This is a genomic window from Bacillus sp. N6 (assembly GCF_052805735.1).
On sequence record NZ_CM127843.1, the window covers coordinates 2,516,861 to 2,574,531 of the forward strand.

Genomic DNA, 57,671 nt, shown 5'->3' on the forward strand with positions numbered 1-57,671 from the left:
TATACAACTTTAATTACGTGTACGCCTTATGGAGTAAACACCAATAGATTGCTAGTTCGAGGTGTGCGTGTGGAGTTAAACGAGAAAGAAAAACAAAAAGTGAGTACAGAGATATTTATATTTAATAAGTGGACTGTAATAGTTCCAATCCTATTGTTATGTGTGTTTCTAGTCGTAATTTATAAGAAAAGGTTAACTCGATAGAATGTATTTATTTATCCTGCATTAATGGGAAGTGGGAACGGAAATTCAGAGATAAGTAAAGAAAGTATATAAAGGATGAAGTAAATCCTCATTGGTGAATATGTCATTTTATTCGACTATAGAAAAAATACGGTAAAGGTGGGAACAAAGGAATTGAGGCTACGATTAAAGCTGGTAAGTATTCATTTTATTGTTTTGTTAATGTTAAGTGTAAGTTTTGTCGTATATGTACCAAAAGAAGCATATGGATCCACGACAAACCTAGAAAGTCTAGGTGATATATCGCGTTATAATGCTGTTGTCTTTGGTAACCATAAAGCAATAGGTGGTGACATTGAAGGAGCAATCGCAGTTCAAGGTGATATGGATGCATCGGGGTATACGATTGTAGGTGCTGCAGCGGGAACATCTAATATAGTAGGTGAAAAATGGGTTGATGAGGGATATCCGTCCTTGTTATTGTCTGGAAAATTTAAGAAATCAAGAGAAGAATCTTTTATCATTCAAAACGGAATAGTCGTAATGACAAAAGAGAGTGATCCAGATCGCATCATACAATCTTCTTATGATCATATCGTATATAAAGAAAAACTAGAAATTGACGCGAAATTTAATGAATTTCGCAATATAGTGAACCAAGTCAGTAAAAATGCTGGTCAATATAAAACGAATACCCCAATTCCAAATATGAGTTATGGAATCGGAAAAGATATAAACAATTCTAATATTTATGTTTCATCAGAATTGACAGGGAAAATCAATTTAGATATAAGAGATGTATTTTTACCGAGTGCTAAGGACAAAGATTTTATTGTTATGTATTCGGATGCAACAGAGGTTACATTTAAAAATGGGTCTATTCTATATGACACGAACAATATTGGAAGGGCTACAGATATAGTTCCTACATCACAACCATATTCTCCTAATTCCCCGTTTACTGAGCTATATGGGAAAGTGATTTGGGTTTTTCCAAATGCGAAAAAAATTATAACAGAGGGATATGGTGTCGTTGGTAGTGTGTTTGCCCCCAATGCTGTATTAGAAACAAAAGGCGGTTCGATTAATGGACAAGCATTTGTCGGTGCGGTACAACAAACTGGTGGATTTGAATTTCACAATTTCAAATTTAACTGGCAACATTGGAACAAGCCTAGTACAGGAAAAATAAAAATAAAAAAGGTTGATAGTAATAATGTTAATAAAAAATTGGTCGGAGCAAAGTTTCATATAGAAGATTCAAATAAAAAAATAGTTGGAGAACTAGTAACAAATGAAGAAGGAGAAGCGATATCAAAAGACTTACCAAAAGGAAACTATACCTTAGTGGAAGTAGAAGCACCTAAAGGTTACGAATTATTAAAAGAAAAAATAACTGTAAAAGTAGAAAAAGATGCAGTAATAGAAATTAAAATAGGAAATAAGAAATTACCAGATCCGACTGGACAATTTGAAATTGAGAAAGTTGATGATAAGGATATCAATTTAAAACTACAAGGCGCTATATTTCAAGTCTTAGATAAAGAGGGTAAAGAAGTGGCTAGATTAACAACGGATGAAAAAGGAAAGGTGATTTCCAGTCAATTAGTACTTGGAAAATATACGATAAAAGAAATAAAAGCGCCAAACGGATATATGTTACTTAGGGATCCAATAGAAATAGAAATTACAGAAGCAGTAAAGACACAAAAAATAACAGTGAAAAATGCGAAGAATAATTGGGTAATTCCTAATACTGGTGGGAGCGGAACAACAATTTTTTACGTAATTGGTATTATGCTAATGTTTGCTGTGCTATATTTCTGTAAGAAAAATCGTATATTATGAACTAATTTTATAGAGTTAGACAGATCGTTGTGTTAGAGAGTTTTTAGGACATGAGTTCGGTATTGTACTGGACTCATGGTACTAAATTTGTTAAAGGAGGAAGGATAATAGGAAACATAGAATATATTAATGAATTAAAATATTTAAGAGGTGAACATGGTGGCAATAAAACAAGACGAAATTAAAGTAGTTGTCGGAGCTGGAGTGTTTAATAATAATCCAGGTTGGATTCAAACGCAAGAAGATGAACTTAACTTACTAGATAAAGCTACGTGGGAAGAAAGATTTGAATACAACTCTATTTCAGCTATTTTAGCTGAGCATGTATGGGAACACCTTACTTTTGAAGAAGGTGTAAGAGCAGCTGAAATTTGTTATGAATTTTTAAAACCATCTGGTCATATTCGGTGCGGAGTCCCTGATGCATTCTTTCAGGATGAGGCATATCAAAATATAGTTCAAATAGGGGGACCCGGTCCGAAAGATCATCCAGCAGCAAGTCATAAAATCGTTCATAATTATATAACATTAACGAAAATGTTTGAAACTGCTGGATTCGAGGTAGTTTTACTTGAATATTGTGATGAAAATGGTCGGTTTTATTACAACGAATGGGATGCAAACGACGGTGTTATTTTCCGTTCGAAAAGGTATGATTCTAGAAATAAAGGCGATAAACTTGGTTTTCCATAGCTAATTGTCGATGCGATTAAGCGTTAATCATACAACAAAACAGGAGTTAATCCTATGATTTCATAAGTCGCAAATGCGGCTTTTTTATTTGTACGTAAATCTATATTTAATTTTCAATATTATATAACTCGATTTAGAAAATATTTAAGTTTTTCTCAGCACCATTCACTTTAAATTAACACTTCGTTGTCATAAATATTTATTTTATATTTATATTCGTGTAAAATGAAGTGAGAACATACATTCTATATAAGGAGGCAATCAAAATGATAGCTGAAATTGGGAAACTAACTGATGGATATATTGTAAAATTTGAACGCGAATTTCCATATACGGTAGAGGAAGTTTGGTCTGTATTAACAGAAAACAGTAAGCTGAAAAAATGGATGCCCAATTTACAGATTGAAAGCCTTAAAACTGCTGGAATAATAAAGTTCGACATGATGGACGGTTCATTCATAAATATTGATATTTTAGAGTGTCAACTAAACTCAGTACTTGAATTTACTTGGGATAAAGACCGTGTCAGATTTGAAATACATAATGAGGAAAATGGTACTCTTTTACTTCTTAAAGAGTACATTCATGAATTAACAGATCATACACCGAGAGATGTAGCTGGTTGGCATATTTGTTTAAATCTTTTTTCTTTCGTTTTAGAAGGAGAAGAGAAAGAATTTTCTAAAGATGAATGGCAACAGTGGTTTGAAATATACAAGGATAAGATTCATGAAGTGAGAGGATAATTGCATAATAGGTAATATTCATTATGTAATTATTATATTGTAAAAATGCTTTTGTGAATAAATAAGAATAGAGGTTAATATGAAAGTAAATCAATTAATTGCTAATAACATAAATAAATTAGATGCAACTATACCGTTTAATAAATCGTTTGGAATTGCTGGTTTATCTGGATCGGGTAAAACAACTTTTTGCCAAACAATTGGTGAAGAGTCAAAAAAACGATTAGTTTCTTTATTACCAAAGGCTGAATATCAATATTTATTTCCTAACATTATGGAAACAAATTTTAGTGCCATTAAGATGGAAGAAATGCCTTTAGTACTTTTTCTAGGAAAATCATCGATTTCGTCTAATCCGCGTTCAACGATTGGTACTCATACTGGTGTTTTTACAGAGGTTCGGGAAAAACTTGCTGAAGTATTTAATCTTTCTCCAGAGGTCTTTTCATTTAATAATCAATTAGGCTGGTGCACTGGTTGTAAAGGCCGTGGTACTACAAAAAATGTTGAGTGTAAAAAATGTAAGGGAAAACGTTATAGTGAAGAAATTGAACAATATGAAATTGATTTGTTGGCCAAGCCACATTCAATTTCAAATATTAATGATTTAAGTGTTGAATCTATTCTTTCACTAGCAAAAGAATTAAATATTAGTGAAGAAAAACAGCATATACTGCAAAATATTATTAATATGAACATTGGTTATTTAACATTAAATCGAATTATGGGTACGTTGTCAGGTGGAGAGTTAACACGACTTTATTTGGCTGAATTCATGGCAGTAAGTGAAAATGCTGTAATTATTATTGATGAGATTTCAGTTGGACTTGATCATGAAACATTATTACAAATTTTAGAAGAGATAAAACGATTAGGGTGTAAAAATCAAATTTGGCTTATTGATCATTCAGATACGGTACTAGATACAACTGATGAGCAATTGTTCTTTGGACCTGGTAGCGGAAAATATGGCGGGAAAATTGTGAAAGAATCACCAAGACCAAAGTCAATACTGTGGGATCGAAATAAAGAAATACCAACAGAATATTATACATTCTATGATTTATATTGCCGTAATATCCAAATGGAGGAGTTTCAAATTCCTAAAAACAGGCTTGTAACGGTTACAGGAGAATCAGGATGTGGGAAATCTACACTTGTCAATGAATGTCTAGCTACAGATTTCTTGAAAAGATATCCAAAAGATAAATTAGTTATGGTGGGACAAGACCGAAATCAATCAATTACAAGTCGATCAACTGTAGCAACTTTCCTAGATATTAAAAAGAAACTGACAAAGTATAGTGAAGACATTGATGATATTTTTGAGCGCTCGATTGAGGATATTATTGATGAACTTCCAAATGAAGATATCGCTTATAAACGTTTGAGCCTACTAATTAAATTAGGGCTTGGCTATTTAACATTAGAGAGAAAAACACAAACATTATCGACAGGTGAGTTTCAATGTGTTCATTTAGTTTCGGAATTATTTGCAAACACTAGAAATCCACATACATTATTTATTTTTGATGAGCCTTCAAAAGGTTTATCACAAAATATTTTAAATCAATTTATCGATAGTATTAGAGGTATTCTGCAAGATGAATCAGTTTCGATCATTATGATTGAGCATAATCGTTACATGTTAGAAAGCTCTGATTATATAGTTGATTTTGGAAAAAGGCAGAATGAATCTATAGAGCATTTGGATGTTGTCAATCATGAGGATTACTATCGTCAAAAAAGTAATGTGAATAGCACAGAGAAAATACACATCTCTTCAATGCTTAAGCAGAAAAAAGGGGTTCACTATTTAGAAGAAAATCATATTAACTATTTTAAAAATGCCGAAAATATTTATAAGGGCGGTATTTTAAAAAGTTTATCATCAATGGCTAAGTTAATTTATGGTGAATATGAATCTAATACAATCGCACCTGTTATTGCTATTGATCTTGAAAGACATTTATATAGTCAATATAGTTTCTTATATGAGATTGGTGGATTAATTAATCATATTGTAGCTGCTCATCCAATTAATAAAGATACGAGAAGTTTTGATTTCTATTCACAGGACAATCATTGTCCATCTTGTTCTGGACGTCTTCAAATTGAAGTTTTTGATAAAGATATTGCCATTCAAGATAAAAGTGTTCCATTTTGGGATGGGCTATTCGATCCAGAAATCATGAAGGTATTAAAATTTTATCAGCATGAAAAAATAGAATTTCTATTCGAAGAAATAAAAAATGAGCTTGGTCACGATTTGTCAAAGAGCTATAATGATATGTCAGAAGAAGAAAAGCATACGTTTTGGTACGGATATTTTGAAAAATCATTTTATGATAAAAAAGGAAAGACACGCAGAACATGGGTAGGGTTTAATACAATTATTGGTGGATATATTGTTATTTCAAAAGCACCTATTAAAGAAGAAATTAAGAGTTCAAAAAAAATGATGAAATGTCCAATTTGTGAGGGGACGGTTTTAAATCATCATAAACCACTTAAATTTGGTAACGTAGATATTCGTGAAATAATCAATCAGCCTATTAATAAAGTATTGAAAACAGTTGGTGATTTACCGGCACTTGTTAAATTGAAGTCTATTGTTGGTGGCGATATGGTATTGACAGAAGATGTTTCTTTATTGCCAAGAAAAGCACAAGTTGCATTGAAAATGTTTGAATTAGAACAAGCAAGCTTTTCAAACTATGAAATGGTGTTACAAAATGTCTTACCATTCTGGGGCGAAATAAAAGGAAATATCGAATCCATTAGTGTTAATAATCAGGTAACTGTTTGTGATTTCCCTAATGTTTATGAAACGAGAGAAACCATTATAGATAAGTATTTCACAAATGGTAAATATAAAAAACTTACGTATGTATACGAAGCATTTGGTTACAAAAAATTAGTTACCCAAATTAATAAAATTAAAAAAAGTAATCCATGTCCATTTTGTAAAGGTAAGAAAGTGATAACCGAAGATAATCTACATGATGGTGTCTTTAAACTAACAATTCCATGTGTAACTTGTAATGCAAGTGGTATTAATGACGAAGGGTTAAAAGAAGTTGTTGAGGGCGTGGATGTACAAACGTGGTTAACTGGAAAAGTTAGTGATGTTGTGGATGAAAGCTTATTAACAAAGGCTGTTGGAGAAATACCAATTTTTAATCGCATACGTGAGTTGGATAAACGAGATATGATGGCGGTTTATGAATGTCTTGAGAGTAATCAGTAAATTTTATTAGTTTATGTGTTATTAACATAAATTAATAAAACATATATTCTTTATAATGTATATATTAGCGCAGTATGACTAATACAAGGTAATGAAGGTAATGAAGGTAATGAAAGAAGATCCAATTTCTTAATATCAAAATTAAGAAATTGGATCTTTTAGTATTTTTATGTCTCCATACAATATTTTTCAATAAGAAAAGAAGTATATGGAAGGAGAGATGAAAAACTAATAGTGATAAACGATTAATATATTATGTAATTATTATATTATAAAACCTAAAATTAAGGTTGAAAACGGTTCGTAAGTGATATATTTTGTTTATTAATCTATTTTGCATTGTCTGATTTTTTGAATTTAACAGAAATATATACTTGAATGAAGTATATATTTCTGTTAAATTTATCCTATGGATAGAACAAGTTTAATTAAAGGTCATTTAGAAATGTGTGTATTATCTATTTTGTCGAAAAAGAAAAGTTATGGTTATGAGATTATGAAAGAACTTGAAATAAACAATTTAAAATTGAAAGGAGTAGGAAGTATTTATCCTATTTTAACTAAGTTGAAAAATCAAGAGTGGGTTAATACTTATCAAGAGGTAACAGACAGTGGTAAAGTAAGGATTTATTATGAAATTAATGAAAATGGGAAAATACGTCTTGAGAAGAAAATTAATGAGTGGTTAGAATTGCAATTGGACATTCAAACATTATTAAAAAGCGGTTTGAAAGGAGACCTTCTGAAATGAGGAATAAATTGATAGGTAAAGAAAAGCAATTTTTAAGAGACGTACTTAAGGAATTAAAGCAATACGATATTAGTTTAGAAGAAAGGGAAAATATTAAGCGACAAATATTAGAACATATTCAAGAGTGTCGTGAACATGGTGAAGACAGTATAGATGATTTAGGTACCCCTCAATTATTTGTTAAAGATTTTATAGAAATAAATGAAATTGATTTACAAGTTAAAATGAAACAACTTCAAAATGAAAAAGGAAAATTCAACACATTTATCTTACGTGGCATATTCATCGCATTTATTACTTACCTCATCTCGCAAACTACATTTTCAATATTTTTAACTGAATCATTTAATTCAACTAATAGCAAAAATACATTTAATTATAATATTTTATATCGCATATCAGAGAATCAATGGTGGAACGTTTTATTAATAATGATTAGCTTTATGCTCTCTGTAGTAGTGTTTATTAGCTTAGTAAGTTATAAAAAAAGAAAGCTATCTAAAGTATAATGAAGAAAACTATCTATAAACTATTTCAAATCTATATTCTTTGTAATGTAATAGTATTATGTATCATTCATCCAAAATCATATGCTCAGCAAGATATTAAAGCTACTTTAGATAAGTATATTGAAAAATTTATAAAAGAACAGAATATTCCAGGGGCTGCTGTTGCAATTGTACATAATAAAGATGTATTCTTCACTAAAACGTGGGGGATTACTGGGGAATCTGAAAAAAAAATAACTAGTAAAACACCATTTGCAATCGGATCAATAAGCAAATCTTTAACAGCTTTAGCTATAGTGAAATTAATAGAAGACAAAAAGATAAAATTAGAGGATTCAGTTCAACAACATCTTCCTTGGTTTAAACTAAAAGATTCTCAAATATCCTCATCTATAACAATCCAACACCTTTTAACTCATACAAGCGGAATAAACACATATGAAGGCTTATTAATATCAGATAAGCAATCCAAAAGTTCTACAGCATTAAAAGAAAATGTAATGAGACTTTCAAATGTAAAATTAACTGCTCTACCAGGAGAAAAATATCAATATAGTAATGCGAATTATATTGTTTTAGGTGCACTTATTGAGGAAATTACAAATGATACATATTCCTCATATATGGAAAAACATGTTTTTCAGCTATTAAATATGAATGGTGCGGCAGCAAGTAAAGAAACTGCATATGAAAAAGGCTATTTAACAGGTTATCAGTCATGGTTTGGCATACCAAGAAAAAGTGTAGTGTCCTATGATAATGCCGGGGCACCGTATGGTTATATTACCGCAAATTTGGAAGATATGATTCAATTTATTATGTTTTTGAATCGACAAGAAGATACTCAATTTTTAAAGAAAGAAAACATCGACCTTTATCTTACACCACTTTATAACATAAATTCAGAAAAAAGCTATGGTTTTGGATTAAGAACAACAAGTATAAATGAAAGCGAAACGATGATTTGGCATTCAGGATCAACGCCCGATGCTCGTACAGAAATATTTACTTTAAATAAAAGTGGCTGGGGTGGTGTGATTTTAACAAATAAAAATCATGTATTAGAAGAACCAGCACTTTCAGTATTAAAAAAGGGGATTATTAATATTTTGAATGAAGAAGAACCGGTTGATCCCCATAAAAGCATACCATTTACACAAATTGTTATGTCTACAGTTATACTCGCGCTTTTCATTTCATCAATTATGTTAATTAAAAAATATAAACATAAGAAAACTGTAAAAAAATTAACTTGGTTATTCGTAGGGACTCTATTCCTACTATTATCTATTATTTTCATCCCACTTCTTACTTATTGTACAAGCTCACCATGGCGTACGATAAAAATATTTGCGGCAGATGTAGGTTTACTTACAAGTATTATAGTAATTTTATTAGCTGTGAACGGATTATTATCAATCTTTATAGGTATAAGACAGAAGAGTGTATAAGGGTAAATAATTAAAGAAATATAATTCAAACGTTATAAACAGTTGACCCTCACACAATGTCATTGTTTAAGATAAAGTTGAGCTTCAAAGTAGATGTAACTTATAGGAGGAAATCATGTTTAAAATAGGGGATTTTTCAAAACTATCTTCCATTAGTATACGAATGTTGAGACACTACGATAAAGTGGAATTACTACAACCAGTAAAAGTCGATGAGCAGAGTGGATATCGATTTTATTCAGCAGACCAATTAAAAAAAGTAAATCAAATTCAAATGTTAAAAGCTATGGGGTTTAATATTGCTACCATCAAAGAAATATTAGAATGCGATAATATAGATACCATAAAAGAGCAATTTTTAAATCGTAGTGCTCAAATTAAAGAAGACATGAATAACCTCCAAAAACAATTACGTCTCCTCGAAGACTCAATGAAAACGATGAGAGAGGATGTTGTTGAGATGAATTATCATGTTTCAATAAAAGAAATTCCAGAAAGAACTGTAGCTAGTGTTAGAAAGATTATTCCATCGTATAATTGCGAAGGTAATTTATGGAGTGTATTAATGCAAGAAATTCAAATGAAAAATATTAGTATTGCCCAACCGAGTTATAGTATTGCGGTTTTCCATGATCGTGAATACAAAGAAAATGATGTAGATATAGAAATACAGCTAAGTATTCTAGGTAAGCACGAAAATACAAAAGACGTTACATTTAAAAATATGGAATCGACTAATGTAGCTTCTATAACAGTTAATGGAAGTTATGAACAGATGACAGCTGTAAATGAGGCTGCGGCAAAATGGATTGAGACAGAGGGTTACAAATTAGCAGGCCCGATGTTTAATATTTATCATGTGAGCCCAGCGATGGAATCGGATCCTAATAAGTGGGTTACAGAAGTTTGTTATCCAGTTAAATGATGATAAAGAAAAAAGGCATTAATTATATGCCTTTTTTCTTTGTAAACTTATCCGTAAATATCAAGACAAATTACTTCGAGATTCGATTCGTCAACTACTAGCACAATTTTATTTGCAAATGTACAAAATGAGCGGATTGTAATGAATCATCTAAAAACCAACCAGTTGGTACTAAAGTAATGTAATCATCTATTTGGAAATTTCAGCAATGTTTAAATGAGCAACAAAAACCATCGTAATAAGGGGCTTCTGTCTTAAATAATTTAATGATATGTGTACCCTCCATCTGGAAATAATACATTACCCGTAGTAAAACTATTTTGCATTAAATATAGGACAGTATGTGCAATTTCATCATTATATCCAGCTCGTTGTACAAGTGAAAGAGATTTATAAGCTTTGTAAGCAACTAGTCTATTTTCGTTTTGTTCATTCTCTCTTTGTATCGTTCCAGGAGAAACAACATTAACTCTTATAGGAGCTAATTCAACAGCTAAAGCTTTCCCTAAACTTTCAATAGCACCATTGCAAGCTCCATAAGCAGGAGCGCCTTTAAGTGGTCTTTGACTAAATGCACCAGACATTAACACAATCGATCCAGAGTTTGAAAGAAAAGGAATTGCATATTTTACGGCATAATATTGAGGCCAAAACTTTCCGATGAAGCTACTTTCAGCAATTTCCTCTGTAGAGGTAATCGGTCCAAGTGTGTAAGAGGCTCCCGGTGTGAATAAATGATCAAAGTTCCCAACTATCTTGAAAAAATTTTGTAATTGCTCTTTATTTTGATTATCCAATATATAAGTTTGAAGATGATTGTTATTTATTACTTCTCGAGCAACTTTTAATTTTTCTTCCGAGCGTCCGCCAATAATAACATGTGCGCCTTGTTTAATTGCTTGTGTTGCTGTTGCTAATCCAATACCAGAACTCCCGCCAATGATAACAATACGGCTATTTTTTAATGTAGTAATAGACATATTTTAGCCACTCCTTTAATAAAAAATTTAGAATATAACTAACTGTGCTATGCTTTTATTATTCGCTAAAAGGGAGCAAGTGAAAAGTACGCACTTTATATGTACATAGTCGCAAATTTCGTACTAATCGCTATACATGCGGATAAGTAATAGGGAAAATTTCTAAATATGGTTTATCCCGCATTAACGGGCAGTAAAACTCTCACCTCAAAGTTAGGAAAATGCAAGGAAGTTAGGTAAGAGATCAATTGCCCGTAAAAGCCCGATTGGTTCAACTAATAATCAGTGTGGGATGAACAAAACCCCCACTGATTAAAGTTTCATTTTATGATATCTGAGGAGAGGTGAGAAAAATGGATTTACAAGAACCGAAGTTAAAAGGGGTAATAGCAACATTACAAATAATCGGTGGGAAATGGAAGCCACTCATTTTGTTTATTTTGCTAACAGATGGAATGAAACGTTTTGGTGAATTAAAGCGATTGATACCAGATATATCTCAAGGGACGTTAGCGAAGCAATTACGTGAATTAGAGCAAGATCAACTAATAAAACGCGAAATTTATCAAGAAATACCACCTAAAGTAGAATATAGCTTAACTGAACATGGAAAAACAGTCAGTACTGTTTTGGATAGTATGTGTAGTTGGGGAAGAGGGCATTTAGAATATATAGATAAAGATAAACCATAAAAATGTTATGTAAACTTATTGTAGTGTGAAGGGAAATATTGTTTTAATAATTTGTATTTTATAATATATAATTAAGGAGTATCGTAGGTTATTATACATATTTAATTTATTTTTACAAAGGGGAAGTAATAAGATGAACGAATTAGAGTATAAAAGCTTCTATGATAAAGTAGGAAGATTAAATGGATGGGATTTTAGCAAAATAAAATGTGAAACTGTAGGAGATACATGGGACTTTTATAGTGAGGTAAAAGAAAGGTGTAAACCATCACATATTTTACTTGATGTTGGTACAGGCGGAGGAGAAAATGTACTTAACATAGCATCATCAGCTAAATTGTTGATTGGAATTGATAAGTCTAACGGCATGATTGCAACGGCACATTCTAACTTGAAAAAATCAGGTGTACAAAATGTTGAGTTTCTTCAAATGGGTTCTGAAGCTTTAACATTTCCACATGCACATTTTGATATTGCTTCAAGTTGTCATGCCCCGTTTCTGGCATCTGAGTTAGCGAAAGTAATGAAAAAGGGTGCCTTTTTCTTAACACAACAAGTAAGTGAGAATGATAAATTAAACCTGAAAGAAGCATTTGGTAGAGGACAATGCTTAGGTGAACGGGATGGTACTTTAAAAGAAAAGTATATGAATGAACTTATTAGTGCAGGATTTGATCTCGTGCAAGTACGTGAATATGATGTTACTGATTATTACAGTAGGTCTGAAGATCTCATTTTCTTATTAAAACATACCCCTATTATTCCTAGATTCGGAGAACAGGAAGAGGATTTTACTATTTTACAAAAGTTCATTGATACGTATAGTTCTGAAAAAGGGATTCGTACTAATTCAAAAAGATTTATGATTATTGCTGTTAAATTATAATGTATTTTAGTGTAAAAGCTGCTTTTCATTTAAAGAAAAGCAGCTTTTTGTGTGGAAAAGAATACAGGAAATACTTGAAAATAATAGAAATAAATAAAGTGTAAATTAAAAAATCAAAATATGGAGGATAAATGTTTTGAAACGTTACTATATTAGCAATGAAAAAATAAATGTACATATTACTGAATGGGGGAATAATGACAAGCCCGTTATCTTTTGTTTACATGGATTAGGTAGTACGAGTTTAAGTTTTATAGAAATTGCTGAGGAATTAAAAGAAGAGTATAGATTTATCTCCGTTGATGCACCTGGACATGGTAAAACACCCCCATTTGAAAGAACAGAAGGTTATGAGATGCACAATTTAGCAAATTGGTTAAATGAAATAATAAATGAATTGAGAATCGAATACTTCTATTTTCTATCACATTCATGGGGAAGTTTTGTAGCGTTATTTTATTTGTTAAATCATCCAGAAAAAGTACAAGGAAGTATTCTTATTGATGGTGGATATCAAACAAAAAGGCTTAAAGAAGAAACGTTGGAAGAAGAAATTGCTTATTATGAAAAGGACTTTGATGAATACGTTTTTAATAATTGGGACGAATTTTTCAAAAGTGAAAAAGCAGCTTATACTAGGTGGTCTTCATTGTTAGAAGTTGCTGTAAAGGATCTAGGGATCGAAATGGATAATAAAGTATGGTGGCATGCCAGGGGAAATACAGCTAGTAATATAATAAGAGGTATGCATAAAGATGAAACAATAGATATATATGAGAAGCTACTGGCTAATATTGTATTACTTCGAGCTACAGTCCCACAAGTTTGGGCGGATTATAGAGATAAGACAGCAAATGTTTTTAAAGAGAAAACGGACAGTATAGTAAAAGTAATTCCTGATACTACACACATGTTGCACTGGGATAAACCAGAAATTGTTATAGCGGAAATGAAAAATAATTGGAGCTAACATAATCATACTAAAGTTGTAGTTTCTATATGAAAAATCCATCCTTCCGTTTGATTTTATCTATTTATAAGTGTAATACAATACGAATAGATAATAAGAAATGAGGGGGAATGTAAAGTGATTACACATATATCAGATATAAAACTACAAACGGTTTCCATAGAAGGGGTAAAACAAGTTTATAAGGACATATTATCTTTTCCAATAAAAAAAGAAACAGCATCCTTCATTCAATTTGAAGTAACACCTTATACAACAATTAGTTTTCAAGAAGTGTATGAACCAATCGCACCTGCACATTTTGCTTTTGAAATCCCATATTCAAAATTCCATGAAACAGCGAGGTGGTTAAACGACTCTGGATTACTCATTGTGAAATGGCAAAATGGAAATGTAATTGGTGAAGAGAATGGTCTATTCAATTTATACTTTAAAGACGGAGATGGAAATCTACTCGAAATTATTGCGCATAGTTATGTTAAAGAAGATGTATTAGTACCATATTCACCTTTAAACATTTTATACGTAAGGGAAATCGGTCTTCCCGTTAAGAGTGTACCTGTTTTTACGGAATGGTTAAAATCAAATCTAAATATGAAAACGATGGAAGATGGGGATATTTTTAACTTTGTTATAGGTGGCACTGCATATATCGTCGCGACTTGGTGGCAGCGACCTTGGATTCCAATCGCGATGAAAGCTCTATCACCGAAAGTACACGTTTCTTTCGGAACACCAGACGTCGCATTTTTACAGCGAATCCATAATAACTTTAAGATAAATAATGTTCCCTTTGAATGTAAACATAATGAAGTATCATTTATTGAGCAGGGATATTCATTTTCTATTGTGTATACACCAGAGTTTCATTCCAATATTCCTAAAGAACTAAACTTGCCACTTTCTATTTAAGGATAGAAAGTGGTAAGTTTTTTATATCTTCGTGAAGAAGGTTTTCGTTATGATTAGAGTGGATGCAAAGAAAAGGATTAAGCGTTATTCAAATTTATTTTAAGGAGAGAAATGAAGTGAATCTAGGTAATCCAATTGCAAAAGGGAATACAGCAGAAATTTATTTAACTGATGATAAGGTTGTAAAATTATTTAAAGATTATCTCCCAGATACAGAGTCTATGAATGAAGCAAAAAAACAAAAATATGCGTATTCATGCGGGTTGCCAGTTCCAAACGTATTTGAAGTGAAAAAGATACAAAATAGACAGGCAATTATTATGGAACATGTAAAAGGGGACAACATTGGTGATCTTCTGCTTAATAATTTAAATGAGGCAGAGCGTTATATCGGCCTTTGTGTTAATGAGCAAAAAAAGATTCATGCTATATGTGTGAATACCGATGATATGGAATCAATGAGAGAAAAGTTAGAGCGTCAAATTAAATCTGTGCATAAATTGGATGAACGCAAAAAAAAGGATATATTACAAAAATAAGATTTTATTACATTTGATTTTAGGCTATGTCATGGAGGTTTTCATCCATTTAATTTGATTTTGAGTAAGGAAGAGAAAGTGAAAGTTATAGATTGGGTAGATGCTAGTTCAGGTGATATTCGCGCAGATGTATTTCGAACATACTTGTTGTACTCACAATCTTCGGTAGAATTAGCTGAGATGTATGTACATATATATTGCAGTCGTACCGGCATATCAAGAGATGAAGTTTTTCAATGGGCTCCTATTATTATTGCAGCTAGATTTTCTGAAAAAGTATCACCGCAAAATGAAGTGTATTTGAAAAGATTATTGAATCAGTATTTATAAGTCATAAAAAGGTTGTCAGCTAATTAATAAATGCTGTTGTTTAACCAAAGTTTCCTTGCAGTTAAACAACAGCATTCTTAAATATTGATATAGGTATTCTTATTTTCAATCTTCATCCTATAAAGGTTCATAATCCGTACTTGTTCCTCCGTTAATTCTTCTTTATCCCAATACATATGCATTAAGCTATATTCAAAAATCTCCTTTAATTTAATAAATAACGGAAACTTGTCTTTCATCTCTTTTGGTAGCTCATTTTCCTCTTGGTAGCCTTCAAATAGTGCTTTGGTAATAGAATACTCATAGTCAACGATATTCCCATTTCCAGCAAATGAATATTCTATCGCACTATAAATAGGAACGGCTAAATCGAATATGTAAAAATGTTTTTCGCAGTCTTGAAAATCTATCATTGTTAAGTTTGAATTATTTTCGACTAAAATGTTTTCTAACCATAAATCTCCGTGTATTAAGCCGTAATTTGAAGGGGATTTTGGTAGCTCTTTTATGGAAGTTAAAACGTCAGATGCAATTTCTCTTATTGTATTTTCTTCTTTAGGGATATATTTAAGAAAATTATATTCTTCATTTTCATACCAATCGTTTATATGTTTTACTGGTTTAATCTTTTCAAAGCTTTTAGATATACGATGTAATTTTCCAATTTGTTTACCAAGTTTTTTAAATATATTAGAATTCCATTCAGACCTTGGTAAATGTATACCAGGAGCAGCTTTATATAATACAGCAAAAATCTCCTTGTCTAATGTGAATTTTTCTACAAAATTCCCTTGTAATGAAGGGATTATTGGTGGAACACCTAAACCATTTTGATATAAAAAATTCGTATATATAACTTCTTCTATCTGTTCTTCATATGTTTTGTAGTTTGTAATTCTACTGAAGTATGTACCTTGTTCTGTAAGACATTCATACATCTCATTTGTTATTGGCTTAATGTTAATAAAATTCAACGGATACTGTTCATTTATGAATTGAAGTATTTCTTTTTCTAGCTTGTTCATTGAAACGTCCTTTCCAAACCTTAATTTTTTAACTTGGGAATTAAAAGAATTTTATTTTATAAAATTCGTGTTTAATTTTTGAAATCCTTTAAAATGAAATATGATGTAAATTGACCTTTAATAATTAGTAAGGTGTTGCCAACATACTCATTAACGCTAAATTGAAAAATGAATAGAAGGTATGACAAAATAAGATAGATGAAAAAATATAAAATTAATACTTATATATAGATTATAAAGATTTTAGAGAAAGGCTCATGTTATAAAACACAAGAAATATCAAAAGAAAGAAACGCACTTCTCCTATACTTTTAAATAAGGAGTGAAGGAAATGAATGAACATATACAGCAGATGATTAATTGGATTGAAAGCAATTTAAAAAAGAGATTTTCATTAAATGAATTATCTCGTTACATGGGGTATTCTCCTTATTATTGCTCTTTTAAATTTCATCAAGTAACGGGTTTCAGTATTAGACGTTATATTCTTCTTAGAAGGTTGTATTTATCTACGGAAGATTTAAAGAATGGTAGGAAGATAATTGAGGTCGCATTGGATTACGATTACTCTTCCCAAGAGGCTTATAGTAGAAGTTTTAAAAATGTTTTTGGAATGAATCCAAGAGAATACCAACTTAACAAAATGCCTATTCAATCATTTGTTAAACTAAATTTAAATAAAGAAGGGGCGTTTAAAATGAATATTTCTAGAAAAATAGAGGTTGAACAGTTACGAGATAGGAAGAGTAAGCTATTTGATAAAGAGGTACTTAACATATTAAATGGTCAAGTTATGTATGAAGAATTTAAAAACGAAAAGCTAATGGGTGATTCTGATTATGCCCCATTTAATGAGGCAATGTGTGTGAACTCGGCTACTACTCAAGTTTTTAATGAAGAGTTTATTAAAACAAGAGCGAAAGGACATAACAGTTCAGTAGAAAGTTATATAAAAAAGGTTATAGATCCGTTAGAAAACCTTTTTACGAAAAAGTATAAATGTATTGTTCTATGGTTTGGTGAAGATATGTTTTGCCAAATGAACCTACTTACCATACTTTCTCATCTTGAACAGTCTGCTTATGAAGGGAAGGTATACTTAAATAGCTTTAGAGAGGATGAATTTAAAATAAATCAAATTGAACTTGAATTGGGGAATTATTCTTCTATATACAATGAAGTATTAGTAAACCATAAAAAGACCTCTCATAAAGTACCACCTGTAATGTATCAGGCTATAGACTTATTTTTAGAAATGTTAACAGAAGATAATGCAGTAATGAAATTCATCTCTAAAAATAAAGATTTATCAACTCGTGAATTATTAAGAAAGTTGTTTTATCTTTTTCCAACAATCGGATATGGAGATACTCAGTACATAGAGCTGATTAATAAAATAAAGAAGAAAGCTACACCCAAAATATAGGTGCAGCTTGCTTCTTATAATTGCTCAAGTAATTCTAATTCTTTTTCTACAAATAGCATTAGTTCTTTAATTGTTTCACCAGAAAAATCAAAACGAATACCGGCTGCATTATACACTTCTTTTATAGATTGCGAGCTTCCTAGTGATAATGCCTTTTTATAATTTTCTAGCGCTTGCTTAGGTTCCTCTTTATATTGTTTATACATTTGTAAAGCGCCAAGTTGGGCGATCGCATATTCAATATAATAAAATGGTACTTCAAAAATATGGAGTACAGGTAACCAACTCGTTGCTATCCAGTTTTCGTAGCCATCAATATGTATGACGCTAGACTGATAATGTTTTTGAAGTTGTAAGTATTTTTCATTTCTTTCTTCAGAAGTATGACTTGGATTTTCATACAGCCAGTGTTGAAATTGATCGACAATAAGCATAACAGGTAAATATGAAATAACATCTTTAAAGAAGTTAATTTTTGCTTGTTTTAAATCTTTTTTGTCTGTATAGAAGGTATCCCAATAATTAAGCGAGAATAACTCCATTGTCATACTGGCTAGTTCAGCTGTTTCAGCTGGAATTTCTATATACTGTCGTAATTTTAATGGTTTTATGAGTTCGTTATGAATACTATGCCCCATTTCATGTATAAAAGTGACAATATCATCTTGTGTATAATTTAAGTTCATAAAAATATAAGATAATTGTGAAGCTGGTAAGTACTCACAAAAGCCACCAGCTGCTTTTCCTTTGCGGCTTGTTAAATCGAGACAATTGTGTTTATACATTCGGTTTAAAAGTGCTGAAAATTCAACATCTAGTTTATTAAAGATATGAGTGCTCTTTTCAATTAAATCATTTTCATTTGCAATAGGTTTAAGTACTTTTTGATCTGGAGTTACAGCTGATACATCCCATGGGCGAAGCGTATCCACTTGCAGTTTTTCTTGTTTCTCTAGCAATATTTTATCTTTAAGAGGCACAACATACTTACGTATGGATTCAGCTAGTTCATAGCAATCTATCGCTGAATAATCAAAACGCTCGTATTTTTTGAACATATAATCGCGATAATTCTCTAGTTGAATATTTTTTGCTTTTTGATGGCGAATTTCAATTAATTGATTTAATATGTTTTGGAGTTCTTTTTCAACAGATAAAAATTGTTCAGAAATAATGGTTTTTGCCTTTTTACGGGTGTCACGATTCGAATCTTGTAAATAGGATTGTAATTCTGTTATCGTTTTTTCTTCTCCGTCCCAAATTCCACTTAATCCTCCAGTGATTTTAAAGTACTCTGTGATTAATTTGTCTTCCTTTATTTCTAATTCGATATTTTCCTCACAAAATAACTTTTGAGCATTTTTTATTTTTGTATCTAATAAACCATATACGTTAGAATCTAATTCCATTCGAAAAGGTGACTCTAAATATTTATTATCCAATAAATTTTGGTACCGCTTTAAAAGTGGCTTTACAAATTGTTGATCATGTTCAAAAGTATCCTTTATTTCTTCATCATCCGTATTACATTGAAAGGCGATGTAATGTGATCTTAATTGTTCTTCGATGTCCCAAATTACTTTTGACTGCTCTTTTAACCAATTTTCAAGGTCTAGTTTTGAAGAAATCATTTTATTTAATAAAGTCGAAAGAGTTTTTTCCAATTGTAGTACATTACTAATATCAATCGTATTTACACGTTGCATTATATATCCCTCACTTTTTATTTATTCATAGAGATATTCTATTTATTAATTGTAATTCCCTTGTTAAGTGGGGGAAATGTGAAATAATGTTAAATTTAATAATTAAAGAAGGTATTTATATGTCAAAGTAAAAAGTTTATCGTAAATGAAAATATATGGAGGGGTGCTACATGAGAAAGGGAAAAAAGTTATTTGTATTTTTATTTCCACTTGCTTTATTATGTGCCTGTGAGAATGACATTGAAGATGCTAAAAGTGAAGAGTCTATAGTGATGGATATTGCTACAGCGGCGGTAAAGGAGGAATCTTTTTTTAGTGCTGCTATAAGAGATGAAAAAGAAAGGATAGTAGATTTAGAGATTGCTGATAGCGAAAATGCTAACGAAATAAAAAAAGAAATTAATAAAAGATTGCAAATTCAAGGCGTTATGTCCTATAAAGTAAATGTATCTCAAAGAAACAAGGAGATTGTAAATGCAGAACATAGATGGGAGTTAGTTTTTGGACATATATTTGATGACGGATTCAGAAAAAACGGATATGAAGGGTTTAGTATTCAGCAAATAAATTATATAAAGAATCAACCTGTTACCATTGATATAAAAACTAAGATTAGCGATGATGAAGTAGGGGCGAGAGAACTTGGACAGAAAATAGAAAAAGAAGTTGAAGGTGTACTTAAAACAGAAGCAGTAAAGAAATGGATTGAAAATGATTCATATGCTATTGGGATTTACGATATAGATGATCGGAAAATTAACTAATTGAGGAATGAATGCTATACGAATGAAAAATCGATATAATTAAATATAGAATTACTGAAGGAGGTGTAAGATGTATAAGTATTTAAATATTTTAAACGACATAGAAAATATGATTCAAAATGGAGAAATAAAAGAAGGGAAGAAATTACCGTCTATACGGTCACTCGTTACGCAATATGAATGTAATAAGGCAACAGTTATACGTGCGCTTCATGAATTAGAAAAGCGTCACATTATATATTCTGTCCCTCAAAGTGGATACTACGTTGTTAAAAAATCAGAGAATACGATAGAAAATAATGAGATAATTGACTTTGCCTCTTCAGCACCAGATCCAGATGTTTTTCCGTATTTAGATTTTCAACATTGTATTAATAAGGCTATTGATACGTATAAAAATGATTTGTTTGTATATGGAACGCCGAAAGGGTTACCATCTTTAATACCAGTTATTCAAAAACAACTAGCAAATTATCAAGTCTTTACAAAAGAAGAAAATATTTTTATAACGTCAGGTGTTCAGCAGGCGCTTGCTATATTAACTTCTATACCATTTCCGAATGGAAATGAAACCATATTAATTGAACAGCCAACATATCATCTATATATTGATTATCTAGAAATAAATAAAGTTCCTTTAATCGGTATTAAACGTACGAATGAAGGTATCGATTTGAATGAATTGGAGCAAATATTTCAAACTGGAAAAATAAAATTCTTTTATACGATACCGAGATATCATCATCCGCTTGGAACTTCTTATTCTAAAGATGAGAAAGAAAAAATCGTATTACTGGCTAAGAAATACAATGTATTTATAGTGGAAGATGATTATTTAGCAGATTTAGAAACTGATTCAAAAGCAGATCCGTTATATAGCTTGGATAATTGTAGTCATGTCATATATTTGAAAAGTTATTCTAAGATTATTTTTCCTGGTTTACGGGTTGGAGTTGCGGTCATCCCACCATCCATTGCAAATGCTTTCTATACATACAAAAAGATACTAGATATTGATAGTCCGATGATTTCTCAAGCGGCTTTAGAAATTTATATAAAGAGCGGGATGTTTGAACGTCATAAAAGTAAAATTAATTCTTCCTACTACAATAGATCGATAAAACTAGCAAAAACATTAGAAAAAGTGCAAAATGAAAATCCATCATTATTTACATATAATAGACAAAACACATTTGGAATACACACTTGTTTAGAAATGCAGAAAAACACAGTTACAGACACACTTATACAAAAATTAGGTGACATTCAAATAAGTGTCGATACTATTGATAAGAATTATATGAGGAATTTTCCTAAAGAAAAACTGTTAAAGTTAAATGTTTCGAATGTAAAAGAAGATAAGATTGAAGAAGGTATTCGTAAAGTAATTGAGGAAATCAAGCAATTAAGACAGTTTAATTTTCAGTTTAGAAAAGAATAATTTGAATTAGGAGGTTCGTTGTGAGGCGCAAAATCATTCTCTTGTTTGTATGTAGCGCTATAATAATTGGAGTAATAGTTGTGACTAAATATTATAAAAAAGAGGATCAATGCATAGCAGTTGCTAAGTATTCAAGAGGTATTATCGTAGATCAAAATAACGAACCTATATTTAATGTGAAAATATATGAAGGTTCAATTGAAAGTAAGGAACACAGTATTTCAAATGCACAAGGTGAATTTGAAATACTAGATGGGGTTTGTGGTGAGATTGTTTTACAATACGTTACTCCTGATGGAGAAATCTATACGAGAAAATATGATAGGAAGTATATACCAGAAGTAATAAAGCTGAATTATAAAAATAAAAGTGAATAAGATGAAAACATTACGGAGAAAAGTAGCAGTTGTGGCCGGAGCAATTATATATGTAATTGGATAATTATATATTTTTTAAGAGCACTCTTCAAAGAGTGCTCTTTTTCATCAATGTAAATATTTACTTATCATCTTTTTAAAGTGATTTTTATCATAATTTACATATTGCATAGCTGTATTTCGTATTGGATCTCCAGCATAAAATCTTTCATACAATTCGTGTCTAGATCCTAAGGGGCTTCCGATGATATCCCAGGCTAACTTAAATAATTTTGTGCGTTGTTCGGCATCTATATTCGTTCCTTTAAAGTACTTTTTCAATAAATCAGCTATAGGACTCTTGAAGTCATTCGAGCTCGAAGGAAGTTGAATGAACCCACCTGCTCCAATTAATTGTAAAATTTCTATTGCACGGGCATAATATTTGGAACCAAGACCCCTTGCAGTTTCGATATATTTAAAATTCGGCAAATAAGTTTTCGTATCATTTGTAGTACCTTCAACTTCAGCAGCAATTAAAAGTGCGCGAATTGTTTCGATTTGCATAATTAATTCCCCAAGCTTCTCTTGAACATGCAAATAAGTAGTAGCACCGATCGCTTCAGCAATTTCACAAGCAATTGCAGTTATAAATTCTAGCTTTACTACTAATCGTACCATTGCTTGGTGATAAGCTAAACTACTAGAAGCTACATCTGACTTTATTGCCCATAACGCTTCAGGGTTGTTATATAGTAAGACTCGTTCCCATGGTACAAATACATTATCAAAGATTAATAGTGCATCCATTTCATCGTACTGTGAACTAAGAGGGGAATCAACTGTACTAGAGTTTGTATTCGCAAATGGTTCTCTACAAACCATATGTAATCCAGGGGAATTGGCTGCCACAATGAGAAAGTGAGCTAAATCTTTTTGAGTATCAGTCAGTTTTGCTAATGGATAGATTAATAAATCATTTGAATAAGGAGAAGCAGTACCTATCATTTTTGCACCATTTAAATAAATCCCATCAGAAGTTTCCTTAGTAACTCTTAGTAACCCTAAATTTTTTGCATTCAATATTGATTCTGTAGAACGATTTATTTGTGGGTCACGTTGAACTACACTTAAGAACAAGTGATTATCTCTCGCTTTTTCATAATAAGATGTAATTTTATCTGGAAACTGTGCATCGAATTTTTTATAAAAATATCTTGATACGTACCAGCCAGTAAGTCTCGATCTTGCATAATCAGATAATCTACTCATTACACCGTCTGTAGCATAACTCCACGTTTCAAATGCAGTTCTTCTCATTAATAATTCATTATAGGAATTCGGAACTAAAAATGCTGTATGAACAAATTCTTTCGTGTTTGGGCTCACATATCCAATAGAATCTCTTCGTATGGGGTCATCAAACAATGTAAATAAATTAGAAATGGTACTTAATGTTCCTGCAAAATGTTTATCTGTAGTTACATCTATTTTTTGTCCATAGAGCCAAACATTTCGACCATCTTGTAAGCTCTTTATATAGTGATCCTTTAAATTTTGCATATTTCCTCCTTTTAAAGACTACTCATATATTTGTACATCTTTTAATGGTGGGGAATATACATGAAATGTTATTGCTGTTGAATCTGTAGCGTTATACATTTTATGCACAGTATCTTTTTTTACTGTAAAAATATTTCCCTCTGTAAACTCTTCAATCCGCTCGCTATTATTTTCGTACGTTATATTTTGTAGCGTACCATTGACTATTAGTATACATCCTACAGATATTCCGTGATCGTGCACAAAAGTCTTTGCTTTGCTGGGGAAATTTAATACTAAAATCTCTACAAATTCAGACTGATAGATAACGTTCCTTCCATATTCCAGATTAACTGGTGAAGTAATAAAAGGAGATATTTTATGAAGTGAAATATTTAATGATTGAATAGCGTGTATTAAATTGACCGTATCGTAGTTACATAGGTTATTAAACGTTTTTTGTATGTTATGAATCAATTGCATGTAAAACTTCCTCCTAAGCATGTACAGTAAAAGAAAACCTAATCTAATATTATATAGTGAGTATTGAATTACATAATATTGTATTGAAACATTTCCAAAAAGTGACTTCTTTTACTTAGGAAGTTTATTCAATTTGAAAATTGTGGTAATTTGTTCCGTTAAAATGATATGCTTGAACTATATATTTTTTATCCCGTTAAATCCCGACTGGTGAGGGCTGATAATCAGTGAAGGATGAACAAAACCCCCACTGATTAAAGTTTCACTTTATTGGAAAGGTGATGAAATAAATGGCAGTTCTTTTAGTGGATAATCTATATCAAATGTCTATTGTTTTACTGATCTTATGTTCATTTTGTTTTTATAGATACTTAAAGAAAATAAAAAGGGAAAGAAAGCTTACAGGTTTTGAAATTACGATGTATATCGTGACGCAACTTGCGTATTTCATTTGGGCGGCAACGACTTTTCTTAAAATGTTATCAGAATAGTAATCTTAAAGTATTAGACGCTGAACAGAAAGGTACAGGAGCATTAAAGGTATAAACGTGGGCAAGGGTAATTTATCATCTATTAGGTAAATAAATTTAGTCGAAATCTAGATGGATAACAATATTACTTATAACATCTTTATAAAAAGAGAGGATATAAATGGAACAATATAAGTTAATTGTAAAAGGGCCTAAACAACTTGAGTGGGAAACAAATGAAATTAAGGACATACAGGACGATGAAATTATCGTTAAAACAATCGCAGGAGCGATAAGCATTGGGGCCGAGTTACCACAGTATAATGGATCCGATGTTACAGATACGAATCCTTTTTATCCAAGAAAAACTGGATATGAAAGTTATGGTGAAGTGATTCAAGTTGGTAATAAAGTAACACATGTAAACGTAGGCGATAAAGTAGTTTCTTTTTATGGACATGAAACGATAGGGATAGTTAAGGGTTATAAAGTAATTCGAGTGCCTAGTTCTATACAACCTAAAGTTGCTTTATTATCTATTCTTTCGTGTGATGCCGCTAAAGGAGTATTGAAACTAAACCCGCGACAGGATGAAAAAGTACTTATAACTGGAATGGGAGTTATTGGTTTACTCGCTTGTTATTTCTTAAAATACTATGTAGGCGTTGAGCACGTGGATGTTGTTGAGCCTAATAAAAATAGAAGAGATTTTGCAAAGAATTTTGGTGCGAAAAACATATATGATTCAGAAGAGAAAATAATAGAAACATATAATTATGGTTTTGAATGTTCTGCTACAAATAGTGGGTTCCATACTTTGCAAAAAACTATTAAAACTAATGGTGAAATATGTATACTGTCTGATGGTAATATTGAAGAACTAACATTAATTGCTAACTTTTATCAGAAAGAATTGCAAATCATTGGATCAAGTGACGGATACCATTATCAAAAACATGCAGATTGGTTTTTTAAAGAAATAGGAAAAACACCATTTATAGAAGAGATCTTTCAACATGAAATACATTATACTTCACTCATAGAATGCTTTGATGAATTGAGTTTAGGGATAATTAAACCATTAAAAGTATATGTTTCATATGAATAACGAAAAAAATGAGCAAATATTTGTCACATACCTCACAAATGTTTCGTCACATTTATGATTACTAAATGAGGAGGAACATATATGAAAATATTTGTAGCAGGTGCAACTGGTGTAATAGGACGTTCTTTATTGCCAATGTTAATAAAAAATGGGCATATAGTTTTTGCGATGATCCGTAATACTTCGCAAGTAGAAGCAATGAAAAAGGTTGGTGCTATACCAGTAATAGCTGATGTATTTAATAGAAAGGCTGTATTTTCTGTATTAGAAGAAACAAATCCCGATGTAGTTATTCATCAATTAACGTCATTATCTTCATGGGATTTTGAGGATAATGCAAAAATTAGAACAAAAGGCACTCGTAACCTTGTCGATGCCGCTAAAAATGTAGGGGTACAGAAAATAATCGCTCAAAGTATTTCATGGGCGTATGAACCAGGGGATACATTTGCGACTGAAAAAAACTCACTACATATTACTGCTTCTATGCCTCGGCAAGTCACTGTTAATGGCATATTGAAATTAGAAAAAGCTGTTATTGAGTTACCTGAATCGGTTATACTTCGTTACGGCACATTATACGGACCAGGAACCTGGTATGCGGAAAACGGATTAATAGCAAATCAAGTTCGTAATAATGAAATTATCGCATCAGACGGGATAAGCTCGTTTATACATGTTGAAGATGCTGCAAGAGCTACTATGCTAGCCCTTAATTGGCCTTCAGGAATCGTAAATATTGTAGATAATTATCCAGCAACTAGTAAAGAATGGTTACCAATATATGCAGCAGCGATAGGGGCACCTAAGCCTAAAGTTCAAGATGGGAAAAATAGTTGGGAAAGAGGAGCTTCCAATAATAAGGCACGTAAAGAGTATGGTTGGATACCTTTATTTCCATCATGGTCTGAAGGATTTAACAACTTAATAGGTAAGTAAAACACACCTTTAATGGGAATGATAGTAAAATACACCATTAAAGGATTGGGTTATTATGAATATAATTTGGGAAAGTATTATATTAACTTTTACTGGAATAATTGTTTTGAAAATGACAGGTAGTACATCTGTCAGCCAAATGACAAGAGCTGAAATCATTATAGTTGTATCAATTGGCCGTATTATTGTAGAACCTGTATTAAGTAGAAAAGTAGTCCCATCTATATTTGCAGCTATCATATTTGCAAGCATATTACTTATCATTCATTTCTTTGAATTGAAATTAAGGAAGGTGGAAAAATTTTTAAATGGAAGTAGCATTATAATTGTTGAAAACGGAGAGATTGTAAAAGAGAATTTGATGCAGGCAAAAATGTCGGAACAACAACTTTATATGCAATTAAGAGAAAAAGGAATTCATGATTTGAAGATTTTACAAAAAGTTACAGCTGAACCGAATGGTCGTATTGGTTATCAATTAATAAAAGAAGCACAACCAATAACTTTAGAAATGTTAGAAAAAGTATTAGATCGGTACAATATAAAAAGATAATTTCTCATGAGAAACAGCCAATACTACCATAAAAATATTGGCTGTTTTTTTATTTTCTATAAACGTAAGGATTAATAAAATAGGGTAGATTTTTAACCAATCTTTATATTAGATATAGGCTTATTATTATGCTATATTCAATGGAGCTACGATGACTAAGGTAAGTGGTATGAATAGAAGAAAAAACTGTATAGCAAATACAAAAATGCTTTTAATTTGATACTGAAAATGGATTGAAAATAAGGAGATAGATACATAATGGAATTTTGGGAATCAAGTTTTATTGAAAAACAAACGATGTGGGGATTTGAACCTACAGAATCTGCAATTTTGACAAAAGATTTTTTTCTTGAAAAGAATGTTAAGGATATATTAGTTCCGGGTATTGGATATGGAAGAAATGCAAAGTTTTTTATCGATAATGGTATAAATGTAACAGGTATTGAAATTTCAAAAACAGCCATTGATTTAGCAAAGCAACATGGACTAGAAGATATTAGCATTTATCACGGTTCGGTAAATGAGATGCCTTTTGATAACAAATCATATGATGGTATATATAGTCATGCACTTTTGCATTTGTTGAATAAGCAGGAGAGAGAGCAATTTATTAAAGATTGTTATAATCAGCTAAAACCAGGTGGATATATGGTTTTCACAACTGTTTCTCAAAAAGCTCCAATGTTTGGCAAGGGAAAACAGTTGGATAAAGACTATTTCGAAATAATGGAAGGAGTAAAAATGTTCTTCTATAATTCTGAATCTATAAAACGAGATTTTAATAAATATGGACTAGTACAAGTTTCCGAAATTGATGAACCAAATAAGCACATGGAAAATAAACCTTCAATCAATTTCTTAATGATAAAATGCCAGAAGGAACTATAAATAAAAGTTTTTAAATATTTCTAAAGATGTTTATATATTGATCATGCACAAATAAAAAGGACAAGCATATAGTATAAATACCTCTTAACTTTAAGTAAGCTTAACTTTCGTTAATAGGGTATCTCAAAATCCCCGAAAAGAGCACTTGCGGAAACAAGTGCTCTTTTATTTGGAATTTTACACCATAAATATTGCATAAAATGTTAAACTGAAAAGAACACTCGTTTTAATTAAGAGTGTAGCATATGAATGGAGTGTTATTGAATGCAAACAAGAAAAGCCTATCTATATGTATTTGACACGATGTCTGATTGGGAATACGGACATTTAATTGCTGAACTTAATACAGGGAGATATTTCAAAAAAGATGTAGCGCCTTTTAAAGTAGTAACAGTTGGAATAAATAAAGAAACGATTATTTCAATGGGGGGCTTGAATATAAAGCCGGATATTTCCCTAGATGAATGTATCCTTGAGAGTAACGATCTATTAATTTTACCTGGAGGGAATACTTGGAGTGAAGAAATACATAAACCTATTTTGAAAACAGTTGATGAAGCTTTAAAACTTGGTACAATTGTAGCAGCAATTTGCGGTGCAACTATAGGTCTTGCAAATTACGGTTACTTGGATTCTATAAATCACACAAGTAATAGTTTAGAGTATATGAAAATGGTTTGTCCTACTTATAAAGGAGAAAAATTTTATGAAGTGGGACCTGTAGCGTCTAGTAGAAACCTTATTACTGCATCGGGTGTAGCGCCTCTAGAATTTGCCATGGAAGTACTGAAAAAATTAGATGTATTTGCGCCGGATACACTTCATTCATGGTATAAATTGAATGAGACTCATGAAGCAGAATATTTCTTCCAGTTAATGAATTCAATTAATAGCTGAGTAGTATGTCGAATGAAAATTATATTTTAAATGATGCGAAAACTAATAACAAAATAATTTTATGAAAATAAAAGGTAAGGGTATTCCTATGAATATATGAGGAAATATCCTTACTTTTTATAGTATTATTTCTGAATGACAAATGTAATGGCATTTGTTTTTAATCGAATGTGTCTTTCATTACGAACTATATTATAAGCTAATTCTTTTATTTCAACTTTTACTTCTTTCCATCCTTTATAAATACTTTTTAATAGGCGTATCATTTCTTCAGTTAGGAGATTAATTTCAATTAAAGCCTCTAATTCTTCATTCGTTTTTAAATCAATTTCTTGTATGTTAGAGTTAATAATTAAACAATTAATACCACCGTTTTTTGTACCTCTTTTTATAGATTGGAGCACGTTTTTTAAATCTTCTTCTGATTTAACATGCTCTAAACTTGATACTGCAACGATATAGTCATAAGTATTAGGTCTAATATGATAGTTTTCAATTGCTGCTTGTTCTGTTTTTATAACCTCGAATACGTCATGTTCTTTGCTATAAATTTGTAGCTTTGTTAAAGCGGAATTAAGTAAATCAACACATGTAACAGTTCCGCTAGCATTTTTAATCTTTTGTGCAATTGGAATGCTATTTCTACCGACGCCAGAGCCAAGGTCAAGTACTTGCAAGTTGTTTTGTCCGTCAAAGTGGTTCATCAAGTCCATAACCGTTTTAACTGGTTTGAAAAGCCAAGAGCCAGCTTCAAACAGTTTATATTGTTCATAGCAAAGGTCGTGATATTTCTTTTCTTCTTGTCTTATGTAATCGATACGGTTCACATTGTTTCAACTCCAATATTTTTATTGCAAAATTCATATGTAGGACAACCTTTTATATTTGTTTGAATTCGAAAAATACCACCAGCATGTGGATACTCTTTTAATTCGTCATCCGTCATTCTTGTTCTGGCTGTTGTAACATATAAATCAGTTAAGTTAGGCCCACCAAATGTACATGATGTTACATATAACGCAGGAATTGGAATACTTAATATTTGTTCTCCAGTAGAGGGATTCCATCTAGTTATTTTTGAACCTCCCCAATGTGCAATCCATAAACAACCTTCTTCGTCAATTGTCATACCATCAGGTAGACCATCATTTTCAGAGAAAATGATTACATCACTTGGATTATGAATGTCTCCAGTACGTATATTATATTGATAGCGAACCACTTTTTTAGTAGGTGTATCTATAAAGTAAAAGTATGTATGATCAGGTGACCAAGCGATTCCGTTTGAAGTATTTACGTGTGAAACTTTTTTCTCTACACTCAAATTATTATGTAAACAATATAAGGAACCTGCAGCATTCATACCGTATGTATCTGTAGTACCTGCCCAGAAACGACCAGCTGGATCACATTTTCCATCATTGAAACGATTTTCTATTAAATGAGGTTCGGGGTCAAAAATATGTGTCAGTTTTTCTGTATTTACATTAATAGAATAAAAGCCGTTTTCCATAGCTAAGAGTAGTACATCCTCTAAATATGGAACAACACAGCCGATTTGTTGATTGAGAGCGATTACTCGGTTCGTATTGGTAGTAGGATTATATATGCATAATTTTTTCTCCATAATATCAACCCAATATAAAAGTTGCTTTTTTTCATTCCAACATGGTCCTTCAGCTAAACTTGCTTTAACATTTAAAACTAAGTCTATATTACTGAACAAGATGTTCACCTCGCGTTATAAGATATTAATATAATTCGATAAGAATAGAGGTAAACCTTTTAGTCAGAGGATATTATGATTTGTGCTCTAGAAAACTAATCTTCTCAAGTGATTAAAAGGTTTATAAACACGGAGAGGAAAATGCATATGATGTTTTATGAGATTGTTTGCTTTTCTTGTAAGAATATATTTCGTGTTTACGAAGGTAGTGAAAAATATAAGCGATTTAAAGAGAAACCAAAAGGGGCATATTGTTGTGATGAGTGTAGCCACAAAATTCAATTAGAAGCGATAAAGAATTTTTTTAGATAATTTTACGATTTCGATTCGGAAAAGTTTGACAATAAAAGTGTTATAAATTATCATATTAAAAAACTAATATTTAAGGCATAGAAGAGAAGAGTAGTTAAGAAAGAATACGTACAGAGAGCTCTGGTAGCTGAGAAAGAGCGGTATACATCTTAATGAAAAAAGACTTGGAGCTGCGCAAGGAACTAATTTATTTAGGGATGGTGCGACGGGTTCTCCCGTTATAGAGATAGGGTATAAGCATATTTTGCCGTACCTGAAGAGGTTAATATGGTGACATATTAACAAACTGAGGTGGTACCGCGAAGCTAACAACTCTCGTCCTCAAGATGAATAATCTTGGGGGTGGGAGTTTTTTTGTTGCATAAAACTGGAAATGAGAAACAAAAAATAATTGAGGTGAGTAATATATGCATTGGGCGTATGAAGTAGCACATGAATTAATTAGGAAACATCCAAATAAAGAAATGTTTGTTTGTGCATCTGGAATTAGTCCGTCAGGTTCTGTTCATATTGGGAACTTTCGTGAAATCGTAACGACTTATTTCGTAGTAAGAGCACTTCAAGATTTAGGGAAAAAGACTCGTTTTATATTTTCGTGGGATGATTATGATAGGTTTAGAAAAGTTCCAAAAAATATTGATCCATCTTTTGCAAAGTATATTGGTATGCCATACTGTGATATTCCAGATCCGTATGGATGTCATAACTCGTATGCGGAGCATTTTGAAAAAGAGTTTGAAAAATCGCTTCAAGCATTTGGAATTGAAGTAGAATTTATTTATCAACATGATGAATATAGAAGCGGAAGGTATAACGAAAATATATTAGAGGCCTTGTATAAACGAAAAGAAATATATGATATTTTAATGGGTTTTAAAACTAGAGAGTGTAGTGAAGAAGAGCGAGAGAGCTTTTATCCAGCTACATTATATTGTGAGAGATGCGGAAAAGATACAACAACTATTACACATTTTGATGAAGTATTAAAAACAGTCCGGTATGAATGTGAATGCGGAAATGAAAAAGAGTTATCCGTATTAAATACAAATAAAATGAAACTAAACTGGAAAATCGATTGGCCGATGAGATGGATGATAGAGGATGTTATTTTTGAACCGGGCGGTAGAGATCATTCATCAGAAACGGGTAGTTATAATGTATCAAAAGAAATTGCAAGGAAAATATTCAATCGAGAAGCGCCTCATTACGTTGCTTACGATTTTATTGGTATTAAAGGGAATCATGAAAAAATGTCTAGTTCTTCAGGGAATAGTATTACACCAAGCAATTTATTGAAAGTGTATATACCAGAAGTAATTCTCTTTATGTTTGCAAAATACAAACCAGGTGCTGCTTTTCATATTGGGTTGGATGAAGATGTGATTCGTAATTATACAGAGTATGAGCGATTGAAAGATAGTTATGAAAATAAAACGCTCAAAAATGAAGATTTATTTGATGCAATTAAAATCTCTAGAGTTGATAGTGAGATTAAAGAATATCCGAAATTTAATCAAGTAGCAGGAACGTTACCATTATTAAATTTTGATTCAACTATTTTACAGGGGATATTAAAGAAAATAGATAGGAGCTATGCATTAGATGAAATGAGAGCGATAAGTAATCGCGCAGAGTATTGGATAAGAAACTTTCAATCTGAAAAATTAATCGCGGTAAATGAGGAGAAAAATGCAGAGTTTTACTACACATTAGATGAAAGGCAGAAAGAATGGCTAGTAGAAGTTTGTAAAATACTTCGTTCTAATAAAGATTACTCTAACTTAATGGAGCAATTATATGCGATTTGTCATCATGAAAATAAAAAAATAATGAAAGAAAATCAAAAACAATTATTCACTATTATATATAAGCTCATTATGAATCAATCAAATGGTCCTCGTATACTATTATTAATACATGTAGTAGGCATAGAAAATTTCATCACACTATTAGATTTCTAAAACACAGTTAAAAGCAACGCAAGTACCAAAATTTCTAAGTACTTGCGTTGCAAATTTTACTATCGTGAATACATTTTCGGACATTCATCACCACTTGGTTCATAAAAACAATGGCTTTTAAACTGTCCTACAAATGGCTGATTATACCATTCAGGCGGACAAGCTCCAACTGGACGGAAATACCAAAGAGCCCATCGTGCAGGCCAGCGCCATTGACCTTGTAAAACTTTTCGTGCGATTTCTTTTTCTGATTCACGAGCGCGTTGATAAAAATATCCATATTGTACTGCTTCAAATCCGCCGGGGCTTTGATATACAGCGTCTCGTACGGTGCGGAGTTGTTTAAAATCTAAGCAATCACAAAATACACGGTTTACTACAACGCATCCAACTAACTCCTCACCTTGGCGACCTTCGCCTTCAGCTTCAGCACGAATTAATCGAGCTAGTAAATCAACATCACTTTCGTTGTATGGAATAAGGGGCATAGTGATACCACCTTTCTGTTATAGTAAAGAGTGTATGTTATAAAACAATCTGCGTGCTTTTTTACATAAAAATAACATTTAATTTTAAGAGGAGCTTGTATAAAAAAAGCTAATTAGTAATAGTAGATAAATATAAAAGGGAGAGGTATTATGTATCGAATTCATAAAGACCATATCATTTACTCAATGTCACCAGAAAATAAGCCGTGTATGGAAGTAGAAATTGGGAGCAGTCTTGTATTTGAAACATATGATTGCTTTGAAAATCAAATCGATTCTGAAGATGTTGTGTTACAAGAATTAGATTGGAACCGAATTAATCCAGCGACTGGACCTGTATATGTTAAAGGAGCAGAACCTGGCGATATATTAGTCGTAACGATTGAAAAAATTGAAATTGCAGAGCAGGGCGTTTTAACTACAGGTGCAAACCTTGGTGTAATGGGTGATGAGTTAAATGAAAATACAGTGAAAATTGTCCCAATACATAATGAATATGTTTTGTTTTCAAGTGAACTACAAATCCTGATTAATCCAATGATTGGGGTAATTGGTACTGCACCGAAAGAAAAGAGCATTTCATGTGGCACACCGCATGATCACGGCGGGAATATGGACTGTAAAGAAATTAAAGAAGGAACAACATTACTACTACCAGTTAATGTCCCAGGAGCACTATTAGCATTAGGTGATTTACACGCAGCAATGGGTGATGGTGAAATTGGTGTTAGTGGTGTAGAGGTTGCTGGTGAGGTAACTGTAACAGTTCAAATTATAAAAGGAAAACAATGGCCATTACCAATGGCTATTCAAAAAGAAAAAATGATGACGATTGCTTCAGAGAAATTGTTAGATGATGCAGCAAATCGTGCTGTACGTAATATGGTGACATTTTTACATGAAGAATTAACAATGTCTAAAGCTGATGCAACGCTTTTATTATCGGCAGCAGGTAATTTAAAAGTTTGCCAAGTTGTGGATCCGCTGAAAACAGCGCGTATGGAACTAGGAATGGATTATGTGGAGAAACTAGGATTTACTTTTAGTAAATTTCATATTAAATAGATAAGGGACGAAAAAGGATGCTTTTGTATAAAAGCATCTTTTTTTAATTTACGGATTTTGTGAAAAGAGGTAGTATTTATTTTATATAAGTATATTTGAGATTGTGGATTAAAAAGGAGTTCAATAATGGTCAAAATTATGATTGTAGAAGACGATATGAAAATTGCAGAACTATTATCGACACATGTTGCGAAATATGGTTATCAAGGAGTTATTGTATCGGACTTTCAAAATGTATTAAACATTTTTTTAGAAGAACAACCAGAGTTAGTTTTATTAGATATTAATTTACCGAGTTTTGATGGGTACTTTTGGTGTCGTCAAATTCGCGGAGTTTCAACATGTCCGATACTATTCATTTCGGCCCGTGAAGGCACGATGGATCAAGTTATGGCGTTAGAAAACGGTGGCGATGATTTTATTCCGAAGCCTTTTCATTATGAAGTTGTAGTGGCGAAAATTCGTAGTCATTTAAGACGTGCATATGGAGATTATGCACCGAAACTAGAAGAGCGAATGATTGAGCAACAAGGTCTTTGTTTATATCCTGAAAGACTTGTATTGAAACTTAGAAATGACGAGATTGATATAACGAGAAACGAAGCTATTTTATTAGAGACATTAATGAAAAATTATCCGCGTGTTGTGAGTAGAGAAGTGTTACTTAATAAATTATGGGATAGTGAATCTTATGTTGATGATAATACATTAAGTGTAAATACAACACGTGTGCGTAAAAAGTTACAAACGTTACATATAGAAGGTGCGATTGAAACGATTCGTAGTGTTGGATATAGATTGCATATTACTTGGGATACTGGTATAGAAAAATGATAAGGTTGTTTATACGTGATCATATACCACTTATTTGCTTTACCATAATTCAACTACTAGCTATATTTCTCGTATATTGGTTTGATGGGCATAATCATATTACAACGGCGTTATATGCAATGTTTCTAGGTGTTTTCTTTATGGGAAGTTATTTAATGTTTCGTTATTTTACACATCGTTCTTTTTATGAGCGCTTAGCAAACCCGATGCAATCTTTAGATGAATCTGTTCAAAAATCTGATTTTGCAGCTGTATCGGCTGCTCTTCAAGAACTACTTGAGGTGCAATATAGACATTATCAAAATCAGCTGCAAATGCAAGAGAGAAAAAATAATGACCATTTAACCTTTATGAATCAGTGGATTCATCAAATGAAAACACCTTTATCTGTAATAGAATTAATTACACAGGATGAAGTAGATTCACGTTTTGAAAGTATAAATGAGGAAACTGATCGATTAAAAAAGGGATTAGAAATGGCTCTGTATGTCGCACGTTTAGAAGCGTTTACACAAGACTTTTATGTAGAAAGGGTACAACTACATAAAATAGTGAATGATTCGGTACATGAACATAAACGATTCTTTATCCGGAATTTTGTATATCCAGAGCTTGAAATTGATAAGGACATTACTGTAGAAAGTGATGTGAAATGGTTACAATTTTTAATCGGACAAATACTATCGAATGCGATTAAGTATTCATCAGGTAGTAGAGAAAAGATTAAAGTGAAAGCTTGTAAGGAAGATAATACCGTTATACTTGAAATTGCTGATAATGGCGTAGGTATACCGAAGCAAGATTTACCAAGAGTATTCAAACCTTTCTTTACAGGAGAAAACGGTAGAGATTTTAAAGAATCAACAGGAATGGGGCTATATCTTGTATATGAAATTACAAAACAATTAGGGCATAGTGTAGAGATTCATTCAGAAGTTGGTAAAGGTACCGTTGTACGAATTAAATTTTTTAATGTGTAGATAATTGATCTAGGCTAAAGAACTTTGGAGATAAGTTTTTTTAGCCTTATTTTATAGCAATTATATGAAATAGTAAAAGGTCATCTTAGTATGTATAATGACACGTTAATAAATACGGGTGTTAAATTAGAAGGATTTAATAATAAATTGATAAATAGATTTTGTAAGAAAAAAGCTACCCCTTTGAAAGAGGTAGCTGTATGTATCCATCCTATGAATAAGTGTATTAACATGAATAAGTATAATGTTCAAATTCGTGATATTTTTTGTGGATTATAATAGAATTAGTCTTTTATTTTTTCATGATACAGTATTGTAATTAAACAAACAAACTTAATAATTTATATCCAATTAACCCTAAAATAGTGATAGGAACCATTATTAAGAAAGAAGAAATTCGATTAGCATTAGAGCGTTCTAATACAAGAATCAAGATAATCCCGACTATGACTTCGGTATATCCAACAGGTAACATGTGACTATAGTGTTCAAAATTTAAAAGAATGTGAAGTCCATCCGTTACAAAAACTCCACTTAAAAGTGCGCTTCCGAATTTATGAAGTGGATTTGTAGTATCTTTCCATAGAAAACCTGCAATTCCAAAGATAGTTCCTCCTATACATGCACATACAATCCATACAGATATAAAATAAATAGAGTGAGCTACATTTTTAATAACTATTGCATAACCATAGTAGCCTAATACCATACCGAGTAGTGCAAGGAGACCAGAAAGTATAGCTGAACGCTTAGAATAACTAAAGCTAGCCACAAAAAAGGATGGAACTAACCAAACGCTTCCTAGATTAGCTAATGAATTCCAGTGTCCAGGAAGTATACTTTGCCCCAATTTAGTTAGTATACCAACAATAATCCCTACTATAATCGGGATGAGAAAAATCCTTAAAAACATATTTAACTTTGTGATTTTTAATGTCCTGTCCATAAATTCAATCCTTACATTATTATTTTCTGTAAAGATATAATAGCTTATCACAAGGGAATAATCAATAAAAATTTATCGAAAAACAATAAGTGGTTATTGGATAACGAATAACATTTTGTTTTTATATAAAATTTATATAAGAGAGAGTGCTTAGAAGTTTACTACTGGGGAAACCTAAAGGACGTATTACAATCAATGTAATTTGTGCTTGTTCAATATGAAGCTAAGAAATGATAAATAAGCCTAAAAGAAAGCGATCTTTTTAACAGCACAAATAATTGCATTTACTCATACAGTACTAGTATGGTACAATATGGTTATTAATGACGGAAAGGAATGATGGGTGGACGATGATTAACTAATCTTATTTTTAAATGTTGAAATGAAATAAATTTCAATTTATAAAAATTAGGATTAGTCTGCCCAATTCCAAACAACGGTATTGCTATTTGATTTGCGTAATAGCTTATTTGGGTATAAATAATGTAACGACTAATCCTGCCAAAATTACTTTGGGAGGATTTTTTTGTTCTCCCTTAATGAAAGGGATCGGTAATATGAAAGAAATTTTAAAATTAAATGATGTTTACGTTGAAATAATGGAAAATACTTTGTTAGAAAAAATGAATGTAGCAGTGAAACAAGGGGATGTTATCGGATTAATTGGTAAAAATGGTGCTGGTAAATCAACGTTACTTCAATTAATAAATGGAAAGATTGAGCCTTCAAAAGGGATTGTTGAATGGCAGCAAATGAATATGAAAACCGCATATGTTGAGCAAGAAATAGAATCTTTTATTAGTAATGATGTGATTTCGCAAGAAGCAGAACTTCTTGCGAAATGGGGCGTGCCAACGAACGATTTTCATACTTTAAGTGGTGGTGAAAAGCTGAAAATTCGATTAGCAAAAGGATTTGCCGAAAATCCTAATGTCTTAATATTAGACGAACCGACAAATCATTTAGATGAGATCAGTACGGGATTTCTCATTAAACAAATAAAAAAGATGAAAGGTACTGTTATTGTTGTATCGCATGACCGATATTTTTTAGATGTTGTCGCAACAAAAATATGGTCAATTGAGGACAAAAAATTAATTGAGCATAGTGGTAATTATACGAGCTACATGAAAGTACGTGAGCAAAGAAGGAAGTCGCAGCAGCGTGAATATGAAAAGCAGCAAAAAAAGATAGAACAAGTAGAAACACATATAAAAGAATTGAGTTCATGGTCACAAAAGGCACATGCGCAGTCTACAAAACAAGAAGGTGTGAAAGAATTCTATCGTGTAAAAGCGAAGCGAATGGATGCGCAAGTGAAGTCAAAACGAAAACGACTCGAAAAAGAGCTGGAGAAAACGAAAGTAGAACGTGTGAAAGAAGAATATTCAGTTGAGTTTTCTATTCAAGCGAACAAAAAAGTAGGAAAACGCTTTTTAGAAGTGAAGCAATTAAAAAAAGACTTTCATGGGAAAGTATTATTTGAAAACGTTAATTTTACAATTCAGCACGGTGAGAAAGTTGCGATTGTTGGACCAAACGGTAGTGGGAAAACAACATTACTGAAGATGATTATGGGAAACGAAACTGCAGAAGGAGAAATATGGATTTCACCTTCTGCAAATATCGGCTATTTAACACAAGAAGTTTTTGATTTACCGCTTGATAAAACACCAGAAAATTTATTTTTTAAAGAGACGTTTGAAGAAAGAGGAAAAGTCCAAAATTTAATGAAACATTTAGGATTCCAAGCGTCTCAATGGAAAGAGCCGATTGAGCATATGAGTATGGGAGAAAGAGTAAAATGTAAGCTAATGGCTTATATTTTAGATGAAAAAGATGTACTCATTTTAGACGAACCGACGAATCACTTGGATCTACCTTCACGTGAACAACTTGAAAATACATTAGCTGAGTATAACGGAACATTAGTAATTGTATCTCACGATCGATATTTTCTGGAGAAAACAACTAACACAAAACTCGTGTTTTCAAACAATACGATACAAAAGCAGCTAGAAGAACCTACTAAAACAAGAGATGATATTGAAGAGCTACGTTTAACGTTAGAAACAGAGAGACAAGAAGTATTAGGAAAATTAAGCTTTTTAACTTCTAACGACAAAGAATATAAAGAACTTGATGAACGATTTATAGAACTTACGAAGCAGATTAAGGCGCTATAACGTAAGTAAGGGGGATTAATATGGGAGAAGAGAGTTTGACTAAGTTATTTAGAATAGATTGTGGAGATATATACTTGCAAGAGTTTATGGTCAAAGATGCAGAGAGTATTTATAAAATAGCAAATCAACCGGAAATAGAAAAGTTTTTACCAGACTGGAAATCAACAAAAGAACAAAGGATGGATTGGATTGCAAATTATGAAATACCAGCAAATAAAGTATTTCTTGAGGCAGTGAAAACTACGAATAACATAGATAATCGTATGTTAAAGCTAGGAATATTTAAGAAAGCTACAAATGAATGCATTGGATGGTGCTGCACAGGCATGAAAGAAGAACTTCCTTCACCAAACAGAGAGATAATGTATGCTATCTCAAATGAACATCAAAATCATGGCTATGCTACAAAAGCGACTAAAGGTTTAATTGACTATTTGTTTAAAGAAACAAATTTAAATGTCCTCAACGCAATTGCTTTAATTAACAATGTACCATCAAATAAAGTTATTAAAAAATGCAGGTTTACTTATTTGAGTGAACAGAAGATAGAAGATCAAATATATAATCATTATGTATTGAGTAAATCTGAATGGATAAAAAATATTTCTCTGTAAAAGGAATTAAAACGAAATCATAAAAAAGCTTAGAGCTAAAACTCTAAGCTTTTTTATATTCATTTTATCCCGCATTACCGGGCAGTAAAACCCCCACTGATTAAAGTTTCACTTTATACCTGCTAACATATGAAAGGTACAATTGTAATGACTTCTTGATGGAATTGCTTTTCAACAAAATATGGAAATCAAGCTGTACAGGGGATAATCAGTTGGAAAATCATTCATGAAAAAGGGTGTTGGAAGATTTTGTCGAATTTATGTATCAATGATAATACAAATTTCTTACTCAAATCATTCTACAGATGAATTACTTGAAAAATGGAAGGGAAAAGAGAAATGGGCGGTATAAAGAAGCATTTAGTCTTAGTCAACAAAAATTGCTGGTAAGTCTATTAAAGAGCTACATATAAAACTTACGGTTGAGTGCTAGTAGATTAAATCTTTAAGCCAGGAATTAGTTTAAATGAGGGAGGGGAACACATATTATAATTTGGTTTCGTCACTTGCCACAAATAAGTATGGATTTTTCAGAATGGACTCCTTTTATACAGAATAATTGGTACCGAAAACATTATATGAAGTTTGTATATATACTCCAGATAATTATTTTTCTAATACCTTATTTCTTTGAAACAGGTTTCACTCATATTAATATATTTTATCTTATCATAATAGGTATCTTAGTCTTCATCATTCACGAATGTCTACACATTTTAGTAATAAGTAAAAAAGGGGATATTAGCTTAACATTTAGTAAAAGATTTTTTTGGTTAAATACAAATGCAATCTTATCTAAAACGAGATTTTGGGTCTTTATGAGCTTGCCTATTATTGTATTATCAGTAGTTCCTGCCATGATGTCATTCTTTGTATCAGGAAATATTAAATCAATTTTATTATTTATATGTTGGATAAACACATTCATTTCCGCCTCAGATATTTACAATTCGTTTTTGATTGCAATGAAACCGAAGCGCTCATTTTTTTGCAGAGGTTATTATAAAGTGAAATAGTATTTAATAGGTAACTCAAATATGCTTCAACTACATACAACAGTTAAAATATAATATTTGAAAGTAAAAAGACCGATAAAAAAATCGGTCTTTTCATATTAATAAAATAAAGATTAGAAAATAGCATTGTAATTCAAACCAATATGCAAATATTATAAGATAGATATACTTTGTTTATAGATTGAAAATAGGTTTGTTATCAGTTTTTTTAGAAATCTTACAAGCGTGTAAGATAAATGAAAGATGAATCAATATGAGCTGTAAGACAATTCATTTACACTCTATAGTGAGCAGTGGAAATGAAGGGAGAATATAAATGGAAATTTTGCAGGCAAATAGTATTAGTAAAGTATATAAAGGGAAAGTACCTTATAAAGCATTAGTAGATATTGATTTATCAATTCAAGAAGGTGAATTTGTAGGAATTATGGGCCCGTCAGGTAGTGGGAAAACAACGTTATTAAATATGGTATCTACTATTGATTCTCCATCATCGGGAGAAATATTTATTAATGGCACAAATCCTTTTCAATTATCATCAGAAGAATTAGCGTTATTCCGCAGAAAACAATTAGGATTTGTATTTCAATCATTTAATCTTCTTAGCACACTTACTGTAAAAGAAAACATCGTATTGCCGATGACTTTAGATGGTGTTTCCGTCCGAGAAATGAATAAACGAGTGGAAGAGATTGCAGAGAAGTTAAACATTACTGATATATTGAGTAAAAGAACGTTTGAAATATCAGGGGGACAAGCTCAAAGAACAGCAATCGCTCGCGCAATCGTTCATAAGCCGCAATTATTACTTGCAGATGAACCTACAGGGAATTTAGACTCTAAATCTTCAAATGATGTAATGGAGATGCTTGATACTCTAAATAAAGAAGAAAAAGCTACGATGATGTTAGTTACTCATGATCCGTATGCAGCGAGTTTTTGCAGCCGAGTAATCTTTATTAAAGATGGTCAACTATATAACGAAATTTATTGCGGTGAAAGCAGGCAAGCGTTTTATCAAAAGATTATGGATGTCCTTTCTTTGTTAGGAGGGAAAAGGCATGACTTTTCGTCAGTTCGCATTTAATAATATTTTTCGTAATAAGCGTACATATGCAGGTCATTTTTTAAGTAGTGCATTTTCAATTATGATTTTCTTTACGTATGCACTTTTATTATTTCATCCCGATCTACAAGGGGAGTTGAAATCGACAAGTACAACAATAAGTGCATTTGGTACATTAGGATTTAAAGTTTCACAAGGGTTGATATTTGTATTTTCATTTTTCTTCATTCTATATTCAGTTAGTTCATTTTTAAAAACGCGTAAGAAAGAATTTGGCATTTTAATGATGCAAGGTATGTCAATGAGACAGCTTAAGAAGTTATTGTTAATTGAAAATATGTTAATTGGAATTGGTTCAATTTGTATAGGTATTCTTATTGGACTCATTTTTTCTAAACTAGTTTTATTAATAAGCGCCAGTGTATTAATGATTAGCAATGGATTACCTTTTTATATACCAGTACAGGCTGTATTATTAACAGTCATTACATTTCTGTTCTTATTTTTAATTGTTTCGCTAGTAACATTTAAAATGATAAAAGTTACAGAGCTTGTGGAACTGATTCAAGCAGGGGAAAAGCCAAAACCTGAACCAAAATCGTCAATTTTATTATCAATTTTTTCTTTATTTAGTATAGGGTATGGCTATATTTTAGTATTTCGCTTTATCCCAAATCATAGTTTTATTGTGCTCGGAATAGGAGTGTTTCTGGTAATTATTGGAACGTACTTTTTATATACACAGTGTAGCGTGTATATATTGCATCTTGCTAAAAGGAGAGAAAATTTCTTTTTAAAGAGAACGAATATATTAACATTTTCAGAATTAATTTATCGTATGAAGGATAATGCAACGATGTTTTTTATAGTATCTATTATTTCAGCAGTTGCTTTTACAGCAATTGGCACGACAGCTGCTCTTGGAAATAAAGATTTAGTAAGGATGACGAATCCGTATACATTACTATACATGGCTCCTGAAAACAACAAAATAGCGGATAAACATCTCTCTATTATAAAAAACCATCTGGCTGATGCTAATATTCCGTATCGAATGGCTTCATCTTCATATATATATACAGAAAGTAATGTATATGTAATGAAATTAAGTGAATATAACGAACTTGCGAGAGCGCTAGGGTATCAACAAGAAACGATTGAAAAAGAAGATGAAATGTTATTAATTCCTGGAATGGTATCACAAAAACAAGAATTTAAAAATGGTGATTATAAGAAGAATATTGAAGTCATTCAAGGCGATTGGACAAAGACATTTCATGTAAAAAAAACTGTCGATAATTTAGTTTTACCTCATGATACGGAAGGAATATATATTGCTATTCAAGATCATGTATATGATGGAATTCCACTGAATAGTGGTCCAGATAATGAAGATATTATTCAATATCGTACTTACGGATTTGTTGTAGATGATTGGATAAAAACGAAACAGGTTTCAAACCAATTAAATAATATATTTAATCAAGATCCTAGAGATATACATTTTGAATTTAGAGCTCTAACTATAGAGTTGTTAAGTGCAAAACAAACGAATGGATTATTACTTATGGCTAGTGTTTTAGTCGGAATTGTTTTCTTCACATTTGCTGCTAGTTTTATTTATTTTCGATTATATACTGATTTGGACCGCGATCAACAGCAGTATAAAATGATTTCGAAAATGGGGTTAAGTAAACGGGAGTTAAAGAAAGTCGTAACGAGACAGTTATTATTAATGTTTTTCTTACCGATTGTCGTTGCAGTAATACATACTGTAGTCGCTTATATGGCATTACAACAATTAGTCGATTTTTCTATTCTAAATAGCTCTATCGTCATTTTAATTTCATTTATGTGTATACAAGTTTTATATTTCTTTATAACTCGTTGGCGTTATTTACAAAAGCTTTATAAAACGATGGAACAGTAGAGAATATGAGCAAGTATGCTTGCAGAAAAGCATGTATAAACCAATTTGAGTTATGAAAGGAACTGTGATGAAAAAACAATTATCTATTTTCATATTAAGTATATTATTGTTATTAAGTGTAGGTGCATGCTCTAAAAATGAAAACAGATTTCCAGCTAACGGTGTATTAATCATTGGAGATGAGAATCATACTGGAGCAATTATGAATCGTTATAAGGAAAACACGAAAGAACAGGAAGCTTTTGCAGTGAAAACAGGTAGATTCGACCAAAAAAGGGTTCTGATAATAAATGAATCTACTGCACAAGAGATGATGAATGCAAAGATTTTTCGTAAACGTGATCAATCATCCCTTTCTAAAACGTTAGATACGTTGCCGGATTTTCCAAAAGAAAGTTCCCTATTATTTATAAATGAAGAAGAAAAGAATATAAAAATTATTGATATAGAAGGAAGCAAGATACCTGTTACATATGGTAATGATGCTTGGCTTGGCAATAAACGTGACTATGGAGCACTATGGTATATTATTGTGGCGAGAAATAGTGTGTATAAAGAAATAAGGGCAACTGAAACGAATATGCAACTTCTACACTTGAAAAAGTCATTAGGTGATGAAAACCCTAAAATATCGACAGATAATACGTTGATTAATGAAAAAGTAAAAGTAAGAAAGTTAATTGAAGGTTTTAAAGGGGAAGGATCAGTTCAGTTTGTAACGATTGGAGGCAAATCTTAAAAAAGAGTTCAAAGTTGATAATGGTTCTATCAACTTTGAACTCTTTTTAGTTTATCCCACTATTTGTGAGGAGTGGTGCTTGTCTTATAAAACATTCATATAACAAGATTACATTACTTCATTTAATCGAGTATCACTCGTTTCCTCAATCCTATTTGAATTTTGAACTGAATTATTTTGGGCTTCTTTTTCTTTACGAGCCTTTTGTAGCATTTCAAGGATGATCCATAAAGGAACGCCTTTATCCTTTAACATCTTCCATAAATCTAATTCATTAAATTTATGCTCAGACTGTTTCATTTCTTTTTCAGATGAACGAATATCAAACTTGATAGGATCATTTACTTTCGTACTTTCAAGTTTAGTAGAAGAGATAGTATTATGCTCAAGAGTAGATGGAGTTATTTTAGTAGGTTGAGATAATGTATGAATATTTGATCCGATTTGCATGCTTTTTCCTCCTTTTTGAAGCAATGAGATTAGTTTTCTTATGGTTTTTAAATTTTTTTAACATGAGGAAACTATATCTAATTATAAATTCAAATAAACAGATTTACAAGTTATATTGTAAAAAGTAAATGTTCACTTGAATTAATATTTATCAACATTTGTATATGTTTTCTATATATACAACGTATATAAAATACTTTACATTATGTTTAAGTTGTTAAAGTATTCTGTTAAATTTTTAAAAAAGAAAAATGTAAACGTTTTATTAGGGGGAGAAAGTATGGGGAAGTTATTTTTAAAAATATGTTTTTTCGCATTAGTGACCGTATGTTCATTCGTAGCGAAAATATCATACGCTGAAGAAAGGCAACAAAATAATTATCCTATCATATTGGTGAATGGATTTGCTGGATGGGGTAGGGAAGAAATGCTGGGCGTAAAATATTGGGGTGGTGTTCATGATATACAGGAAGATTTGAAACGAAATGGTTATATGGTACATACCGCAGCTGTTGGACCTGTTTCTAGTAACTGGGATCGTGCATGTGAATTGTATGCACAAATTAACGGTGGGACAGTAGACTATGGTGCCGTACATGCTGAGAAACATGGACATAATCGTTTTGGCAGAACTTATAGTGGTTTTGCACCGAATTGGACTGAAACAAATAAAGTTCATTTAGTTGGACATAGCATGGGTGGACAAACGATTAGAACATTAGTACAGCTATTAAAAGAAGGTAGTTTTGAAGAAAAGAATTATGTGAAAAATCACCCAAACACCAAAATATCACCACTATTTGAAGGCGGAAAATCATATGTTCATAGTGTTACAACATTAGCAACCCCTCACAACGGTACAACACTTGCGGATGGGAGTCTTCTGCTACCGTTCGTTAAAGATTTACTCATTACAACTGCAAGCTTCGGAGGAAACAATAATTTATCGTTATATGATTTCAAATTGGATCAATGGGGGATAAAGAAGAATGCTGGAGAGTCCTTTTTCCAATATAGTAATCGTATTCTAAATAGTTCACTTTGGAAAAATACAAAAGATATAAGTCAATGGGATTTAAGTACAGATGGTGCAAAGGAGTTAAATAATTGGGTAAAGACGCAACCGGATGTGTATTACTTATCTTATAGTGGACATGCATCACAAGCAGCACCTATAACAGGTTTACATTTACCACATATAACGATGAATAAAGTGTTAATGGGGAATGCATTTTTCTTAGGTTCCTATGCGAGATATGAAGAAAACCGTCCATTAATCGATACTTCTTGGTGGCAAAATGATGGTGTAGTAAATACAAATTCTATGATTGCACCAACTTCTAATGTTGCTGTAAATAATAATGAGTCATTACAGATTGGAAAATGGAATCATATCGAAACGAAAGCGAATTGGGACCATCTCGACATGGTAGGGTTAAGTGTTTCAGACTCGTTAGGTTTTTCTAGCATTCAAGAGTTTTATAGAACAATTGCTGAAAAGCTATCACGTTTACCGAAATAGGTAATAATAAAGCGCTCTCGATGGAATTCGAGAGCGCTTTATATTATATTGAAAGAGGGATTTGGTAGAAAAATATGGGGGGATATTATGAAAATTCAAGTTGTATTATCAGGATACGGAACAGTAGGCAGAGAGTTTATAAAATTATTAAATGAAAAATATTCATATATATATGAAACATATGGGATTCAATTAGTTGTAAGTGGCGTATTAGGGAGAAATATTGCAATACATAATGAAGAAGGCTTATCTCTTCATCATTTATTAATGTATGGTGCCGGTACCGCTGCAATTGAAAAATATTTAGAGTATCATCCGAAGGAACGTGCAACAACTAGCATAAGTGGTACTGTATTGGTAGAATCAACGGTTACAAATCTTAAAGATGGAAATCCAGGGAAACAATATATGAAACAAGCGATTGAGAAACAGATGGATATAGTAGCAATTTCTAAAGGTGCGCTCGTTACAAACTGGAGAGAAATAAATGAAGCAGCAAGGGGCGCAAATGTACGAATTCGATATAGCGGTGCAACAGCCGCTGCGCTACCGACACTAGATATTGGACAATTTAGTTTAGCCGGTTGCAGTATTGATAAAATAGAAGGAATATTAAATGGAACAACTAATTATATTCTTACGAAAATGTATGAGGAAGATATGACATTTGAAGAAGCGCTGAAAGAAGCACAAAATCAAGGGATTGCTGAGACAAACCCTTTATTAGATATAAGTGGTTCAGATAGTGCGTGTAAATTGTTACTTTTGACTAACAGCTTAATGGAAACAAAGAAAACACTTACTGATATACATATAAAAGGAATTGAGCACGTTACAAAACAGCAAATACAAAATGCTAAGAAACAACATAAAATTATTAAATTAATAGCATCAATATATAAGGATGAGGGTGGCAATGTGAATTTAAATGTTGAACCGTGCGAAATAGAAAAAGATCATCCGTTAGCAAAAGTAAATGGGACCGAAAAAGGAATTACGTTCTTTACAGATACGATGGGGCAAGTTACTACAATTGGCGGGGCTTCTAATCCACGAGGCGCTGCAGCTGCAGCTTTAAAAGATGTAATTAACTTATATCGAAAAGATTTGTAAGACCGTACCGCCCTTTATAAAAAATACATATGTCGTGGACCTTTTGAGAATGAAATAAATATGCAAAAATGATTGCAGGGGGTAAGGAATTGTTTAAGGATTTTAAAGTTGTTAAAGATCGTCCCGTTTATATTCAATTAAAAGACTATTTGAAAAAGATGATTATGAAAGGGCATTTGCTCGGGGATCAAAAAATCCCATCAACAAGGGAACTAAGTGAATTACTAAGTGTGAGTAGAAACACTGTACTCGCTGCTTATGCAGATTTAGAGCAAGAAGGACTCATTTATGCAGTTAAAGGAAAAGGGAACTTTGTTGCGAAGGTGGATATATCTAATACTTCGTCTGTTGAAATAGATTGGAAAAATAAACTTAATACAGTGACCGCATTAGCGGACGAATTAGATTTAATGAAACATGGTGTTCGTTGGGAAAAGGGAATGATTGTTTTTAATAGTATAGCCCCGGATGAGAAGCTATTTGATGTTGAAAATTTCAAAAGAGCTTTTCTTACTCGTATGTCCATTGAAGGGGACATCGTATTGAACTACGGATATGCAAAGGGATATAGACCGTTAATGAATTATTTACTTCATTACATGGAAATGAAAGGTGTAGACATTTCGAATAAAGATATTCTAATTACAAATGGATTTACAGAAGGATTGGATATTGTACTCTCTTCTTTATCAAAAAAATCCGGTCGTGTCATTTGTGAGAATCCAACTCACCATGCTGCACTTAAGCTTTTCCGTTTACATGGACTTGAAGTTCATGGGATTGATATGCATGAGGATGGTATTGATACGAATGAAGTTGAAAAAAGTTTGCGTGAAAAAGATTTTGATTTTGCTTATTTAATTCCTTCTTATCATAATCCAACCGGTATTGTTACGAGTTCAGAGAAAAGAACGGAATTGATGAGGTTATTCTCAAAATACAAGGTTCCTATTATAGAGGACGGATTTAATGAAGAATTACGTTATTCAGGTTCACATTTAGCTCCATTATTAACTTTTGCGGGAGCTGGCAATAATGTGATTTATATTAGTAGCTTTTCAAAGGTGCTTTTCCCTGGTTTACGTGTAGGCTGGATTATTGCAGATAAAGAGCTGATTCATTATTTAGAAAGCGTAAAAAGAGCAAGAACGATTCACACATCTACGCTAGATCAAGCTGTTCTGTTTCAATATTTACATGAGGGATACTTTGAAAAATATTTAAAAAAGGCAAGATCTGTTTATAAGAAAAAATATGAGTTAGCTGTCGGGGCATGTAACCAGTACATTCCTTTTAAAAGAATGACTGGAGATGGTGGACTTCATTTATTTATAGAGCTAGAAGAGCATATGAACGCCCGCACACTTTTACAAAAGTGTTATGAGAAAGGCGTTACGTTTTCACCTGGAGATGTTTTTTACTCTGATGGAGAAGGAGCGAACACTTTCCGATTAGGGTTTTCGCGCTTGAAAGAAGAAGAAATAGTTCGGGGAATTAAAATAATTGGTGATACATTAAAAAATGAAAATTGGAGTTGAGAAAATGAAAATCGGTGTTATTATGGGCGGGGTATCGTCTGAAAAACAAGTTTCAATTATGACGGGGAATGAAATGATTGCTCATTTAGATAAAAATAAGTATGAAATAGTTCCAATTACATTAAACGAAAAAATGGATTTAATTGAAAAAGCGAAAGACATTGACTTTGCATTGCTCGCATTACACGGAAAATACGGAGAAGATGGGACAGTTCAAGGAACACTGGAGAGTTTAGGGATTCCTTATAGCGGAAGTAATATGTTATCTAGCAGTATATGTATGGATAAAAATATTTCGAAAAAGATTTTACGTTATGAAGGTGTAGAAACACCAGATTGGATTGAACTTACAAAAATGGAGGATCTAAATCTGGATGAGTTAGATAAGTTAGGATTTCCATTAGTGGTAAAACCAAACTCTGGCGGATCGAGTGTCGGGGTGAAAATCGTTTACAATAAAAATGAATTGATCTCAATGCTAGAAACTGTATTCGAATGGGATTCTGAAGTAGTAATTGAGAAGTATATAAAAGGTGATGAAATTACATGTTCTATTCTGGATGGAAAACAGTTACCTATAGTTTCAATTCGACATGCAGCCGAGTTCTTTGATTACAATGCAAAATATGATGATACTAGTACAGTTGAGGAAGTTATCGAACTTCCAGCAGAAATTAATGAACGTGTAAATAAAGCTTCACTGACTTGTTATAAAGCATTAAAATGTAGTGTTTATGCAAGAGTTGATATGATGGTGAAGGACGGAATTCCATATGTAATGGAAATTAATACATTACCAGGGATGACACAATCAAGCCTATTGCCCAAAAGTGCAGAAGCAGCGGGAATTAGTTATAGCAAACTATTAGATATGATTATTGAAACATCATTAAAAGTTAGAAATGAAGAAGGGTTTTAAGGAGATTATATAACTAATTCTTTTGACAGTTTCACGAAGTATGCTATGATGAATACATTATAAAAACAAAATATTTATCCACTAGGGGGGCCTTTTATAGGCTGAGATCAAATGTGATTTTGAGACTCTTAGTACCTGATCTGGTTAATGCCAGCGTAGGGAAGTGGGAAAGACGTTGCTATTTAATGAGTAAATAAATACTGTCAATTTCACTTTCTTTACGCCTGTAAAGAAAGTTTTTTTATTTTACAGCTTTAATAATTGTGGATAAATACTTATATTTTATACATTATTGGAGGGATTTAAATGACTTTTTCACAATCATTACGTAAAGAAGTAGATTCAATTTGGGAAGCGAGTTTTAACCATCCTTTTGTAAAAAAACTTGGTGAAGGAACATTAGATTTAGCTAGTTTTCGCTATTATGTGCTTCAAGATTCATATTATTTGAGTCATTTTGCTAGAGTACAAACTTTAGGAGCTGCAAAAGCTCTTGAATTAGAGACGACAGCTCGTATGGCACATCATGCTCAAAATACATATGAGGCCGAGTTATCTTTACATGAGAATTTTGCTAAAAAGCTAGGGATAACAAAAGAAGAAAAAGATAATTTTATTCCTGCGCCAACTGCATATGCGTATACTTCACATATGTATCGTGCTGCGTATGAAGGGCATTTAGGAGATATCATTGCAGCAATTTTACCTTGCTATTGGTTGTATTATGAAATTGGCGAACGCTTAAAAGAGTGCCAGCCGGAAGAGCCAATTTATAACGAATGGATTTCTGCTTATGGATCTGATTGGTTCCGTACGCTAGTTGAAGAACAAATTACACGTTTAGATACTATCGCTGAAAAAGTAACAGAGGTAGACCGCAAACGTATGAAACAGCATTTTATTATTAGCAGTCAATATGAATATTCATTTTGGAAAATGGCTTATACATTAGAAAAGTGGCCAGTGGATACAGACGTAAAAGACGTAATTGGATAAAGAATAGAAATAATGTTATAGATAGGTATGGATCATACCTATCTATATATTTTTTCTTGTCAAATTTGCGTAAAGTCATTAGTGCTACGGATATGGCGAAATAAAATATCGATAATTTAGCTCATTTACTTGTCTACGCAATAACTGGATAAACTTCTGTCACATTTATTTTACAATCAAAGAACGTAAATGTTGGTGGTATGAAGTTAAATAAGAAAAGAAACCCGAGCTGTTAGCTGTAACGGAGTTGTTTTTTCTTTGCAGGAATTTCTAAATTATCATGGAGTGTTGTTAATACGATATGCAAATATGCATATCGTATTTTTTTGAGTTCTTTATGTGTTAAAATTAGATATAAAGATATGGAAATATAAAGAAGCAAAAGCAGGAATATCCAATGAATTTTGAGAGGTGTTATATGTTTACAAATAAGAAATTAATTCGATTTGGTTTATCGTTGTTTGTATTTTTAGGGATAATTAATTTTACAATCAGCTATTTCCAAACATATCTTGAAACAGCAGCAGATATTAAATGGGTAATTCCAGAAATTTGGAAAACTATTTTGCTAGATGTTCCTCAAGGTATACTTGTTCTTTTAGGCGCAATTGCTTTATATGATTTCACAAAAGAGGCATCACAAAAAGACGCATCAATCTAAGTGTGTCTTTTTTCTATTAGGAATTTCATAGAGAGTTTTGCTGGAGAAATAGAATGAAAAGCCCTAATAAGGGCTTTTTTCTTTGTAGGAATTTCTTATCCGTCATAGAAACCGGTTACTTGGAGGTGTTATAGCGAAAGGCATTTACAGTACAGAAAAATCTAAGCGGCAGACGAAAATATATAGGATATGGCAACATAATTATTGAGAAATTAATTGAATTTAGTAGGTATGAAGATATGACGCTAGAATTCATATTTTTTAATTTTTATTTATCCCGCATTAACGGGCTGTTCGTAAAAGCCTGATTGGTGAGGGCTAATAATCAGCGGGGGATGAACTCCCCCCCACTGATTAAAGTTTCACTTTATAAAAATGAGCCCATAGCAAAAATAGGTATATGAACAAGGTGCATCATTTAGTGATAAGTCATACTTTGTTGGTGTACGTATTGAACTTAGTTTATAGCGCTATTTTTACTTAGATGTAACGAACAGAAATATAGGGAAGCATCAATGAGGTTGTATTTTATAAACGGAGGTTATGAAAATGAATCAGTTTCAACAAGAACTACAAGCGTTAAGTCTTAATGATTACCGGTCTGGAAATATTGTCTATTGGGACCAGCAAAACCAATATCCATATTACTATATTGAAGATGCTGCTCGTCGCTGTGGCGGTTGTGGTGGTTGTGGTGGTTGTGGTGGAGGTCGTTGTGGCGGATTCCGTTGTGGTGGATTCCGTTGTATTGGTTGCTTCGGTTGTTTTGGTTGCGGAGGTTGCGGAGGTTGCGGAGGTTGTGGTGGTTGTGGTGGTTGTGGTGGTTGCTCTAACTGTTTTGATGGTTTTAGTGGTACTACTGATACTACTGGTACTATTATAACGTATGAATATTGATTGCATTTATCCTGCTATTTGCCGGGCAGTAAGACCCTAAAAAAATTCAGCGAGAGCAAAGAGAAGTTAGGTGGCGGACTACCCATAAAAGCCCAATTGGTGAGGGCTAATTAAAGTTTCACCTTATCAATTAAAAAACATTAGTTTTATATATGTACGTGCCGACAAAGAATATAGCCATTATTATAATTGATATATTCAATCATTCAAGTGAAAGAGTAACAATAAGATATATAGGTGTAATCAAGAGGTGATGGATAAAGCAATGACTAGATTTAAAATCTAATCATTGCTTTTTTCTTATGGTTTTATCATCAAATATCTGTCTGGTTTAGGGATTGATTCCTTCTAGCTAATGAATTCATTACAACTTTGTAAGGTTAATGTAATGTTAATCGATAGTAAGTGAAGATGCTTGAGTGTAATTTAAATAAGATTAAAAAGTACTGTTTATCTATAAAATAATTGGGTAAATAATATGTAATTAGGAAGTGTATGAATATGATTGAACTAAAATCTATTATCCATTCGTATAAACTAAAGAGAAAAATAGCTAAAGATTTATACGGAAAAAGAGATGAATTGACACTGTTATTAAATGAATTTAATAAAATGAAATGTACAGTAACATCTGAAAAGAAGAAAAACAATATATTATCTCGTTTGCAACTAATTTATCAAAATATGAAATTAGATAAGCAGTATCCTCTATCAGTTGCTTTTGATAGTAAATTATTGGAGCGATTAGAAAAAGAACCTCTACATACTATTGAGGATGGTGTAACATGTTTACATCTAATGTTAGATGTGAATTATGAGAAAATAAAACAATATGGTTCGAGTACAAGTAGGTCATTTGTTCCATTATCGCAGTCTTCTATTTGTCTTGCTGATTGTATTTGTTTAACAGGAGTTGTAGTAGGTTTACTAGGAGCAATTTCATTTGGGGGATTACTGTTATCTATATGTTCAATTACATAAAGGTTGATATTTGTAAAAAGGGCACCGAATTAAGGTGTTCTTTTTTGATTTTTTTGTAAAGATATTGTAAATGATAAGTACAATGCATTAAGTATAATGTATAATTCGAATGTATCGAAATTCAAATATAATAGAGGTGTTATACATGATAATTACTTTGAATTTTTAAAAGAGTCGGTTTGATAATAATTTATGTAGATAAACAGTTTTTACGTTTCTTTTAAATACTTGGTTTAAATGGATTAGATTAAGTAACTATTGTTCTAGCTTTTTGATAATCAAGACAACTGAAGAAAGGAAGGAATCATTTTATGAAAAAATTAAGGCTGCTAACATTTGAAAATATAGTAGAACCCCTTTTAAATGAAAAGGTATCATTTATATACTTTCCTATTGAATGGCTGGACATCGTAGAGATACATTATAAGACATTTTTATTAACGAGTAAGTTGAAACGTTTGAATGAAAGATTGTATGATATGTTTTCGGATATATTGTTTATTCAGCATAACCCGTACGTATTAAATGAAAATACACCATGGATTGTATCGAAAGAACCTATTAGACAAGAGCAGCTCGATTATATTTTTCAAAGTTGGTATGAGATTATTCATGATTGGAAACCAAATATATTAGTAGAACCACCAAAATATGAATGGCAATCCGATTTGATTTCTAATTTGCCAGTACTACATGATAATGAAACGTATTCTAAGTGGGTGCCCGCTTTAATCTCACATATTTTTTGTGAGCGTCCTATATATTTAGAAAATACAAATGAAGAAGAAATCTATTTTTCCCCTCTTAGATCACAAAATATTTGTGAGGCGATGTCAGGGCCGATAAAAGATGAAAAAACACAAGATTTTTTCTCCTATGTATATCGATTCGAATGCATAACACGCGGTGGTGAGAACGCTCCATTATTAAATATTTCAATAGGGATTCGGAGATTTTATCAAGAATATAATCATCCAGATATTCCTTTACTTTTAAGACGAAAACGAGGCATGATATTGATTTCTACCTCAGAGTTTGCGTCAAATAATAAAAAAATACGGTTTGTAAAACTAAAAATACAACAAGCTACAACCGGCATGAAATGGATTAAGATATTTAGAAATTTAAAAGATGATTTTCAAATAGGGGGAGAGGTGGATTTAGACCATATTCTCCAATATCCGAAAGATTATATTGTAGGAGAAAATAAAAGGGTGTTATTTCCATACAATGAGAGAATTTATAAAGTTCAAGGTACTAAAATAGAACCGGGTATAACAGTAAAGGAAAGAGAGTATTTATTTAAAGAATTTCAGCGTAAATTCTCTTATTTCACAATACTTCCAGAATGTAAAAAGGTAGCAACAAATAACAAAAATGAATTATTTCCTTTATTTGCACCAAAAGGATTAGAGACATTAACATTAGAAGTTTGGTCTGAAAATATAGCGCTGGAAATAGAACAAGCATTACTTGATAGCGAAATTGTTTTGACTAAAGTTGGTGAAAATTCGTATGTATTGAATACAGATTTTCCAGTGTTATTAAAGATTGTGAGATACAATATTGAAAAGGTGTTACAAAATCCATATAAAATGCAATATTGCCAAAAATATAAAACAAATCTTGTAGATGATGTTAAGAAAGCTGTCTATGCTACCGCGGGTAAGCGCAGTGATGCGACATTAGCATTAATCGCAATGAAAAATTGTGATGGACGCGAAAAAATTGATCCAAAACAAATCATTAGAGAGGGATTTGCACGAACAAACCGTATTTCAACATTTATTAATTTATTTATAGGACAAAATGTATCTCGTAAAACAATTGTAAATAGTGTTTTTAGTCTATTAGAACAAAAAGGATTTTTGAGGCGTAGTTGGAATAAGATAAATTTACCTTGTACATATGTTAGTTTATCAATTGAACGAATATCGAAATTCGATTTCTTACCTATTTTTTCAAAAATAAAAGGAAAAGAAATTTTATATAAATTATATGGGAGTAAAGAGTGGCAAACGATTGATTACGTATTATTAAATATAAATAAACATAATGCATTTTTACCACAACCATCAAAGAGAAATGATATGGGGGCTCTTTTTAAACAATATGTTTTCGAAACATTAATGGAAATTGTACAATATGCAAAAGAACAAAATGAACAAGTTTACTTCATTGTAGATGCAAATTTGAGAAAATGTTGGATAAAAGAGTTACAAAATAAAGAAATTAATATAGATATTTTACCTGATATTGTTCCAGAGGTGTTAAAGGTTCCAAATTTAAATATTATTAGAATAAATACAGGTTTTGATGTACCGAGTTACGGTGTAATAGAATCTGATGATGCTCTAGATAGCATTGGCTTATATGCAGATCAAAAAGGGATGTATTATAGCACTGGTGAATATTCACTTAATTGTAGTGGGATTTTTCAGCGATATATACTTGAAATTTTACCATTGGGTGTAAAACCTGTAGAAAGGGATTATATCGCTAAAATGATACATTACATGTGCTGTAATTCTAGTATGCTTTCGAAAAAGAATGTACACATGACATATTCCGTACATATGGAAAAAGTAATGAAGACTTATATTACTGACATAGATGCAAGAGAGTTTAAAGAATTTGATGATGAATTGGATGTAGATGTAGTAAAGGTAGAAAAGAAAGATTCAATTACTCTACTTTAAATACTAGTAAACAAATCCTGCTCGTTATATCGATCAGGATTTGTCATTTTTTTATGTAAATAAGGATATCCTTTGTCAAGTATCTTTTCGTTTACATATTTACTTTATGTGCAGACAGGATTAATATGTTTTTTAGAAATACAAAAACTATATCATATGGAAAAAGATTTTTATTAATTGAAAAAATTTGAAAGGAATGGGGAATTGTGAAGAAATTAGATGTGCTCTTAATGCTATTGAGCGGCCTCTTTCCAATTGCAGGACTTACAAAGCAAATCCCTCTAGAACAATCTATATATATTGGAGGGCTTTTATTTTTTACTAGTTTCGGTAGTTATTTTGCTAAAAAGATGTATTCACGTATATGCAGCTGGATAGCGTATGCGCCATTTATAACATTACTGTTAGTTATTTGGCACCAGGATATTTCAACAAGTTCAATCATAGCAAATGCGAAAATTGCTGCATGTGTCGCGTTAATTCCATGTTTATTCCGTTTTCGTACATATGGACTTACTTTGGGCTTATTCTCATTATGGGCCGCTTTACTATGGGATATAAAAGAAGTACAGTCGTTAGTCATACTTGAACGCATAACGAGTTTAATGACAAGCCATTATGTATATATATTACTATTAATTGGAGGACTTGTATTAGGAGGATTACTTGCGATGTTCATTCACCGCAAAGAGAAAGATAATAAAGAAAATATAAATCTACTTGGACCAAAAAAGAAACGCAAAAGATTATCAATTAAGATTCGACTTCC

Annotated in this window: 54 protein-coding genes, 2 pseudogenes, 1 riboswitch and 1 other annotated feature (2 of these 58 running past the window's edge); of the genes and pseudogenes, 46 read left to right on the forward strand and 10 right to left on the reverse strand. The window is 31.8% G+C overall.

All coding sequences use genetic code 11. From position 1 onward, the window contains the following. The 9 genes from ACUXVC_RS12875 to ACUXVC_RS12915 form a co-directional block, all read left to right on the forward strand. A protein-coding gene (locus ACUXVC_RS12875) for a class C sortase (protein ID WP_446026118.1) crosses the window boundary here: on the forward strand, positions 1-204 show its final stretch. Its footprint begins 600 nt before the window's first position; 204 of the gene's 804 nt are visible here — the last part of the coding sequence; its start codon lies beyond the left edge, outside the window; it ends in the stop codon at positions 202-204. Positions 205-357: 153 nt separating this feature from the next. After that, positions 358-2,031 carry a SpaA isopeptide-forming pilin-related protein gene (locus tag ACUXVC_RS12880; RefSeq protein WP_446026119.1) on the forward strand — a complete coding sequence of 558 codons (1,674 nt, stop codon included), beginning with the start codon at positions 358-360 and terminating at the stop codon, positions 2,029-2,031. Positions 2,032-2,187: 156 nt separating this feature from the next. Next, positions 2,188-2,724, forward strand: a complete 537-nt coding sequence (locus tag ACUXVC_RS12885; protein ID WP_446026120.1) for a class I SAM-dependent methyltransferase — start codon at positions 2,188-2,190, stop codon at positions 2,722-2,724. 266 nt (positions 2,725-2,990) lie between these two features. Continuing rightward, positions 2,991-3,470: an SRPBCC family protein gene (locus ACUXVC_RS12890; RefSeq protein WP_095690869.1), complete on the forward strand. Its 480-nt coding sequence runs from the start codon at positions 2,991-2,993 to the stop codon at positions 3,468-3,470. A gap of 79 nt (positions 3,471-3,549) precedes the next feature. Then, positions 3,550-6,720 (forward strand): ATP-binding cassette domain-containing protein, encoded by a 3,171-nt coding sequence (locus ACUXVC_RS12895; RefSeq protein WP_446026121.1) that lies wholly within the window; start codon positions 3,550-3,552, stop codon positions 6,718-6,720. Between the two features lie 409 nt (positions 6,721-7,129). Then, positions 7,130-7,471, forward strand: coding sequence for a PadR family transcriptional regulator (locus ACUXVC_RS12900; protein WP_000376286.1), 342 nt, complete (start codon positions 7,130-7,132; stop codon positions 7,469-7,471). Further along, positions 7,468-7,980, forward strand: coding sequence for a hypothetical protein (locus ACUXVC_RS12905; protein ID WP_001244707.1), 513 nt, complete (start codon positions 7,468-7,470; stop codon positions 7,978-7,980). Before ACUXVC_RS12900 ends, ACUXVC_RS12905 begins: the two co-directional genes overlap by 4 nt. Then, entirely contained in the window at positions 7,980-9,431 is a 1,452-nt protein-coding gene (locus tag ACUXVC_RS12910) for a serine hydrolase domain-containing protein (RefSeq protein ID WP_000751427.1), read from the forward strand. The genes ACUXVC_RS12905 and ACUXVC_RS12910 overlap by 1 nt, the downstream gene beginning before the upstream one ends. A gap of 115 nt (positions 9,432-9,546) precedes the next feature. After that, complete coding sequence (locus ACUXVC_RS12915) at positions 9,547-10,356, forward strand: MerR family transcriptional regulator (RefSeq protein ID WP_095690867.1); 810 nt, start codon at positions 9,547-9,549, stop codon at positions 10,354-10,356. A 263-nt stretch (positions 10,357-10,619) separates the two neighbouring features. On the opposite strand, the gene ACUXVC_RS12920 is transcribed toward ACUXVC_RS12915, so the two are convergent. Then, a complete protein-coding gene (locus ACUXVC_RS12920) occupies positions 10,620-11,336 on the reverse strand; it encodes an SDR family oxidoreductase (RefSeq protein WP_098127591.1) in 717 nt (238 codons plus the stop codon). A gap of 353 nt (positions 11,337-11,689) precedes the next feature. On the opposite strand from ACUXVC_RS12920, the gene ACUXVC_RS12925 reads away from it, so the two are divergent. From ACUXVC_RS12925 to ACUXVC_RS12945, 5 genes and pseudogenes are all read left to right on the forward strand, one after another. Beyond that, complete coding sequence (locus ACUXVC_RS12925; RefSeq protein WP_000365520.1) at positions 11,690-12,028, forward strand: winged helix-turn-helix transcriptional regulator; 339 nt, start codon at positions 11,690-11,692, stop codon at positions 12,026-12,028. 133 nt (positions 12,029-12,161) lie between these two features. Next, positions 12,162-12,914 carry a class I SAM-dependent methyltransferase gene (locus ACUXVC_RS12930; RefSeq protein WP_098127590.1) on the forward strand — a complete coding sequence of 251 codons (753 nt, stop codon included), beginning with the start codon at positions 12,162-12,164 and terminating at the stop codon, positions 12,912-12,914. 136 nt (positions 12,915-13,050) lie between these two features. Then, positions 13,051-13,884 (forward strand): alpha/beta fold hydrolase, encoded by an 834-nt coding sequence (locus ACUXVC_RS12935; RefSeq protein ID WP_144465182.1) that lies wholly within the window; start codon positions 13,051-13,053, stop codon positions 13,882-13,884. 117 nt (positions 13,885-14,001) lie between these two features. After that, complete coding sequence (locus ACUXVC_RS12940) at positions 14,002-14,796, forward strand: VOC family protein (RefSeq protein ID WP_053564428.1); 795 nt, start codon at positions 14,002-14,004, stop codon at positions 14,794-14,796. 116 nt (positions 14,797-14,912) lie between these two features. Beyond that, a pseudogene (locus ACUXVC_RS12945) lies at positions 14,913-15,665 on the forward strand (aminoglycoside phosphotransferase family protein). A 77-nt stretch (positions 15,666-15,742) separates the two neighbouring features. Here ACUXVC_RS12945 and ACUXVC_RS12950 read toward each other — a convergent pair. Next, positions 15,743-16,690 carry a phosphotransferase enzyme family protein gene (locus ACUXVC_RS12950; RefSeq protein WP_053564427.1) on the reverse strand — a complete coding sequence of 316 codons (948 nt, stop codon included), beginning with the start codon at positions 16,688-16,690 and terminating at the stop codon, positions 15,743-15,745. Between the two features lie 331 nt (positions 16,691-17,021). On the opposite strand from ACUXVC_RS12950, the gene ACUXVC_RS12955 reads away from it, so the two are divergent. Then, complete coding sequence (locus ACUXVC_RS12955; RefSeq protein WP_095690863.1) at positions 17,022-18,116, forward strand: helix-turn-helix domain-containing protein; 1,095 nt, start codon at positions 17,022-17,024, stop codon at positions 18,114-18,116. A gap of 14 nt (positions 18,117-18,130) precedes the next feature. Here the strand turns inward: ACUXVC_RS12955 and ACUXVC_RS12960 are convergent, their stop codons facing one another. Then, positions 18,131-19,822, reverse strand: coding sequence for a M3 family oligoendopeptidase (locus ACUXVC_RS12960; RefSeq protein ID WP_446026122.1), 1,692 nt, complete (start codon positions 19,820-19,822; stop codon positions 18,131-18,133). A 170-nt stretch (positions 19,823-19,992) separates the two neighbouring features. Between ACUXVC_RS12960 and ACUXVC_RS12965 the strand changes: the two genes are divergently transcribed. From ACUXVC_RS12965 to ACUXVC_RS12975, 3 genes are all read left to right on the forward strand, one after another. Continuing rightward, positions 19,993-20,586: a DUF4030 domain-containing protein gene (locus ACUXVC_RS12965; protein WP_086403828.1), complete on the forward strand. Its 594-nt coding sequence runs from the start codon at positions 19,993-19,995 to the stop codon at positions 20,584-20,586. 70 nt (positions 20,587-20,656) lie between these two features. Then, positions 20,657-22,027 (forward strand): aminotransferase-like domain-containing protein, encoded by a 1,371-nt coding sequence (locus ACUXVC_RS12970; protein ID WP_098975999.1) that lies wholly within the window; start codon positions 20,657-20,659, stop codon positions 22,025-22,027. Positions 22,028-22,047: 20 nt separating this feature from the next. After that, the gene (locus ACUXVC_RS12975) at positions 22,048-22,404 is read left to right on the forward strand and encodes a carboxypeptidase regulatory-like domain-containing protein (RefSeq protein ID WP_446026123.1); all 357 of its coding nucleotides are present in this window, start codon (positions 22,048-22,050) and stop codon (positions 22,402-22,404) included. 108 nt (positions 22,405-22,512) lie between these two features. On the opposite strand, the gene ACUXVC_RS12980 is transcribed toward ACUXVC_RS12975, so the two are convergent. Together ACUXVC_RS12980 and ACUXVC_RS12985 are read right to left on the reverse strand one after the other, a co-directional pair. Continuing rightward, positions 22,513-23,946, reverse strand: a complete 1,434-nt coding sequence (locus tag ACUXVC_RS12980; RefSeq protein ID WP_095690859.1) for a 4-hydroxyphenylacetate 3-hydroxylase family protein — start codon at positions 23,944-23,946, stop codon at positions 22,513-22,515. Positions 23,947-23,964: 18 nt separating this feature from the next. Continuing rightward, positions 23,965-24,408 (reverse strand): cysteine dioxygenase, encoded by a 444-nt coding sequence (locus tag ACUXVC_RS12985; RefSeq protein WP_078401815.1) that lies wholly within the window; start codon positions 24,406-24,408, stop codon positions 23,965-23,967. Positions 24,409-24,698: 290 nt separating this feature from the next. On the opposite strand from ACUXVC_RS12985, the gene ACUXVC_RS12990 reads away from it, so the two are divergent. From ACUXVC_RS12990 to ACUXVC_RS13015, 6 genes are all read left to right on the forward strand, one after another. Then, positions 24,699-24,899 (forward strand): hypothetical protein, encoded by a 201-nt coding sequence (locus ACUXVC_RS12990; RefSeq protein ID WP_000279689.1) that lies wholly within the window; start codon positions 24,699-24,701, stop codon positions 24,897-24,899. Between the two features lie 160 nt (positions 24,900-25,059). Then, complete coding sequence (locus tag ACUXVC_RS12995; RefSeq protein ID WP_098976000.1) at positions 25,060-25,986, forward strand: zinc-dependent alcohol dehydrogenase; 927 nt, start codon at positions 25,060-25,062, stop codon at positions 25,984-25,986. A gap of 81 nt (positions 25,987-26,067) precedes the next feature. After that, on the forward strand, positions 26,068-26,925 hold the full coding sequence (locus tag ACUXVC_RS13000) for an NAD-dependent epimerase/dehydratase family protein (protein ID WP_095690857.1): 858 nt from the start codon (positions 26,068-26,070) through the stop codon (positions 26,923-26,925). A 55-nt stretch (positions 26,926-26,980) separates the two neighbouring features. Beyond that, positions 26,981-27,478: a DUF421 domain-containing protein gene (locus ACUXVC_RS13005; protein WP_095690856.1), complete on the forward strand. Its 498-nt coding sequence runs from the start codon at positions 26,981-26,983 to the stop codon at positions 27,476-27,478. A 258-nt stretch (positions 27,479-27,736) separates the two neighbouring features. Next, the gene (locus ACUXVC_RS13010) at positions 27,737-28,366 is read left to right on the forward strand and encodes a class I SAM-dependent methyltransferase (protein ID WP_095690855.1); all 630 of its coding nucleotides are present in this window, start codon (positions 27,737-27,739) and stop codon (positions 28,364-28,366) included. Positions 28,367-28,630: 264 nt separating this feature from the next. After that, on the forward strand, positions 28,631-29,263 hold the full coding sequence (locus tag ACUXVC_RS13015; protein ID WP_095690854.1) for a type 1 glutamine amidotransferase family protein: 633 nt from the start codon (positions 28,631-28,633) through the stop codon (positions 29,261-29,263). A 125-nt stretch (positions 29,264-29,388) separates the two neighbouring features. Here the strand turns inward: ACUXVC_RS13015 and ACUXVC_RS13020 are convergent, their stop codons facing one another. Further along, positions 29,389-30,090 (reverse strand): class I SAM-dependent methyltransferase, encoded by a 702-nt coding sequence (locus tag ACUXVC_RS13020; protein ID WP_095690853.1) that lies wholly within the window; start codon positions 30,088-30,090, stop codon positions 29,389-29,391. Further along, on the reverse strand, positions 30,087-30,989 hold the full coding sequence (locus ACUXVC_RS13025; protein ID WP_095690852.1) for an SMP-30/gluconolactonase/LRE family protein: 903 nt from the start codon (positions 30,987-30,989) through the stop codon (positions 30,087-30,089). Before ACUXVC_RS13025 ends, ACUXVC_RS13020 begins: the two co-directional genes overlap by 4 nt. A 141-nt stretch (positions 30,990-31,130) precedes the next feature. Here ACUXVC_RS13025 and ACUXVC_RS13030 point away from each other — a divergent pair, with 141 nt between their 5' ends. Further along, entirely contained in the window at positions 31,131-31,301 is a 171-nt protein-coding gene (locus tag ACUXVC_RS13030; protein WP_000551042.1) for a DUF2197 domain-containing protein, read from the forward strand. Between the two features lie 69 nt (positions 31,302-31,370). Then, positions 31,371-31,627: a binding site (T-box leader), on the forward strand. An 81-nt stretch (positions 31,628-31,708) separates the two neighbouring features. Next, positions 31,709-33,262, forward strand: coding sequence for a lysine--tRNA ligase (gene lysS / locus ACUXVC_RS13035; RefSeq protein ID WP_095690851.1), 1,554 nt, complete (start codon positions 31,709-31,711; stop codon positions 33,260-33,262). A gap of 59 nt (positions 33,263-33,321) precedes the next feature. Here the strand turns inward: lysS and ACUXVC_RS13040 are convergent, their stop codons facing one another. Next, a complete protein-coding gene (locus ACUXVC_RS13040; RefSeq protein ID WP_001128402.1) occupies positions 33,322-33,750 on the reverse strand; it encodes a cell wall hydrolase in 429 nt (142 codons plus the stop codon). Between the two features lie 150 nt (positions 33,751-33,900). Between ACUXVC_RS13040 and ACUXVC_RS13045 the strand changes: the two genes are divergently transcribed. The 3 genes from ACUXVC_RS13045 (at position 33,901) to ACUXVC_RS13055 (ending at position 36,629) form a co-directional block, all read left to right on the forward strand. Beyond that, positions 33,901-34,815 (forward strand): acetamidase/formamidase family protein, encoded by a 915-nt coding sequence (locus ACUXVC_RS13045; protein WP_095690850.1) that lies wholly within the window; start codon positions 33,901-33,903, stop codon positions 34,813-34,815. A gap of 126 nt (positions 34,816-34,941) precedes the next feature. Beyond that, on the forward strand, positions 34,942-35,649 hold the full coding sequence (locus ACUXVC_RS13050; RefSeq protein ID WP_000238996.1) for a response regulator transcription factor: 708 nt from the start codon (positions 34,942-34,944) through the stop codon (positions 35,647-35,649). After that, positions 35,646-36,629: a sensor histidine kinase gene (locus ACUXVC_RS13055; RefSeq protein WP_089171079.1), complete on the forward strand. Its 984-nt coding sequence runs from the start codon at positions 35,646-35,648 to the stop codon at positions 36,627-36,629. Before ACUXVC_RS13050 ends, ACUXVC_RS13055 begins: the two co-directional genes overlap by 4 nt. 319 nt (positions 36,630-36,948) lie before the next feature. Here the strand turns inward: ACUXVC_RS13055 and ACUXVC_RS13060 are convergent, their stop codons facing one another. After that, positions 36,949-37,575, reverse strand: coding sequence for a DUF6518 family protein (locus ACUXVC_RS13060; RefSeq protein WP_098976002.1), 627 nt, complete (start codon positions 37,573-37,575; stop codon positions 36,949-36,951). A 557-nt stretch (positions 37,576-38,132) separates the two neighbouring features. Here ACUXVC_RS13060 and abc-f point away from each other — a divergent pair. The 6 genes from abc-f (at position 38,133) to ACUXVC_RS13090 (ending at position 45,126) form a co-directional block, all read left to right on the forward strand. Continuing rightward, on the forward strand, positions 38,133-39,761 hold the full coding sequence (abc-f, locus tag ACUXVC_RS13065) for a ribosomal protection-like ABC-F family protein (RefSeq protein ID WP_098127278.1): 1,629 nt from the start codon (positions 38,133-38,135) through the stop codon (positions 39,759-39,761). Positions 39,762-39,781: 20 nt separating this feature from the next. Next, positions 39,782-40,375 carry a GNAT family N-acetyltransferase gene (locus tag ACUXVC_RS13070; RefSeq protein WP_089171081.1) on the forward strand — a complete coding sequence of 198 codons (594 nt, stop codon included), beginning with the start codon at positions 39,782-39,784 and terminating at the stop codon, positions 40,373-40,375. 521 nt (positions 40,376-40,896) lie between these two features. Continuing rightward, positions 40,897-41,391, forward strand: a complete 495-nt coding sequence (locus ACUXVC_RS13075; protein WP_098127279.1) for a DUF3267 domain-containing protein — start codon at positions 40,897-40,899, stop codon at positions 41,389-41,391. Positions 41,392-41,707: 316 nt separating this feature from the next. Beyond that, positions 41,708-42,478, forward strand: a complete 771-nt coding sequence (locus ACUXVC_RS13080; RefSeq protein WP_053564410.1) for an ABC transporter ATP-binding protein — start codon at positions 41,708-41,710, stop codon at positions 42,476-42,478. Next, the gene (locus tag ACUXVC_RS13085) at positions 42,453-44,387 is read left to right on the forward strand and encodes an ABC transporter permease (RefSeq protein WP_095690846.1); all 1,935 of its coding nucleotides are present in this window, start codon (positions 42,453-42,455) and stop codon (positions 44,385-44,387) included. The genes ACUXVC_RS13080 and ACUXVC_RS13085 overlap by 26 nt, the downstream gene beginning before the upstream one ends. A 67-nt stretch (positions 44,388-44,454) precedes the next feature. Next, a complete protein-coding gene (locus tag ACUXVC_RS13090; RefSeq protein WP_141241054.1) occupies positions 44,455-45,126 on the forward strand; it encodes a lipoprotein BA_5634 family protein in 672 nt (223 codons plus the stop codon). Positions 45,127-45,234: 108 nt separating this feature from the next. On the opposite strand, the gene ACUXVC_RS13095 is transcribed toward ACUXVC_RS13090, so the two are convergent. Further along, positions 45,235-45,576 carry a DUF3914 domain-containing protein gene (locus tag ACUXVC_RS13095; RefSeq protein ID WP_098976004.1) on the reverse strand — a complete coding sequence of 114 codons (342 nt, stop codon included), beginning with the start codon at positions 45,574-45,576 and terminating at the stop codon, positions 45,235-45,237. Between the two features lie 280 nt (positions 45,577-45,856). Here ACUXVC_RS13095 and ACUXVC_RS13100 point away from each other — a divergent pair, with 280 nt between their 5' ends. The 11 genes and pseudogenes from ACUXVC_RS13100 to ACUXVC_RS13150 form a co-directional block, all read left to right on the forward strand. Continuing rightward, the gene (locus ACUXVC_RS13100) at positions 45,857-47,098 is read left to right on the forward strand and encodes an esterase/lipase family protein (RefSeq protein WP_446026124.1); all 1,242 of its coding nucleotides are present in this window, start codon (positions 45,857-45,859) and stop codon (positions 47,096-47,098) included. Between the two features lie 87 nt (positions 47,099-47,185). Beyond that, positions 47,186-48,211, forward strand: a complete 1,026-nt coding sequence (locus ACUXVC_RS13105; protein ID WP_095690843.1) for a homoserine dehydrogenase — start codon at positions 47,186-47,188, stop codon at positions 48,209-48,211. A gap of 89 nt (positions 48,212-48,300) precedes the next feature. Next, complete coding sequence (pdxR, locus tag ACUXVC_RS13110; RefSeq protein WP_095690842.1) at positions 48,301-49,749, forward strand: MocR-like pyridoxine biosynthesis transcription factor PdxR; 1,449 nt, start codon at positions 48,301-48,303, stop codon at positions 49,747-49,749. 4 nt (positions 49,750-49,753) lie between these two features. Continuing rightward, positions 49,754-50,668: a D-alanine--D-alanine ligase gene (locus ACUXVC_RS13115; RefSeq protein WP_061660682.1), complete on the forward strand. Its 915-nt coding sequence runs from the start codon at positions 49,754-49,756 to the stop codon at positions 50,666-50,668. A 73-nt stretch (positions 50,669-50,741) separates the two neighbouring features. Then, a riboswitch (TPP riboswitch) is annotated at positions 50,742-50,847 on the forward strand. Positions 50,848-50,974: 127 nt separating this feature from the next. Next, positions 50,975-51,664 carry a thiaminase II gene (gene tenA, locus ACUXVC_RS13120; protein ID WP_095690841.1) on the forward strand — a complete coding sequence of 230 codons (690 nt, stop codon included), beginning with the start codon at positions 50,975-50,977 and terminating at the stop codon, positions 51,662-51,664. A gap of 397 nt (positions 51,665-52,061) precedes the next feature. Beyond that, on the forward strand, positions 52,062-52,325 hold the full coding sequence (locus ACUXVC_RS13125) for a DUF3937 domain-containing protein (protein WP_002082716.1): 264 nt from the start codon (positions 52,062-52,064) through the stop codon (positions 52,323-52,325). A gap of 549 nt (positions 52,326-52,874) precedes the next feature. Continuing rightward, entirely contained in the window at positions 52,875-53,222 is a 348-nt protein-coding gene (locus ACUXVC_RS13130; RefSeq protein ID WP_446026125.1) for a heterocycloanthracin/sonorensin family bacteriocin, read from the forward strand. Positions 53,223-53,356: 134 nt separating this feature from the next. After that, a pseudogene (locus tag ACUXVC_RS13135) lies at positions 53,357-53,508 on the forward strand (site-specific integrase); the annotation flags it as partial. Positions 53,509-53,717: 209 nt separating this feature from the next. Beyond that, complete coding sequence (locus tag ACUXVC_RS13140) at positions 53,718-54,203, forward strand: hypothetical protein (protein WP_002041181.1); 486 nt, start codon at positions 53,718-53,720, stop codon at positions 54,201-54,203. A 311-nt stretch (positions 54,204-54,514) separates the two neighbouring features. Further along, positions 54,515-56,902 (forward strand): RNaseH domain-containing protein, encoded by a 2,388-nt coding sequence (locus ACUXVC_RS13145; protein WP_446026126.1) that lies wholly within the window; start codon positions 54,515-54,517, stop codon positions 56,900-56,902. Between the two features lie 206 nt (positions 56,903-57,108). Continuing rightward, positions 57,109-57,671, forward strand: partial view of a DUF3959 family protein gene (locus ACUXVC_RS13150; RefSeq protein ID WP_048535392.1) — the 5' portion only. Its footprint extends 202 nt past the window's final position; the window shows 563 of its 765 coding nt (coding positions 1-563); its start codon is at positions 57,109-57,111; its stop codon lies off the right edge, out of view.

Excerpts from the sequence above, each read along its gene's own strand:
- ACUXVC_RS12885 (WP_446026120.1), top strand. The coding sequence starts at position 2,188 with ATGGTGGCAATAAAACAAGACGAAATTAAAGTAGTTGTCGGAGCTGGA.
- ACUXVC_RS12890 (WP_095690869.1), top strand. The coding sequence starts at position 2,991 with ATGATAGCTGAAATTGGGAAACTAACTGATGGATATATTGTAAAATTT.
- ACUXVC_RS12895 (WP_446026121.1), top strand. The coding sequence starts at position 3,550 with ATGAAAGTAAATCAATTAATTGCTAATAACATAAATAAATTAGATGCA.
- ACUXVC_RS12900 (WP_000376286.1), top strand. The coding sequence starts at position 7,130 with ATGGATAGAACAAGTTTAATTAAAGGTCATTTAGAAATGTGTGTATTA.
- ACUXVC_RS12905 (WP_001244707.1), top strand. The coding sequence starts at position 7,468 with ATGAGGAATAAATTGATAGGTAAAGAAAAGCAATTTTTAAGAGACGTA.
- ACUXVC_RS12910 (WP_000751427.1), top strand. The coding sequence starts at position 7,980 with ATGAAGAAAACTATCTATAAACTATTTCAAATCTATATTCTTTGTAAT.
- ACUXVC_RS12915 (WP_095690867.1), top strand. The coding sequence starts at position 9,547 with ATGTTTAAAATAGGGGATTTTTCAAAACTATCTTCCATTAGTATACGA.
- ACUXVC_RS12920 (WP_098127591.1), bottom strand. The coding sequence starts at position 11,336 with ATGTCTATTACTACATTAAAAAATAGCCGTATTGTTATCATTGGCGGG.
- ACUXVC_RS12925 (WP_000365520.1), top strand. The coding sequence starts at position 11,690 with ATGGATTTACAAGAACCGAAGTTAAAAGGGGTAATAGCAACATTACAA.
- ACUXVC_RS12930 (WP_098127590.1), top strand. The coding sequence starts at position 12,162 with ATGAACGAATTAGAGTATAAAAGCTTCTATGATAAAGTAGGAAGATTA.
- ACUXVC_RS12950 (WP_053564427.1), bottom strand. The coding sequence starts at position 16,690 with ATGAACAAGCTAGAAAAAGAAATACTTCAATTCATAAATGAACAGTAT.
- ACUXVC_RS12955 (WP_095690863.1), top strand. The coding sequence starts at position 17,022 with ATGAATGAACATATACAGCAGATGATTAATTGGATTGAAAGCAATTTA.
- ACUXVC_RS12960 (WP_446026122.1), bottom strand. The coding sequence starts at position 19,822 with ATGCAACGTGTAAATACGATTGATATTAGTAATGTACTACAATTGGAA.
- ACUXVC_RS12965 (WP_086403828.1), top strand. The coding sequence starts at position 19,993 with ATGAGAAAGGGAAAAAAGTTATTTGTATTTTTATTTCCACTTGCTTTA.
- ACUXVC_RS12970 (WP_098975999.1), top strand. The coding sequence starts at position 20,657 with ATGTATAAGTATTTAAATATTTTAAACGACATAGAAAATATGATTCAA.
- ACUXVC_RS12980 (WP_095690859.1), bottom strand. The coding sequence starts at position 23,946 with ATGCAAAATTTAAAGGATCACTATATAAAGAGCTTACAAGATGGTCGA.
- ACUXVC_RS12985 (WP_078401815.1), bottom strand. The coding sequence starts at position 24,408 with ATGCAATTGATTCATAACATACAAAAAACGTTTAATAACCTATGTAAC.
- ACUXVC_RS12990 (WP_000279689.1), top strand. The coding sequence starts at position 24,699 with ATGGCAGTTCTTTTAGTGGATAATCTATATCAAATGTCTATTGTTTTA.
- ACUXVC_RS12995 (WP_098976000.1), top strand. The coding sequence starts at position 25,060 with ATGGAACAATATAAGTTAATTGTAAAAGGGCCTAAACAACTTGAGTGG.
- ACUXVC_RS13000 (WP_095690857.1), top strand. The coding sequence starts at position 26,068 with ATGAAAATATTTGTAGCAGGTGCAACTGGTGTAATAGGACGTTCTTTA.
- ACUXVC_RS13005 (WP_095690856.1), top strand. The coding sequence starts at position 26,981 with ATGAATATAATTTGGGAAAGTATTATATTAACTTTTACTGGAATAATT.
- ACUXVC_RS13010 (WP_095690855.1), top strand. The coding sequence starts at position 27,737 with ATGGAATTTTGGGAATCAAGTTTTATTGAAAAACAAACGATGTGGGGA.
- ACUXVC_RS13015 (WP_095690854.1), top strand. The coding sequence starts at position 28,631 with ATGCAAACAAGAAAAGCCTATCTATATGTATTTGACACGATGTCTGAT.
- ACUXVC_RS13030 (WP_000551042.1), top strand. The coding sequence starts at position 31,131 with ATGCATATGATGTTTTATGAGATTGTTTGCTTTTCTTGTAAGAATATA.
- lysS (WP_095690851.1), top strand. The coding sequence starts at position 31,709 with ATGCATTGGGCGTATGAAGTAGCACATGAATTAATTAGGAAACATCCA.
- ACUXVC_RS13040 (WP_001128402.1), bottom strand. The coding sequence starts at position 33,750 with ATGCCCCTTATTCCATACAACGAAAGTGATGTTGATTTACTAGCTCGA.
- ACUXVC_RS13045 (WP_095690850.1), top strand. The coding sequence starts at position 33,901 with ATGTATCGAATTCATAAAGACCATATCATTTACTCAATGTCACCAGAA.
- ACUXVC_RS13050 (WP_000238996.1), top strand. The coding sequence starts at position 34,942 with ATGGTCAAAATTATGATTGTAGAAGACGATATGAAAATTGCAGAACTA.
- ACUXVC_RS13055 (WP_089171079.1), top strand. The coding sequence starts at position 35,646 with ATGATAAGGTTGTTTATACGTGATCATATACCACTTATTTGCTTTACC.
- ACUXVC_RS13060 (WP_098976002.1), bottom strand. The coding sequence starts at position 37,575 with ATGGACAGGACATTAAAAATCACAAAGTTAAATATGTTTTTAAGGATT.
- abc-f (WP_098127278.1), top strand. The coding sequence starts at position 38,133 with ATGAAAGAAATTTTAAAATTAAATGATGTTTACGTTGAAATAATGGAA.
- ACUXVC_RS13070 (WP_089171081.1), top strand. The coding sequence starts at position 39,782 with ATGGGAGAAGAGAGTTTGACTAAGTTATTTAGAATAGATTGTGGAGAT.
- ACUXVC_RS13075 (WP_098127279.1), top strand. The coding sequence starts at position 40,897 with ATGGATTTTTCAGAATGGACTCCTTTTATACAGAATAATTGGTACCGA.
- ACUXVC_RS13080 (WP_053564410.1), top strand. The coding sequence starts at position 41,708 with ATGGAAATTTTGCAGGCAAATAGTATTAGTAAAGTATATAAAGGGAAA.
- ACUXVC_RS13085 (WP_095690846.1), top strand. The coding sequence starts at position 42,453 with ATGACTTTTCGTCAGTTCGCATTTAATAATATTTTTCGTAATAAGCGT.
- ACUXVC_RS13090 (WP_141241054.1), top strand. The coding sequence starts at position 44,455 with ATGAAAAAACAATTATCTATTTTCATATTAAGTATATTATTGTTATTA.
- ACUXVC_RS13095 (WP_098976004.1), bottom strand. The coding sequence starts at position 45,576 with ATGCAAATCGGATCAAATATTCATACATTATCTCAACCTACTAAAATA.
- ACUXVC_RS13100 (WP_446026124.1), top strand. The coding sequence starts at position 45,857 with ATGGGGAAGTTATTTTTAAAAATATGTTTTTTCGCATTAGTGACCGTA.
- ACUXVC_RS13105 (WP_095690843.1), top strand. The coding sequence starts at position 47,186 with ATGAAAATTCAAGTTGTATTATCAGGATACGGAACAGTAGGCAGAGAG.
- ACUXVC_RS13115 (WP_061660682.1), top strand. The coding sequence starts at position 49,754 with ATGAAAATCGGTGTTATTATGGGCGGGGTATCGTCTGAAAAACAAGTT.
- tenA (WP_095690841.1), top strand. The coding sequence starts at position 50,975 with ATGACTTTTTCACAATCATTACGTAAAGAAGTAGATTCAATTTGGGAA.
- ACUXVC_RS13125 (WP_002082716.1), top strand. The coding sequence starts at position 52,062 with ATGAATTTTGAGAGGTGTTATATGTTTACAAATAAGAAATTAATTCGA.
- ACUXVC_RS13130 (WP_446026125.1), top strand. The coding sequence starts at position 52,875 with ATGAATCAGTTTCAACAAGAACTACAAGCGTTAAGTCTTAATGATTAC.
- ACUXVC_RS13140 (WP_002041181.1), top strand. The coding sequence starts at position 53,718 with ATGAATATGATTGAACTAAAATCTATTATCCATTCGTATAAACTAAAG.
- ACUXVC_RS13145 (WP_446026126.1), top strand. The coding sequence starts at position 54,515 with ATGAAAAAATTAAGGCTGCTAACATTTGAAAATATAGTAGAACCCCTT.